This is a genomic window from Streptomyces sp. NPDC058796, assembly GCF_042745235.1.
In the GTDB taxonomy this organism is placed as follows: Bacteria; Actinomycetota; Actinomycetes; order Streptomycetales; family Streptomycetaceae; genus Streptomyces.
Map to the genome: position 1 here is coordinate 282,336 of NZ_JBHYOP010000010.1, position 57,671 is coordinate 340,006.

44 protein-coding genes (1 of these 44 only partly in view) are annotated in these 57,671 nt (G+C 71.7%); 24 read left to right on the forward strand and 20 right to left on the reverse strand.

Annotated elements, in window-relative coordinates; translation table 11 throughout:
• Both ACFW47_RS25660 and ACFW47_RS25665 read left to right on the forward strand, forming a co-directional pair.
• Positions 1-302 carry the 3' end of an NAD(P)-dependent alcohol dehydrogenase gene (locus tag ACFW47_RS25660; RefSeq protein ID WP_386307262.1) on the forward strand. 805 nt of this gene lie to the left of the window's left edge, so only the last 302 of its 1,107 coding nucleotides appear in the window; its start codon lies beyond the left edge, outside the window; its stop codon occupies positions 300-302.
• 81 nt (positions 303-383) lie between these two features.
• The gene (locus ACFW47_RS25665) at positions 384-1,289 is read left to right on the forward strand and encodes a class I SAM-dependent methyltransferase (RefSeq protein ID WP_386283914.1); all 906 of its coding nucleotides are present in this window, start codon (positions 384-386) and stop codon (positions 1,287-1,289) included.
• 26 nt (positions 1,290-1,315) lie between these two features.
• On the opposite strand, the gene ACFW47_RS25670 is transcribed toward ACFW47_RS25665, so the two are convergent.
• The 5 genes from ACFW47_RS25670 to ACFW47_RS25690 all read right to left on the reverse strand — a co-directional run bounded on the left by ACFW47_RS25670 (position 1,316) and on the right by ACFW47_RS25690 (position 7,426).
• The gene (locus ACFW47_RS25670) at positions 1,316-1,849 is read right to left on the reverse strand and encodes an EF-hand domain-containing protein (RefSeq protein WP_386307263.1); all 534 of its coding nucleotides are present in this window, start codon (positions 1,847-1,849) and stop codon (positions 1,316-1,318) included.
• Between the two features lie 313 nt (positions 1,850-2,162).
• On the reverse strand, positions 2,163-3,503 hold the full coding sequence (locus tag ACFW47_RS25675; protein WP_386307264.1) for a glycoside hydrolase family 125 protein: 1,341 nt from the start codon (positions 3,501-3,503) through the stop codon (positions 2,163-2,165).
• Between the two features lie 187 nt (positions 3,504-3,690).
• Positions 3,691-4,731 (reverse strand): LacI family DNA-binding transcriptional regulator, encoded by a 1,041-nt coding sequence (locus ACFW47_RS25680; protein WP_386283905.1) that lies wholly within the window; start codon positions 4,729-4,731, stop codon positions 3,691-3,693.
• 44 nt (positions 4,732-4,775) lie between these two features.
• Positions 4,776-5,711: an ROK family protein gene (locus ACFW47_RS25685; RefSeq protein ID WP_386307265.1), complete on the reverse strand. Its 936-nt coding sequence runs from the start codon at positions 5,709-5,711 to the stop codon at positions 4,776-4,778.
• Positions 5,708-7,426 carry a class I mannose-6-phosphate isomerase gene (locus ACFW47_RS25690; RefSeq protein WP_386283900.1) on the reverse strand — a complete coding sequence of 573 codons (1,719 nt, stop codon included), beginning with the start codon at positions 7,424-7,426 and terminating at the stop codon, positions 5,708-5,710. The genes ACFW47_RS25685 and ACFW47_RS25690 overlap by 4 nt, the downstream gene beginning before the upstream one ends.
• Positions 7,427-7,721: 295 nt before the next feature.
• On the opposite strand from ACFW47_RS25690, the gene ACFW47_RS25695 reads away from it, so the two are divergent.
• From ACFW47_RS25695 to ACFW47_RS25715, 5 genes are read left to right on the forward strand one after another with little or no spacing between them, the layout of a single operon-like run.
• On the forward strand, positions 7,722-9,035 hold the full coding sequence (locus ACFW47_RS25695; protein WP_386307266.1) for an ABC transporter substrate-binding protein: 1,314 nt from the start codon (positions 7,722-7,724) through the stop codon (positions 9,033-9,035).
• Positions 9,032-9,988, forward strand: a complete 957-nt coding sequence (locus ACFW47_RS25700) for a carbohydrate ABC transporter permease (protein ID WP_386307267.1) — start codon at positions 9,032-9,034, stop codon at positions 9,986-9,988. Before ACFW47_RS25695 ends, ACFW47_RS25700 begins: the two co-directional genes overlap by 4 nt.
• A gap of 2 nt (positions 9,989-9,990) precedes the next feature.
• Positions 9,991-10,806 (forward strand): carbohydrate ABC transporter permease, encoded by an 816-nt coding sequence (locus ACFW47_RS25705; protein WP_386283891.1) that lies wholly within the window; start codon positions 9,991-9,993, stop codon positions 10,804-10,806.
• Between the two features lie 46 nt (positions 10,807-10,852).
• Positions 10,853-12,058, forward strand: coding sequence for a glycoside hydrolase family 76 protein (locus ACFW47_RS25710; protein WP_386307268.1), 1,206 nt, complete (start codon positions 10,853-10,855; stop codon positions 12,056-12,058).
• 49 nt (positions 12,059-12,107) lie between these two features.
• Complete coding sequence (locus ACFW47_RS25715) at positions 12,108-15,296, forward strand: glycoside hydrolase family 38 C-terminal domain-containing protein (protein WP_386283887.1); 3,189 nt, start codon at positions 12,108-12,110, stop codon at positions 15,294-15,296.
• Positions 15,297-15,408: 112 nt separating this feature from the next.
• Here the strand turns inward: ACFW47_RS25715 and ACFW47_RS25720 are convergent, their stop codons facing one another.
• Positions 15,409-16,278 carry a helix-turn-helix transcriptional regulator gene (locus tag ACFW47_RS25720; RefSeq protein ID WP_386307269.1) on the reverse strand — a complete coding sequence of 290 codons (870 nt, stop codon included), beginning with the start codon at positions 16,276-16,278 and terminating at the stop codon, positions 15,409-15,411.
• Between the two features lie 148 nt (positions 16,279-16,426).
• Between ACFW47_RS25720 and ACFW47_RS25725 the strand changes: the two genes are divergently transcribed.
• Positions 16,427-17,407 (forward strand): SDR family NAD(P)-dependent oxidoreductase, encoded by a 981-nt coding sequence (locus ACFW47_RS25725; RefSeq protein WP_386283883.1) that lies wholly within the window; start codon positions 16,427-16,429, stop codon positions 17,405-17,407.
• A gap of 489 nt (positions 17,408-17,896) precedes the next feature.
• On the opposite strand, the gene ACFW47_RS25730 is transcribed toward ACFW47_RS25725, so the two are convergent.
• Together ACFW47_RS25730 and ACFW47_RS25735 are read right to left on the reverse strand one after the other, a co-directional pair.
• Positions 17,897-18,832: an acyl-ACP desaturase gene (locus ACFW47_RS25730; protein ID WP_386283880.1), complete on the reverse strand. Its 936-nt coding sequence runs from the start codon at positions 18,830-18,832 to the stop codon at positions 17,897-17,899.
• 29 nt (positions 18,833-18,861) lie between these two features.
• Entirely contained in the window at positions 18,862-20,085 is a 1,224-nt protein-coding gene (locus tag ACFW47_RS25735) for a beta-ketoacyl-[acyl-carrier-protein] synthase family protein (protein WP_386283878.1), read from the reverse strand.
• A 463-nt stretch (positions 20,086-20,548) separates the two neighbouring features.
• Between ACFW47_RS25735 and ACFW47_RS25740 the strand changes: the two genes are divergently transcribed.
• The 3 genes from ACFW47_RS25740 (at position 20,549) to ACFW47_RS25750 (ending at position 23,391) form a co-directional block, all read left to right on the forward strand.
• Positions 20,549-20,803: an acyl carrier protein gene (locus ACFW47_RS25740; protein WP_386283875.1), complete on the forward strand. Its 255-nt coding sequence runs from the start codon at positions 20,549-20,551 to the stop codon at positions 20,801-20,803.
• Between the two features lie 76 nt (positions 20,804-20,879).
• On the forward strand, positions 20,880-22,175 hold the full coding sequence (locus tag ACFW47_RS25745; protein ID WP_386283873.1) for a beta-ketoacyl-[acyl-carrier-protein] synthase family protein: 1,296 nt from the start codon (positions 20,880-20,882) through the stop codon (positions 22,173-22,175).
• Between the two features lie 79 nt (positions 22,176-22,254).
• The gene (locus ACFW47_RS25750) at positions 22,255-23,391 is read left to right on the forward strand and encodes an SDR family oxidoreductase (RefSeq protein WP_386283871.1); all 1,137 of its coding nucleotides are present in this window, start codon (positions 22,255-22,257) and stop codon (positions 23,389-23,391) included.
• Positions 23,392-23,436: 45 nt separating this feature from the next.
• Here the strand turns inward: ACFW47_RS25750 and ACFW47_RS25755 are convergent, their stop codons facing one another.
• Complete coding sequence (locus ACFW47_RS25755; protein WP_386283869.1) at positions 23,437-25,590, reverse strand: MMPL family transporter; 2,154 nt, start codon at positions 25,588-25,590, stop codon at positions 23,437-23,439.
• Positions 25,591-26,094: 504 nt separating this feature from the next.
• Between ACFW47_RS25755 and ACFW47_RS25760 the strand changes: the two genes are divergently transcribed.
• From ACFW47_RS25760 to ACFW47_RS25770, 3 genes are all read left to right on the forward strand, one after another.
• The gene (locus ACFW47_RS25760) at positions 26,095-27,138 is read left to right on the forward strand and encodes an SDR family oxidoreductase (protein WP_386307271.1); all 1,044 of its coding nucleotides are present in this window, start codon (positions 26,095-26,097) and stop codon (positions 27,136-27,138) included.
• A 63-nt stretch (positions 27,139-27,201) separates the two neighbouring features.
• Positions 27,202-34,749, forward strand: a complete 7,548-nt coding sequence (locus ACFW47_RS25765) for an SDR family NAD(P)-dependent oxidoreductase (protein ID WP_386307273.1) — start codon at positions 27,202-27,204, stop codon at positions 34,747-34,749.
• A 190-nt stretch (positions 34,750-34,939) separates the two neighbouring features.
• Positions 34,940-35,722: a thioesterase II family protein gene (locus tag ACFW47_RS25770; RefSeq protein WP_386283858.1), complete on the forward strand. Its 783-nt coding sequence runs from the start codon at positions 34,940-34,942 to the stop codon at positions 35,720-35,722.
• Positions 35,723-35,744: 22 nt separating this feature from the next.
• Here the strand turns inward: ACFW47_RS25770 and ACFW47_RS25775 are convergent, their stop codons facing one another.
• The 4 genes from ACFW47_RS25775 to ACFW47_RS25790 form a co-directional block, all read right to left on the reverse strand.
• A complete protein-coding gene (locus ACFW47_RS25775; protein ID WP_386283856.1) occupies positions 35,745-36,686 on the reverse strand; it encodes an acyl-ACP desaturase in 942 nt (313 codons plus the stop codon).
• A 133-nt stretch (positions 36,687-36,819) separates the two neighbouring features.
• Positions 36,820-37,341 (reverse strand): hypothetical protein, encoded by a 522-nt coding sequence (locus ACFW47_RS25780; RefSeq protein ID WP_386283854.1) that lies wholly within the window; start codon positions 37,339-37,341, stop codon positions 36,820-36,822.
• A gap of 272 nt (positions 37,342-37,613) precedes the next feature.
• On the reverse strand, positions 37,614-38,552 hold the full coding sequence (locus ACFW47_RS25785; protein WP_386283851.1) for a sigma-70 family RNA polymerase sigma factor: 939 nt from the start codon (positions 38,550-38,552) through the stop codon (positions 37,614-37,616).
• Between the two features lie 10 nt (positions 38,553-38,562).
• Positions 38,563-39,753, reverse strand: a complete 1,191-nt coding sequence (locus tag ACFW47_RS25790; RefSeq protein ID WP_386307274.1) for an NAD(P)/FAD-dependent oxidoreductase — start codon at positions 39,751-39,753, stop codon at positions 38,563-38,565.
• Between the two features lie 512 nt (positions 39,754-40,265).
• On the opposite strand from ACFW47_RS25790, the gene ACFW47_RS25795 reads away from it, so the two are divergent.
• The 5 genes from ACFW47_RS25795 to ACFW47_RS25815 all read left to right on the forward strand — a co-directional run bounded on the left by ACFW47_RS25795 (position 40,266) and on the right by ACFW47_RS25815 (position 44,067).
• Positions 40,266-40,469, forward strand: a complete 204-nt coding sequence (locus tag ACFW47_RS25795; protein ID WP_042169227.1) for a cold-shock protein — start codon at positions 40,266-40,268, stop codon at positions 40,467-40,469.
• A 347-nt stretch (positions 40,470-40,816) separates the two neighbouring features.
• The gene (locus ACFW47_RS25800; protein WP_386283846.1) at positions 40,817-42,310 is read left to right on the forward strand and encodes a DEAD/DEAH box helicase; all 1,494 of its coding nucleotides are present in this window, start codon (positions 40,817-40,819) and stop codon (positions 42,308-42,310) included.
• An 87-nt stretch (positions 42,311-42,397) separates the two neighbouring features.
• A complete protein-coding gene (locus ACFW47_RS25805; RefSeq protein WP_386283843.1) occupies positions 42,398-42,772 on the forward strand; it encodes a CBS domain-containing protein in 375 nt (124 codons plus the stop codon).
• A 49-nt stretch (positions 42,773-42,821) separates the two neighbouring features.
• A complete protein-coding gene (locus ACFW47_RS25810; protein ID WP_386283841.1) occupies positions 42,822-43,136 on the forward strand; it encodes an SCO5918 family protein in 315 nt (104 codons plus the stop codon).
• A gap of 727 nt (positions 43,137-43,863) precedes the next feature.
• Positions 43,864-44,067, forward strand: coding sequence for a cold-shock protein (locus tag ACFW47_RS25815; RefSeq protein ID WP_386283838.1), 204 nt, complete (start codon positions 43,864-43,866; stop codon positions 44,065-44,067).
• Positions 44,068-44,288: 221 nt separating this feature from the next.
• Here the strand turns inward: ACFW47_RS25815 and ACFW47_RS25820 are convergent, their stop codons facing one another.
• Genes ACFW47_RS25820 through ACFW47_RS25830 form a run of 3 tightly spaced genes read right to left on the reverse strand, consistent with a single transcriptional unit; the run spans position 44,289 to position 47,814 of the window.
• Entirely contained in the window at positions 44,289-45,620 is a 1,332-nt protein-coding gene (locus ACFW47_RS25820) for an MFS transporter (RefSeq protein WP_386283834.1), read from the reverse strand.
• Between the two features lie 48 nt (positions 45,621-45,668).
• Positions 45,669-46,679 carry a PDR/VanB family oxidoreductase gene (locus tag ACFW47_RS25825; RefSeq protein WP_386283831.1) on the reverse strand — a complete coding sequence of 337 codons (1,011 nt, stop codon included), beginning with the start codon at positions 46,677-46,679 and terminating at the stop codon, positions 45,669-45,671.
• Between the two features lies 1 nt (position 46,680).
• Positions 46,681-47,814, reverse strand: a complete 1,134-nt coding sequence (locus ACFW47_RS25830) for a Rieske 2Fe-2S domain-containing protein (RefSeq protein WP_386283828.1) — start codon at positions 47,812-47,814, stop codon at positions 46,681-46,683.
• Between the two features lie 111 nt (positions 47,815-47,925).
• Between ACFW47_RS25830 and ACFW47_RS25835 the strand changes: the two genes are divergently transcribed.
• Positions 47,926-48,510 (forward strand): PadR family transcriptional regulator, encoded by a 585-nt coding sequence (locus tag ACFW47_RS25835; RefSeq protein WP_386283825.1) that lies wholly within the window; start codon positions 47,926-47,928, stop codon positions 48,508-48,510.
• A gap of 76 nt (positions 48,511-48,586) precedes the next feature.
• On the opposite strand, the gene ACFW47_RS25840 is transcribed toward ACFW47_RS25835, so the two are convergent.
• The gene (locus tag ACFW47_RS25840) at positions 48,587-49,474 is read right to left on the reverse strand and encodes an alpha/beta hydrolase fold domain-containing protein (RefSeq protein WP_386307276.1); all 888 of its coding nucleotides are present in this window, start codon (positions 49,472-49,474) and stop codon (positions 48,587-48,589) included.
• Positions 49,471-50,028 (reverse strand): quercetin 2,3-dioxygenase, encoded by a 558-nt coding sequence (locus tag ACFW47_RS25845; protein WP_386283820.1) that lies wholly within the window; start codon positions 50,026-50,028, stop codon positions 49,471-49,473. The genes ACFW47_RS25840 and ACFW47_RS25845 overlap by 4 nt, the downstream gene beginning before the upstream one ends.
• A 104-nt stretch (positions 50,029-50,132) precedes the next feature.
• Between ACFW47_RS25845 and ACFW47_RS25850 the strand changes: the two genes are divergently transcribed.
• The gene (locus tag ACFW47_RS25850; RefSeq protein WP_386283818.1) at positions 50,133-50,576 is read left to right on the forward strand and encodes a MarR family winged helix-turn-helix transcriptional regulator; all 444 of its coding nucleotides are present in this window, start codon (positions 50,133-50,135) and stop codon (positions 50,574-50,576) included.
• A gap of 197 nt (positions 50,577-50,773) precedes the next feature.
• Positions 50,774-52,642 (forward strand): protein kinase, encoded by a 1,869-nt coding sequence (locus tag ACFW47_RS25855; protein WP_386307278.1) that lies wholly within the window; start codon positions 50,774-50,776, stop codon positions 52,640-52,642.
• Positions 52,643-53,100: 458 nt separating this feature from the next.
• Here ACFW47_RS25855 and ACFW47_RS25860 read toward each other — a convergent pair whose 3' ends face one another.
• The gene (locus ACFW47_RS25860; protein ID WP_386283813.1) at positions 53,101-53,403 is read right to left on the reverse strand and encodes a hypothetical protein; all 303 of its coding nucleotides are present in this window, start codon (positions 53,401-53,403) and stop codon (positions 53,101-53,103) included.
• Positions 53,404-53,733: 330 nt separating this feature from the next.
• Here ACFW47_RS25860 and ACFW47_RS25865 point away from each other — a divergent pair, with 330 nt between their 5' ends.
• A complete protein-coding gene (locus ACFW47_RS25865) occupies positions 53,734-54,084 on the forward strand; it encodes a hypothetical protein (protein WP_386284446.1) in 351 nt (116 codons plus the stop codon).
• Between the two features lie 434 nt (positions 54,085-54,518).
• Here the strand turns inward: ACFW47_RS25865 and ACFW47_RS25870 are convergent, their stop codons facing one another.
• Entirely contained in the window at positions 54,519-55,589 is a 1,071-nt protein-coding gene (locus tag ACFW47_RS25870) for a methyltransferase (protein ID WP_386283811.1), read from the reverse strand.
• Between the two features lie 311 nt (positions 55,590-55,900).
• Here ACFW47_RS25870 and ACFW47_RS25875 point away from each other — a divergent pair, with 311 nt between their 5' ends.
• Positions 55,901-57,547 (forward strand): LuxR C-terminal-related transcriptional regulator, encoded by a 1,647-nt coding sequence (locus ACFW47_RS25875; RefSeq protein ID WP_386283808.1) that lies wholly within the window; start codon positions 55,901-55,903, stop codon positions 57,545-57,547.
• Positions 57,548-57,671: the final 124 nt, after the last annotated feature.

The window sequence follows — 57,671 nt, forward strand, 5'->3', positions numbered from 1 at the left end:
ACGAGGCGCTGCGCGCACTGCGCCCCACCGGCAGTCTCGGCCTGGTGGCACGGCTCCACACTACGCTGCCGCTCGAACCGGGCACGCTCGACCGGGGCCGCGGCATCCGCCACGTCTGCGAGGGGGACGCCGTGCCCGGTCTGCTGATACCGCTGCTGACCCGGCTCTGGCAGGCCGGACGCTTCCCCTTCGACCGGCTCATCCGTACCTACCCGCTGGCCGACGTCAACGAGGCCGAGCGCGACTGCGAGGCGGGCCTCGTGGTCAAACCCGTCCTGCTCCCGCCCGCGAGGAGCCGGTGAGCGCGGCACGCGGCACCGCGGTCCTCACCGCATCCGACGAGCAGGAAGCTCGCGGCCCCCACTTCCGCCAACGGAGGAGACATGACCGGCACGGCGCCGCAGCACATGGACATGGAAGGCGTGCACGGAGGTGTGGGCCTGACGGCCTTCCTGGTCGCCGCCGCGCGGGCGATCGAGACCCACCGCGACGACAGCCTGGCCGAGGACGTCTACGCGGAACACTTCGTGCGCGCCGCCCCGGCGTGCGCGGACTGGCCGGTGCGCATCGAGCAGGTCCCCGACGGGGACGGCAACCCGCTGTGGGGACGGTTCGCCCGCTACTTCGGCCTGCGGACCAGGGTCCTCGACGACTTCCTGCTCCGGTCGGTCCGGACGGGCCCCCGGCAAGTGGTCCTGCTGGGCGCGGGGTTGGACACCCGTGCCTTCCGGCTCGACTGGCCGCCGGGGTGTGCGGTCTTCGAGATCGACCGGGCGGGCGTACTGGCCTTCAAACAGCGAGTGCTCACGGACCTGGCGGCCGCCCCGAAGGCGGAGCGCGTCCCCGTCCCGGTCGATCTGCGGGCGGACTGGGCCGGCGCGCTGACCGCGGTCGGCTTCGACCCCACCGCGCCCAGCGTCTGGCTGGCCGAGGGACTGCTCTTCTACCTGCCGGGCCCCGCCGAGACGTTCCTCGTCGACACGGTGGACAGGCTGACCACCGGCGGCAGCGCGCTGGCCTTCGAGGCCAAGCTGGAGAAGGACCTGCTGGCCTACCGCGACAGCGCGATCTACACGGCGACGCGCGAGCAGATCGGCATCGACCTCCTCCTCCTTTTCGACAAGGGGCCACGACCCGACTCCGCGGGTGACCTGACGGCCAAGGGCTGGTCCACCTCGATGCACACGCCCTTCGACTTCACCCGCCGGTACGGACGAGGCCCTCTCCCCGAACCGAACGACGCGCTGGAGGGGAACCGGTGGGTCTTCGCGCGCAGGCCCGCGCCCTGACGTTCGCAGTGCGCGGACGAGCGACGTCAGACGGCCCGGGCGCCCACCAGATGGTCGCCCGGGATCCCGGCCATGTCCGGCGCGTAATAGTCCTCGATGCCTGCGGCCCACGTGGCCACGGGGATGCGGTCCGCGGCGTCCGGACCGAAGGCGTCGAACAGCGAGTGGATGTTCGCCTCCTCGAAGCCGATCGCCTTCATCAGCGAGACGAAGAGGGGACGTTCGATCAGTCCGTCCCCGTCGGGGTCGCCGAGCGCGGAGAGTGCCCGAGCGAACTCGGCGATGGTGGGGCCGAAGCGTTCGGGATCGAGCACGAACGGACGGAACTCGTCCACCGTGATCACGCCGTCACCGTTGGCGTCGAGTTCGGTGGCCAGAGTCGTCCAGTAGCGGCGGAACGCGGCCCGGATGGCGGCCTTGGCGCTGTCGTCCGACGCGGTTGCCGCCTCCACGACACGGTCGGTCATCAGGTCGAAGTCGTCGGAGTCGATGACTCCGTTGGCGTTGGCGTCGAAGAGGGAGAAGACCAGCTCGACCCGCTTGGCGGCCTCGTCTCGCATTTCATCACCTGTCTGCTGCGGCCCGACGATCGCGGGCCTGGCCCAATGAGTGCCTCTACGTGACCGAGCGGGGCAGGACGAAAGGGTCCTGCCGCCCCGATAGGCGTAGCGGCCATGTCCCATAGAACAGCCATAAAAGTCCGTAGGACCCCGATCTCCGCTTTTGGTGGTGCAAGGGCTGCCTGATGACCGTCTGCGACAGGTCGGATGCCTGCGCTGTCACAACTGGACCGTTCGTCGCCGTCTGACCTCCGCCTCTCCAGGCCGACCCGGCCACCGCGTCCGGGCACCGAGCCGGAATCGCCGTGGGCCCCTATGAGGTCTCGTGCCGGGGAGTCCGCGAGGTGGGTGACGGAGAGGCCCACAGCGGTCGGGTGCCGAGGCCGGCGATGTCCAGGGCCAGTTCGGCGTACATCGCGTTGGCCCAGGAGAACCACGGGCGGGTGAAACGACGGGGGTCGTCCTTGTGGAACGATTCGTGCATCTGCCCCGTGCCCGCGTCGGTCGAGAGGAGCGTTTCCAGAGCCGTGATCCGCTCGGCTCCGACGTTGCTGGTCAGGCCCTGTACGGCGATGGCGATGGGCCAGATGTGCTCATCGGGTGTGTGTGGGCTGCCGATGCCTTCGGCCGCCGTCCCCCGGTGCCAGGTGGGGTTCGCCGGTGAGAGGACGAACTGCCGTGTGGCGAGGTACACCGTGTCCGTGGTGGGAACGTTCGCGACCAGGGGCAGTGAGAGCAGCCCCGGCATGTTGGCGTCGTCCATGAGCAGCGCGTTGCCGTTGCCGTCCACCTCGTAGGCGTAGATGGAGCCGAACTCGGGGTGCTGCACCGTGCCGTGCCGGACGGCGGCCGTCCGGAGTTCCGCCGCCAGCCGGACGGCATCTTCGGCGAGGTCGGCGGCGTGGGCGTGGCGGGCCAGTTCGGCCGTGCCGTCGAGGGCGGCGGCGGCACACAGGTTCGCCGGGACGTTGTACCCGTAGCGGCACGCGTCGTCGCTGGGACGGAACCCGCTCCAGGTCATGCCGGTCCGGTCGACCGGCGTTCCTCGTCCGGCGTTCGGCAGCGTGTCGCCGGGTGGACCGCCCAGGCGACGGAAACGGTAGGCGGAGAGACGTTCATGGTCCTGTTCCGTGCGCCACACCGAGATGACGGTGCGCGCCGTCCGGAGCGTCCGCGAGACGTGGTCGGTCCGTCCGGTCGCCGCCCAGAAGCGGTGGGCCAGCAGGAGGGGGAAGGCGAGGGAGTCGACCTCGTACTTCTCCTCCCACACCCAGGGGTCCGTGCACAGGTCCCCGGGATCGTGGGCCCGCCCGGAGGGCTCGGCGTTGAAGGCGTTGGCGTAGGGATTGCGGGCGATGTACGCGAACTGCCGGTGCATCACGGCGAGCAGGAGGTCCTGCAGGGCCGTGTCGTCCCGCGCGAGCGCCAGGTACGGCATCATCTGCGTGGAGGAGTCGCGCAGCCACATGGCGGGGATGTCGCCGGTCACCACGAAGGCGGTGCCGTCGGGCATCGGCCGGACGGTGCGGGCCAGGGTGTCGTCCAGGCAGCGCGTCAGGGTCTGGCCGAAACGCGGGTCGCCGAGGGCGTCGTCGAGTCGGTGGACTGCCTTTTGCAGGATCGGGTGGTCCTTGACGCTGGTGGGAAAGCCCATGAGTCGGCCTTTCGGCGGTCGGCTGGTCGTCGGTGCCCGCGTCGGCGGGCGCTCGCCGGGGTGAGCGGGGTGGCGTACGACCGTGCGGACGGCGTCTCGTCCGCACGGCAGCGTGCGGCGAGGACACGGCGCCCGACGCCGGGCGTTCAGCCGGGCGGCAGCCGTGGAGGAGGGGGCTGCCGGATCGTCAGGCGTCGGCGGCCGGGCGGCCCGGCTCGTCTTTGGTGGGCACGCCGTGGCGGACGACGCGGGTGGGAACGGTGACGCGGCGGGAGGCGGGCGGCGCCGCGTCGCGGTGTTCGAGGCGGTCGATCAGCAGACGTGCCGCCCGGCGGCCGATCTCGTCGGCGTCGTACGAGACGAGGGTCAGCGGCAGCCCGAGGACGTCGGACAGGTCGAAGTCGTCGAAACCGGCGATGGGCAGGGTGGTTCCCGCCTTGTACAGGGCCCGGATAGCGCCCTGGCTGATGCGGTTGTTGGTGCAGAACAGCGCGGTCGGGCGTTCGGCCCGCTCGAGCAGTTCGAGGGTGGCCCGCTCCGCCGTGACGGAGTCGACCAGGCCCTGGCGGATGAGCGCGTTGACCGGCTCGACGCCGACTTCTTCGTGGGCCGCCCAGAACCCGCGCAGGCGTTCGGCACCGGTGTAGAGCGCCGGCGGGTTGCCGAGGAAGGCGATGCGGGTGTGGCCGTCGGCCAGGAGGCAGGCGGTGGCCTCGCGAGCGCCGTGGAAGTCCTCGACGAGAACGCAGTCGGTGTCGAGCCCGGCGGGCGGCCGGGCGGCGAGAACGACCGGCACGTGCCGCATGGCCTCGGCCAGGTGCTGCTGACGACTGCCCGCCGGGACGACGATGAGACCCTCCACCTGATGGTCGATGAGCCCGTCGATGATGTCGGGTTCCCGGTCGGCCTGTTCGGCGGAGTTGCTGAGCAGCATGCGCAGGCCGCGTTCCGTCGCGACCTCCTGGACGCCGAGCGCGAGGCGCGAGTAGAAGGGGTTGGCGAGGTTGGTGACGACGAGACCGATCATCCCGCTGCCTCCGAGGCGGAGACTGCGGGCGGTCTGGTTGCGGCGGTAACCCAGTCGGTCGACCGCCGCGAAGACCCGCTCGCGGGTCGCTTCCGAAACGCCGGGGTCGTTCTTGAGCACGCGCGACACGGTCATGGCGCTGACCTGCGCGAGCTTGCCGACATCGTGCATGGTCGGCCCGCTGCCCCGGCGAGCGGTCATGCCCGTGCTCCTTCCTCCGTCTGCCTGCTCCGGTGCCTTGGCCTTCACGGGGCGTCCGGTACGCCCTGTGCCCAGCGGGCGGCCCCGACCAAGGGTGCCTCCTCGGGCTGCCGGGCCGGCAGGACGGGTACGTCCGGTCCGTCGGCGGCAGCCAGCCCCGTGGTGAGCGCAGGATGGACCAGGTCCCACGACTGGGCCATGGAGCCACCGACGACCACCGCGGTCGCGCCGAAGCGGTCGATCCAAGGAGCCAGGGCCCGGCCGAGTGCGTCGAAAGCGTAGCGGAAGGCCTCCGCCGCGGCGGCGTCGCCCTTCGCGGCGCGCACGGCTATCTCGTGCACGTCCGGAAGGTGCTGATCACCCGCCGCGGCGGAGAGGCGGGCGTAGCGGGCGCGGATGCCGCGGCGCGAGACCGTGTCCTCCAACGGCCGACCGTGCACCGTCAGCCGGTGCACGTGTCCGCTCGGCGGAACCAGGCCGCCGGTGTGGACAGGACGGCCGGCGGCGAGGAAAGAGGATCCCACGCCCGTCCCCAGTGTCAGGCCGACGACCCGGTCGTGACCCGTGGCGGCTCCGAAACCGTGCTCGCCGATGGCGAACGCGTCGGCGTCGTTGAGGAAGCGCAGTCGCTCGGACCGGCCGGCCAGCCGCTCGCCCAGGCGGGCCCCGACGTCGACGCCGGACAGGGATTCGAACTTCCCCACACCGGCGAAGCGGCCGATGCCGGTCGCGTAGTCGAAGGGGCCGGGTATCGCCACCCCCCAGCACGGGCCGTGCCCGGTCGGCAGCGCCTGCGCGGCCGCCCCGATGGCGTCGAGGAGGTCATCGGCCCGGGCGTGCGAGTTCAGCGGCCTGCGGATCGTGGTGGAGGGGAGAGCGCGGCCCGCCACCGGGTCCACGAGGGCGGCGGTGACGTGCGTACCGCCGATGTCGAGCACCGGTACCGGTGCCGGGCGCCGCTCCTCGGAGGTCACGGTCACGGCTCGACCACCAGCGCCTTGACGATCTGCACCTCTTCGTCGCCGAGCGCGCGGACGCGGTAGGGGCCCACGGCGGCGGGGATCGTGATGGTCTCGGCGAAGGCCAGGGAGTGGGTGCGGCCGTCGAGGGTCTCGATGAGGGCGCCTTCGCCCGCGGCCACGTTGAGGATGTGGAAGCGGCCCTCGGTGTCGTCGGGGATGCCGGCGCCGCGTTCGACGACGAGGCGGTGCACGGCGTAGAACATCTCGGGCAGTGCGCCGAGGACCTCTTCGCGCCAGCCTTCACCCGCGCGCAGGGTACGCGGCCGCTGGACGAGGTCCTTCGTGACGTCGTCGCCGCGCCGGGTCGTGTCCAGGTTGGCGAAGCCGTGCTCGTAAGGCAGGGGCCGGGACGCGCCGTTGGCGTCCTTGCGCAGCCAGTCGTAGAACCGGAGGGAGTACAGGTAGGGGGTCGCGCTCACTTCGAGCACCAGGTTTCCGGCGCCGGAGGCGTGCGGTGTGCCCGCCGGGATCATGAACAGCTGCCCCACCGTCGCCGGGTAGGTCTGGACGTGGTCCGTCACGGGCATCGGGGTGTCGTTGTCGATGGCGTCCTCCACCTGGCGGCGCATGGTGTCGGGGTCCGCCTCGTCGGTCAGGCCGAGCAGCACCTGGGCGCCGTCCTCGCTGGCCGTGACGTAGTACGTCTCGTGCTGGGTGTACGGCCAGCCGAAAACCTCGCGCATGTACCGCTCCTGCGGGTGCAGGTGCAGGGACAGGTTGCCGCCGCCCACCGTGTCGAGGTAGTCGAAGCGGATCGGGAAGGACGTGCCGAACCTGCGGTGCACGTCCGCACCGAGCATGTCCTCGGGGTGTTCGACGCACAGCAACTGGAAGGGGACCTCGACCTGCGGCCCGCCCTTCTCGCCGACCAGGACCCCAGCCTCGGGGGCGATCAGCTCGTAGCCGAGGGCGGTGTTGCCGGCCCGAGGGGTGAAGCCGAGTTCACTGGCCGCCCATTGGCCTCCCCACGGAGTGGAGTTGAAGTAGGGACGGGTGCGCACGGGGCCCCGGGCCAGGTGCGCCAGGGTGGCGCGCAGCGCGGGGGCGTCCAGTGACGCCGGGCGGGCGGCGTCCTGTACGTCGATCCAGCGGTCGACCCGTCCCGCGATGGCGTCGCGGTGGCGGTCCAGCACGGGCCAGTCGGTGTAGAACAGGCGCACCAGGTCGCCGGGCTCGTCGCGCCGGCCCAGGTTGACGCCGACGGGCAGCTCGCCCTTCGCCACCGCCGCCTCGGCGTAGCGCTTCGGCAGGTCGGCGTACCACAGCACGTCCGGACCGCACAGCGAAGCACCCGGCCCGTACACCACCGTCACTCCGTCCCGCGCCGGACGCCCGGCCCGCGGGGGGGAGTCGAACAGGTCCGCGACCTGCGCGGGGGAGAGCGGGGTGAAGAACGGGTCGCCGGGGCGGACGGGCTGGGCGGCCAGCCGCTCGCCGGCGGACGCCGCGTAGTGGTCGCGGACGTCGAGCAGGTACACCTCGCGGCCCGCGGAGCGCAGGGCTCCGGACAGGCCGTCGGTCAGCGCGGGCCAGTCGAGGGCCGCGGGGCCGTCTACCGCCAGGACCAGCGCACTGAGCGGCAGATCCGCGGCCAGGGCCGACCAGCCGGCGGCCACTTCCCCGGCGACCGGCGGGTAGCTGGGGAGGGGGTCGTACGAACGAGGCGCGGGCACATCTGCTCCTTACTCGGCTCCATGGTGACGAGAGTTAACGATAACAGTCTCTGGCTGAAGGTGTCCATGGCCGCACGGTTGGCTGCATCCAACCTCTAGGTGCCTCTGAGCTGGTCTTTTAATGCGAGACGTCTAGGGCTGCGGATTCTTTTCCCGTTGAGGTATTGCTACCGCCGGAATGGTGTCGTTAACCTCACGCCACACGCACTTGGGCAGCTCCGGGGCTACTCCGGCGTCTGCGCGCCCAGCGATCCATATCTGGCCATGCAGTGGGCCGATTCCGTGAAGGTGATCAATGTCAGCATCGGGCAGGACCAGCAGTGCGGCCCTTCCGCTCGCTCGCCGCCGGTTCCTCGCCGGGGCGGCCGCCGGCGCGGCCGTCCTGACGGCGGGGGGCTGCGCGCGGGGAGCGAGTACGTCCCCGCAGCCGGGGACCACCAGCATCTCCAACGACAACGCCACCTGGGACGACGGCTACCGCGCGGCGGGCCGCCAGCTGAGGAAGATCACCGGCTACGCGCTCAGGCCGCTGTCGAATCCGTCCGTCACCTCCTACCAGCAGGTCGTGCAGATGACCCTGCAGACCTCGAAATCCTCCGACCTCGTCAAGTGGGCGTCCGGGTACCAGCTCAAACGGCTGGCGCGCGCCGGCGGGCTCACCGACCTGACCCGCGTCTGGCAGCAGTACGCGGCGAAGGGATGGGTGCGCGGGACATCGCGGGAGGCCGTCTCCTACCGCGGCAAGGCGTACGGGATCCCGCTGTACGAGTCGTACTACGTGCTCTTCTACAGCAAGCCGGTGTTCAGGAAGCTGAGCCTGTCCGCCCCGAGCAGCTGGGACGAACTGCTGCACTGCGCCGAAGTCCTCAAGCGCAACAAGATCGCACCGTTCCTCGCCAGTCAGGTGGGCGGCTGGCCGGCGATCGAGTGGTTCCAGGAACTGGTCAGCAAGGTCGACCCCCGCTTCTACCAGCGGCTGGTGACCGGACAGGCCTCCTACACCGACGGTCCGGCCCGTCAGGCGATGGACATCTGGCACGACTTCATGCGCAAGGGCTGGATGACGTCCCCCGACTTCGACCAGGCGCGCGGCCCCGGCGCGCTGAAGGAGGGCACGGTGGGCATGTTCCTGCACGGCACCTGGCAGGCGTCCGGCATGTCGGCGGCGGGCATGGAACCGGGCACCGACTACGGCGCCTTCATCCTTCCCGCGGTGCGCCCCTCCACCCCGAAGAGCGTGATAGCGGAGTCGGGCGTCTTCGTGGTGCCCGGCCGGGCCTCGTCGCACGACGCCGCGATGGCCAACGTCGGGGCCTGGCTCGACCCGTCCGTCCAGCGGGTGTGGAGCGACTTCCTGCAGGACAGCTCCGCCAACCCGAAGGTGCGCTCCAGCAACCCGGTGGTGGCCGGGCTCCAACGGGACATCGCCCGCAACGACCGGCTGGCGCTGGTCCGCTACTGGGAGTCCGGCCCGCCCAGCCTCATCCAGGGCAACACCAACGACCTCGGCGGATTCATGGCCGGGCAGACCTCTCCGGCCACCACACTGCGCCGGATGCAGGAGCGCGCACGCGACGAATGGGCGGCCTGGAAGCGAGACGAAGCATGAGCACTTCTACGACCGACCGACGTCCACCGGCCACGACCGGCGGGCCGGCGGCACCGCCCGCGACGCGGCGTTTCCCCCGGGCGCGCACCTGGGCCACCGTGCGCGAGCGTCTGGCGGCCGGCGGCTTCATGGCCCCGGCAGTCCTCCTGGTCACGCTTTTCCTCCTGGCCCCGTTTGTGTGGACCGTCCACCGCAGCTTCTTCAGCGACACACGGACCGCGCCGTTCAGCTGGTTCGAGAACTACTCGCTGTTCGCCTCCGACCCGGCCCTCGCCCGCTCCATCCAGAACACACTGATGTGGGTGGTGGGCACGGTCGTGCTCCCGTTCGTGCTCGGGCTCGCCATCGCCTGCATGACCGACTCCAGCCGCCTGTCCCGCCTCGCACGGCTGTGCGTGGTGCTGCCCTACGCGCTGTCGGGGTCCGCGGTGGCGGTGGTGTGGAACTTCATGCTCACCACCGACGGCGCCGTCAACCAGGTGCTGACCGGCGTCGGGCTCGATTCACTGGCCCAGGGATGGCTGCTGACCTGGCCCGGCAACACACTCGTGATGATCGTCGCCAACGCCTGGCAGGCCACCGGAGTGGCCGTCATCCTCTTCCTGGTCGGACTGCGGTCCATCCCGCCCGAGACCCTGGAGGCCGGCTCCCTGGACGGAGTGAGCGGATGGCAGCAGTTCCGCCACATCGTCCTGCCCCAGCTCCGCCCGGTGTCGATCATCGTGATCGGCATGAGCCTGGTCAACGGCCTCAAGTCGTTCGACCTGATCTGGGTGCTCACCCAAGGCGGCCCCGGACGGGCCACCGAGACGCTGGCCGTCTCCATGTACAACGAGACCTTCCTGGAACTGCGGCCCGGCGCCGGAGCGGCGATCGCGGTCGTTCTCACCGTGATCGTGCTGGCCGCCTCCTGGCTGTACCTGCGCCGCCAGCTCGACGTGAAAGGCGTGTGACGATGTCCCCAGGCCGAGTCTTGCGCAACGCCACCATCGGGACACTGGCCGTGCTGTGGCTGGTCCCCACCTGGCTCCTCGTCGTCAACGCGCTGGTGCCCGAGGGGAGTTACTCAGGGAGCCCGCACTGGCTGCCCCAGGACTTCGGGCTGTTCGACAACATGTCCCAAGCCTGGGACAAGGCCCACCTCGGCCCGGCCCTCGGCAACAGCCTCCTGTACGCCGTGGTCAGCGCCGTGGCCGCCGCGGTGCTCGCCGGCTTCGCCGCCTTCGCGACGGTCGTCATGCCCGTCAAGCGGCAGGCCCTGTGGTTCTGGGTCATCTACTCCGGCACCCTGCTGCCCCTCCAGGTCTTCATCAGGCCCCTGTTCCTGTCGTACGCCCACACATCGCTGTACGACACCCAGTTCGGCCTCGTGCTGATCTACACGGCGATCGCGGTCCCGTTCGCGTTCTTCGTCATGCGCAACTACGCCCTGACACTGCCGCGGGAGGTCGTGGAGGCCGCACGTATGGACGGTGCGTCCTGGTGGCGGGTGTTCTGGCAGATCCACGTCCCGCTGACCCGGTCCGCGATGATCGCCGTGTTCGTGTTCCAGTTCGTCGCCGTCTGGAACGACCTGATGTTCGGCATCACCATGGTCACGAGCCGCAACATCCGGCCCGTCATGGCCGCCCTCGCCGACCTGCAGGGCAACTACTCCAACGTCGGACCGCCCATCGTCCTGGCCGGCGCCCTCCTCGTCTCGCTGCCCACCGTGGTGCTGTTCTTCGCCGCCCAGCGCTTCTTCGTCAGCAGCCTCAAGATCCACCGCTGAGCCCCGCACCCCTGCCTCCCTCCTCATCGCCGCGAAGGGAAACACCATGCTGCGTTCGCTGCTCACCCGCGCCACCGCCCCCCTCGTCTGCGCCGGCCTGCTCTGGACGGCCGCCCCCGCACACGCCCAGGACCCAGAACGGGCACGCCCGGTCTCCTCCCACGAATGGGCCGACCGCGCCACCACCAGCTACCGCGCGCTGCAGAAGCACCTGTACGAAGGCGCCGGCCACCACGGGCTGTACCTGGAGCACACACCCCGACAGCCCGCGGACCCGGAACACTCCTACCTGTGGCCGTTCCGCGAGGCCGCGCAGGCAGCCGTCGACATGCAGGCACTGCCGCGCACCGGGGCCGCCTACCGGCGCGACGCGGCCGAACGCTTCGACTCGGCCGAGCTCTACTACACCTCCGGCGAGCGTCCGGGCTACGAGTCATACCTCCCCGCCCCCTTGGGGACGGGCGGCGACGTGTACTACGACGACAACGCCGTGGTCGCCCTCACCCAGCTCGACCAGTACGAGGCCACCGGCGACGAACGCTTCCTGAAGCGGGCCGAACGGGTCGTGCCCGTCGTCTCCCGGGCCTGGGACGGCGACACCGGCAAGGCGTGCCCCGGCGGCATGGACTGGTACGACTCGCCGAACAACAACGTCCGGGCCACCAACGTCACCGCCCTCTCGGCCCAACTCGCCGCCCGCCTCTACGAGCACACCCGTGACCGCGCCTACCTCGACAAGGCGGAGCAGTGGTACGGCTGGGTGTACTCGTGCATGCGCAAGGCGCCCGGTCTGTACGTCAACGACCGCGGCGACGACGGCAGCACCAACGAGACGCTGTGGACGTACAACTCGGGCGCCATGATCGGTACCGCCACCGCGCTCTACCGGGGCACCGGGAACGCCGGGTACCTGGAGAAGGCGGTGGAGGACGCCCGCGGCTCCCTGGCGTACTGGAGCACGGGTGACCGCCTGCACGACCAGCCGGCCGTCTTCAACGCCTTCTACTTCAAGGACCTCCTCGACCTGGACGCGATCCGCCCCGACCCCGCCCGGCTGCAGGCGATGAGCGTCTACGCCGACGGCACGTACAGGACCAACCGGGACGCCTCCACCGGCCTCTTCCGCTTCCAGCCCTCCAACGGCGGCGACTACGACCCCGCGGCCCCGGCCGCAACCCTCAACCAGTCGGCCATGGTCCAGATCTTCGCGACCCTCGCCGACGCCACCCACCAGCGGCGCCAGCCCTCCTGACGCGGCCCACCGCGCCACCCCGCCCCCGACACGAAGGACCTCACGCACCATGCCCAAGCCACCGCTGACCCGGCCGTCCTGGTGGGACTCCGACATCGCCCGCGACATCCTGAAGGAGCGCGTGGCCACCACCGCCGGCCTCGGGGGCCTGCAGGTGCGGATGTCGGGAGAACCCCTGCTGCGCCGCGACGGAACGGGCGGACTGCTGCAGTCCGTCCGGATCCGGGCGAGCCGACCCGGCAGCCCCGGGCCGCACCCGCGCGTCACCAAAGCCCACGTCACCACCAGCGGCGGCTCCACCGTCCACTGCGAGATCGCGCCGGGCCCGGGGGGCGACACCCGCCTCCTGGTCCCGGAGGTCGACGCACCCACCCCCTTGCTGATCGAGCTCCCGGAACTCGAAGAGGGCACCCGGCTCACCTTCGAGGCGCGCCCGCAGCGTCACTGGACGCTGCACCTGGTGCAGCACTCCCACCTGGACATCGGCTACACCGACCCGCAGGGCCGGGTGATGGCCGAGAGCCGCGCCTACCTCGACTCGCTCCTCGAACTGTGCCGGGACACCGACGACTGGCCCGACCCGGCCCGGTTCCGCTGGGCCGTCGAAGGGTTCCACTCTTTCCAGGACTGGCGGGCCAGCCGCCCCCGGCGCCAGGTCGGCACGTTCCTCGACCGGGTGCGTGAGGGACGCGTCGAACTCACGGCCATGCCGTTCAACCTCCACACCGAGACCTGCTCGACCGACGAACTGCACGAACTGCTGCGCCCCGTCACCGAGCTGCGCGACCGGCACGGCATCCACATCACCACGGCCATGCAGACGGACGTGCCCGGCCAGGTGGTGGGCCTGCCCGACGTCCTCGCGGACAACGGCATCCGCTACCTGTCCGTGGCGCACAACTGGGCCGGCCGCGCCGTGCCCCACCTCGTCGGCGGGGAACACCTTCCCCGCCTGTTCCGCTGGCAGGCGCCCAGCGGCAACAGCGTCCTGGTCTGGCGGACGGACACCCCGCACGGCCTGGCCTACATGGAGGGCTCGATCCTCGGCTTCGACGAGTCCTACGACCACGTCGACGACCTGCTCCCCGCCTACCTCAGCGCCCTCGCCCGGTTCCCCTACCCCCACCGGGGACGCGGGATCCCCGGCTTCCCCGCCCTCGACCTGCCCGACACCGCCGACCCCTACCCCTGGGACGTCCTGCACCTGCGGGTGCTGGGCAAGTTCGCGGACAACGGCCCACCGCGCCGCGTCATCTCCGACACGGTGCGCCGCTGGAACGAACAGTGGGCGTACCCGCAGCTGCGCGCCTCCCGCAACCAGGACTTCTTCGAGGACGCCGAGAAGCGCGTCGGTGACCGTCTGGAGACCTACCGGGGCGACTGGAGCGACTGGTGGGTCGACGGCGTCGGCGCCGGCGCCGTCCCACTGGCCGCCACGCGGCGTGGGCAGGCCGCCCTCGCCGAGGCGCAGACCGTGGCCGGGTACGCCCACCTGATGGGCGTACCCGGCAGCACGGCCGTCACCACGAGCGCACCGGACGTCTACCGCTCCGCGTCACTGTTCAACGAACACACCTGGGGGGCCGGCGACCCCTGGACCCACGGGGACCACGGCCACGGGTCCGGCGAGAAGCAGTGGCACTGGAAGTACTCCCAGGCCATGCGCGCGCACGACGACGCCGAGACACTCCTGGACGCCGCCTCCGCCCTGCTCGGCGAAGCCCTCGCCCCCGCCGACGACGCGGCGGCGTCCTTCTACGCCGTGAACACCTGCAGCTGGCCGCGGAGCGAGACGGTTCGGCTCTTCCTTCCGGAGAGCACGGTGGCGCTCGGTGAGCCGGTCCTGGTCCGCGACGCCCGCACCGGCGCACCCCTGCCCTTCGCGGAGGAGGCCCAGACCAACGAGCGTCACCGCGCGGCCGGCCGCTTCCTGCACGTACCCGTCCCGAACGTGCCGGCGTGCGGAGCCGTGCGCCTGGACATCGCCACGGCCGACGAGCCCTCGACGCGGGGCGAGGAGACGGCGAGGCCGGCCGTCGGCGAAACCGTCCTGGAGAACGACCACCTGCGGGTGACCGTGGACCTGCGCGAGGCGTGCATCTCCTCCATCGTCGACAAGGCCACCGGTCGCGAGATGGTCCGCCAGGACGCGACCGTCGGCTTCAACGGGTACCTCTACGACGAGTACGCCACGGCCGGCGCGTTCAACCACCAGTCCAGCAAGACCGTGTCCGACGACTCGATGCACCTGCTCGCCTCTCGCAGCACCGCCCCGCCCGCGGCACTCGTCGACCGCACCACGGACGCCACCGGGCAGACCGTCGTCTACGAATGCGCCCCGGCCGGCACCCGTCGGCTCCGTGTACGCGTTCACCTTCCGCACCACGCGGCACGCGTCGACATGGAGAACCGCATCGACAAGAACGCCACCCTGACGAAGGAGAGCGCCTTTTTCGCCTTCCCCTTCGCCCTCGAGGACCCCGCCGTACACACCGAAGCCACGGGCGGCGTACTGGGCAGCGACAGGGAGACCGTACCGGGCTCGGCGGCGCACATGCGCGCCGTCCGCCGCTGGATCACTCTGAGCGACGGCACCCGCCACGTCGCGCTGGCGACGGCCGACGCCCCGCTCGTGCAGCTCGGCGGGATCGCGATTCCTTACGCCCCCTATCCGCAGTCGCTGCCGCGGGAAGAGCCGGCGACGGTCTTCTCCTGGGTGCACAACAACATCTGGGACACGAACTTCCCCGCCCAGCAGGCCTTCGACCACGTCTTCCGCTACAGCGTCGGGTTCAGCACCACCACGGACGGCGACGCGACCCACGCCGACGAGCTCGGCGTACGAACCGCCGCGATCACCGGCCACCCCCTCGTGCCGGTGCGGGCACGTGCCGCAGCCGGGACCGAAGCCCCGGCCCAGACCCAGTTCCTGGCTCTGGACGACACCCGGGTACGACTGGTAGGGGCGACCGTCCCCGAGAGCGGCACACTCATGGTGCGCCTGCAGTCGGTTGCCGACGTCCCCGTCACCTGCCGCTTGCGCACCCCCTTCGCCGTCACACGCGCCGTCCGCACCACCTACCTGGGCTCGGCCACGCACGACGTCACTCCGGAGCCGGACCGTGCCGTCCCCGTGGACGTGCCGGCCCTCGGTACGGCGGCCGTCGTCCTCCACCTGCGCTCGTCCGGCACCGGAGCACGGATGGGCGACCGGACCGAGCGGACGGCTGAGCAGTAGGCGGCGGCGTGCCGTTCACCGCAGTTCCGGGCCTGCGGGCTCGGACCGCGGTGGCCCGACGGCACCGTCGGGTTCGCCCGGTCTGCTCGCCGAGCCGTCCAGCGTCCGCCGGTCAGATGAGCGCCGTGGCGGTGCGGTGACCACCTGTGACGCGAAGAAGGTCCAGTTTCCCCGCGTCGCTGCTTCCGGTCGCCGCCGTGTAGGTGACCATGCGCAGATCGGCGCCGGGGACGACGAGGACGTCGCAGTCGAGCAGGATGTCGCCGGTCTTCGGGTGCCGGATCCTCTTGCGGTCAGTCGTGTGCGGGGCGGCGTACGTCCGCGTGGCCCAGTGACGAGCGAAGACGGGGGAGGTTTCCCGTAGTTCCCGTACGAGTCGATCGAGCTGGGCGTCGGCGGGGTAGCGGGACACGGCGTCCTTGAGGTCGGCGACGACCGACGCCGCGAAGGCGTCCGGACCGCGCTCGGACTGGACGGGAAGCATCGAGGCGTGTGCGGCGCCGTCGCCGCAGAGCGCGCGGGCCAGGTTCCGTTCGGCGGTCGGGATGACGGCGGGGTCGCCGTGCAGGGCGCTCCACATGGTGTTCCACCACACCAGGGTCCAGTCGGCGGTGAACACACCGATCGGAACGTCGCCGAGGCGCGCGGCCAGCCGTTGGATGCCCGGGGGCACATGGGTGCTGACCGTCCCGTCCCGGGGCGGCAGGAGCCCGGCGCTTCGGTACAGCTGGTCGCGCTCGGCGCGGGACAGCTGAAGGGCCCGGGCGAGGGCGCCGACGACCTGGGCCGAGGGGTTCTTCGCGCGTCCCTGTTCCAGGCGCAGGACGTAGTCGACGGAAAGCCCGGCCAACTGCGCCAGTTCCTCGCGGCGCAGCCCCGGGGCCCGACGGCCGTCCATCACTGTGAAACCGGCGTCGGCCGGGGCGAGACGGTCGCGCCAGGCGCGCAGGAGCGCGGCGAAATCGGAACGGGAGGCAGCCATGGGTTCATTCTCGTCGAGCGGCGACGCATCAGCCTGGGTACTGCCGGTCCTAGTGACGGGGACGGCACTGGCCGGCGCTGGCGCGAGCGGCGAACGTGGGGCTGTGCCCAAGCCGGGCCACATCGGCTGACCAGTGAAGGAGCCTTCCATGAAGCACACCGTCGTGATGACGGGCGCGAGCCGCGGAATCGGCCGCGTCGCCGCGGAGCACATCCTGCGCCAGTTGCCGGACGTGCACCTCGTCGTCGTCGCCCGCGGCTCCTCCGGCGCACAGCTCGCCACGGAACTCGCCACCGGCGGGAACACGGTCTCGCACATCTCGGCGGACCTCGGCTCGCTGGTCAGCGTCCGTACCGCCGCCACCGGGATCCGCGACCGGCTGGACCGCGGTGACCTGCCGCCGCTGCGCGGCTTCGTGGGCAACGCGGGCGTCCAGCACACGAACGCGCTGACCGAGGGACCCGACGGGTTCGAGTCCACCTTCACGGTCAACGTGCTCGCCAACCATCTGTTCGTCCGCGTGCTCCAGGACCGCTTCGCCGCTCCCGCCCGGATCGTGATCACCGCCAGTGACACCCACTTCGGCGACTTCAAGCACAACATGGGCATGGTGCCAGGCCCGGCCTGGAAGTCCCCGGACGTCCTCGCCCGCATACGCGCCTTCCCCAAGCCGGAGACGGCGGTCGCCGGACGCACCGCGTACTCGACGAGCAAGCTGGCCGCCATCTACCTCGTGCACGAGTACGCGCGCCGCCTGCCGGCCGGGATCGACGCCGTCGCCTACAACCCGGGCTTCGTACCCGGCACCGGCCTCGCCCGCAACGCGGACCCCGTCTCCCGGTTCGCGATGCGGCGCATCCTGCCGGCGATGGCCCACACCCCGTTCGCCACCGGCCGCGACACGGCGGGCCGCTACCTCGCCGACGTGGTCCTCGGCAGGACCCAGGCACCGACCGGCTCCTACGTCGACCGCAGCCGTGCGGACCGCTCGTCGGACGAGTCCTACGACACGCGGCGTGAAGCCGAACTCTGGGACGCCGCTGAACGGTTCACCGCACCGTGGGCGGCCAGGGCGGATGCGCTCTCGGGTGACGTGATGAGCGGTTCATCCAGCGGAATCAAGAGCTGAATCGGTGTCCTACGGCGCCACTGCGTGGACGGTCCCTCCAAACCCCTATCGTCGAAGGCGGGCCCGTCGGCCGCATCGACCGCATCCTCACTTGCTTCTCAGGGCCGAGCCACCCCAATCAAGTCCGGGTTCCGGGCAGTCGTCTTCACCGGCCTCTTCTGTGTCATCGCCCTCATGATGACCATCGGCGTGATGAGGCGGAGGGGGCGATGGGAGGAGGTCCCCGCCGTCAGCGCGGTGTTCCTGCTGGTGCTCATTCCGGCCGCCGGCGAGGTGCGGGCGATGGTGACGGCCCTGGCCCCGGCCTGCCGCAGCCGTCGTACCGTCGCCAGGCCGGCACCCTGCTGCCGCGCGCCACCGCGGCGACGCGTCCGTCGAGACCGTTGCTGTTCATGTCCGTCAGCCCGGGCCAGGCCCTCTCCCCGGGAGAGACTCAAGCCCGGGCCACGGGACGGCCCGCGGTACCGCTGGAGGGCCGTTGCCGGCCGCTCACGGCGGCGTCGGCAGCTGCTCGCGCAGTGCGGTGAACCTCGCGGCACGCCGTGCCGCCGTGTCCAGGAGCGCGGCGATGTCCTCCTGAGCCCGGGAGCCCCGGGGACCGAGTCCGGTGGCTTCCAGTGCGCCGAGTTGACGGATCAGGGGCAGCAGGACGGACTCGTGGTGCGTGACCGGACTGTAGATGCCGGACCAGGCCATGGAGGCGGCCAGCTTCTCGTAGTCGGGGGCCTGGTGGCCGGGGGCCCGGGCGGAGGCGAGCACCCGTGCGGCCGAGCTGAGAGTGTCGTCGGGGTACATGCGCATCGCCGCGGTCAGCACGGTCCGGTAGAACAGCATGTGCCGGTTCTCGTCCTGCCCGATGCGCTGGAGCAGTTTGACGCACACCGGATCGCCCGACAGGCGCTGGATGTTGGTGTAGGAGACTCGGGTGCCGAGTTCCTGGAGGGTGACGTAGACCAGGGATGACAGGACGTCCGTCTGGTCGAGTTCGTAACCGTTCTGCACGTGTGCGCAGCGGGCCCGCTCCAAGGCGGCCGGATCGGTGGCGCGGGTGACCAGGAGGTAGTCGCGGATCGCCGTGCCGTGCCGGCCCTCCTCGACGGTCCAGCGGTTCACCCAGGTGCCCCAGGCTCCGTCGAGCGTGAACATGCGGGCGATGACGCGGTGATAGCTCGGGAGGTTGTCCTCGCTCAGCAGGTTGTGGACCAGGCCGTCGCGGGCCGCCGGGTCAAGACGTGCCTGCTCGGGACGCCAGGGATCGCCGTCCAGTACCCCGTCGAAGGTGCGTCCCTCGCTCCACGGGATGTACTCGTGCGGGTGCCAGTCCGCGCAGTGGCGCAGGTGGTCGTCGAGTGCGTCGGCCGCGACCGGCTCCAGGTCGGCCAGGACCCGGGTGTCGTCCGGTGCGTCGTCTGTGTCGATGCGCATGGGGGTTGCCTTTCGAGGTGTGGTCCCGGTCATGGCGTGGTGAAGACGAGGACCGCGTTCTGCCCGCCGAAACCGAAGGAGTTGCAGACCGCGCTGTGCAGGGGCCCGGGCCGGGGGCGGCCGGTCACGATGTCCAGCCGCTGTCCCGCCTCTTGGAGGTCGTGGTTGGCGGTGGGCGGGACGAGCTGGTGTTCCAGGGTGAGGACGGTCAGCGCCGCCTCGATGGCTCCGCCGGCGCCCAGCGCGTGGCCGAGGACGCCCTTGGCGGCGGTGACCGGCGGCACGGCACCGGCGAAGACCCGCAGCAGTGCCCGGGCCTCGGCCGCGTCGCCGGCCCGGGTGCCGGTGCCGTGCGCGTTGACGTGCCGGACATCCCGCGGAGTGAGGCGGGCGGCGGCGATGGCGGTCCGCAGGACGTGTTCCGCCCCCTGGCCGTCGGGGTGCGGCGCCACGGGGTGGTGGGCGTCGCAACCGGTGGCGTGCCCGCGCAGCAGTGAACGTACCGACGCTCCCCGGCGGCGGGCGTGGTCAAGCCGTTCCAGGACGAGGACCGCCGCACCCTCGGACAGGACGAGACCGTCCCGATCCGCGTCGAAGGGCCGTGAGGCGCGCCGGGGTTCGGCGGTGCGGCGGGACAGGGCTCTGAGGCTGGCGAAGCACGTGGCGGTCATGCGGGATCGTCCGGACTCGGCGCCGCCCGCCAGCACGATGTCACAGGCTCCGGAGTCGAGCAGGGCCGCGGCGATCCCGATGGCGGTGGCCCCGGAGGCACAGGCGCTGGAGACGGTGAAGTTGGGGCCGGTGGCCTTGAGGTCGAGGGCCACCTCCGCCGCGGCCATGCTGGGCACGCTCCTGGTCAGGGCGAGCGGTGACACAAGGGCCGCGTCTCCCCGCGCGAGTCTGCCGAATTCGCGCGCGTAGGTCGCCAGGCTGTTGCTGCCGACCCCGAGGACGACGCCGACGCGCGGGGCGAGGGACCGCAGGCCGGGTTCGAGACCCGCGTCCTCGACCGCCTCGCGGGCGGCGACGAGGGCGAGGTGTGCGAACCGGTCGAGACGGCGGGCGAGCGGGCGGCCCAGTACTCGCGTGGCGTCGAAGTCGTCGACGCGGCAGGAGATGTCGATGTCCAGTCCGGCGAGTTCGGGGTCGGGTCGGGCCAGCCCCCTCCCCTCACAGACCGTGCGCCAGGTGTCGGATGCGGTGTGTCCGGCAGGGGTGATCATGCCCAGGCCCGTCACGGCGACGCCGGTCATGCTCCGGTGTCCCGTCGCTCGGGGGCCGTGCCGCGGCGACGGCGTCCGGAACCGGTGCGCGCGATGGACGTCCGAGCCCTCCGGCCAGACGGATGCCGATCGGGCTCGGCGGTCCGTGGAGGGCGGTGACGACTGGCCATCTCTGCTCCTACGGGCGTCTGGCGCGCGACACCTTCGTCTCGGCGCGAGCGGGGCCGCCCGCCGGCCACGGGGGTGCGGCCCGCCGGCTGGTGCGTGTCCGGCGTCCGGAGCCGTGGACGATCGTGTCGGCCCGGCCCCTCACGTCCCCGCCCCGCTTGCACAAACGAGGACCCGCCGCCATGGTCACGCGCCACCACCACGCGGTGCCGCCGCGCGCCCGTGACCTCGAATGCCGCCGGTCGTTCAACCGCTGACAGCGGTGACGTCGCCGCCGCGGACGAGCCCGCGTCACATCCTCCTCGGAACACACAGGAGTTGCCCCATGTACGACCGCCTGGTCACGCTGCTCACCGAAGAGTTCGGCATCGACGCCGACTGCCTACGTCCGCAAGCCACGGTCCGGGATCTCGACGTCGACTCGTTGATGCTCGCGGAGATCGCCGTGATCCTCTCCGAGGAGACCGGGGTCAGGGTCGACGACCTCGACGGCGGCCTGAGCCTGGACAGCAACCTGGAGGAACTGGCCGAGGCGTTCGCGGCGGCCATGGCGCGCGGCTCCGAGGCGGCGACCGTCTGACGTCCGTCCCGCACCGTCCGCACGCCGCACCGCGTCTGTCCCGCTCCCGTCCGACCTCCGTGCCGAAGGACCAATGATGCCTCTTGACCCGACGTCCGGCTCCGAGGCGACGGACCCCGAGCGGACGGCCGGTCACCGGCGGCGCCCCGCACCGGGCGGCGTGGCGGTCACCGGCCTGGGGCTGCTGACCCCGGCGGGCCGCGGGCCGGACGCCTGCTGGCAGGGGCTGCGGCAAGGCGTCGGACTGGCTGTCAGGGACCCGGTCCTCGCGGGGCTGCCCGTGGACCTGTTCTGCCCGGTGCGCGCCGTCGACCCGGTCGGCGTGCTGGGGCGGCGGACGGCGCGTCGGCTCGACCGGTTCGCGCACCTCGCGCTGATCGCGGCGCGCGACGCGGTCACCGACGCCGGCCTGGCCCCGGACGACTGGGATGCGCCCCGGGTCGGTGTGATCCTCGGCATCGGGGGCAACAGCCTGGACACCTACGGCCGGGAGTTCCGCCGTCTCGACGCGGACATGCCCCACCTGGTCTCGCCGACGGCCCTGACCCGGAGCGTGCCCAACATGGTCGCCGCGGAGGTGGCCATCGACCTCGGCGCACGCGGCCCTGGATTCACCGTCGCCGGAGCCTGCGCGTCCGGGGCCATGGCGCTGGGCGTCGCCGCCGGCCTCGTCGAGTCCGGGGCCTGCGACATCGTCCTGGCGGGCAGCGGCGAGTCGGCGCGAGGCCGGATGGGCGCGACGTGCTTCCACCAGATGGGAGCCCTCTCCCGCCGCACGGACCGGCCGGCCGAGGCATGCCGGCCCTTCGACGCCGAGCGTGACGGTCTGGTGCTCTCCGAGGGGGCGGCAATCCTCGTGCTGGAGGATCCGCAGCACGCCCGCAGGCGGGGCGCCCGTGCTCGCGCCGTACTGCGCGGGCACGCCTTCAGCAGCGACGCGTACCATCCCGTCCTGCCGCGTCCCGACGGCACCGGTGCGGTCCAGGCCATGCGACAGGCCATCACGGCCGCGGGCTGCACGCCGGGCGAGGTCGACCACGTCAACGCCCACGGCACCGCCACGGTCGCCGGTGACGCCGCCGAAGCGCTGGCCCTGCGGGAGGTCTTCGGCGGCGATCCGCCGCCGGTGACGGCCCCGAAGAGCGTCCTCGGCCACAGCCTCGGTGCCTCCGGCGCCATCGAGGCAGCGGTGACCGTACTGGCCCTGGAGCGCCAGGAGATCCCGCCGACCGCCAACCTCCGACAGCAGGACGCGGGGCGCGAGCTGGACGTCGTCACCGACGGGACCCGCCCGGCCCGCCTGGACGCCGCCATGACCAACTCCTTCGGTTTCGGCGGGCAGAACGCGGTTCTGCTCTTCGGCCGGGCGTGAACGCGACGACAACCCGCGGCGCGGCGAGAGCCGGTGACGCTCCTCGGCGCGATGACGACAGCGAGCGTGAGGAACACGAGTGACCACGGTGATCACCGGTACGACCGGATTCCTGGGTTCCCATCTCCTGCTGCGCCTGCTGCGCGGTGGCCACCGGGTGACGGCTCTGGTCCGACAGGACCCGCCGGCCGCGCGGAGCCGGCTCGCCCGCGCCCTCACGGCCGCGGGCGCCGGGCAGGACGACCTCGTGGCGCTGGCGGACGTACGCCTGATCCGGGGCGACGTGTCCCGGCCCTTGCTGGGGCTGGCCGACGACGCCCACCGTGCCCTCGCCGCGGAGGCCGAGGAGATCTGGCACTGCGCCGCGGGCATCGACCTTCAGGCGCCCCTCGCCGCCCTCAGCCCGGTGAACGTGGACGGCACCGGCCACGTTCTGGAACTCGCCGAGCGGAGACCGGGGACACCCGCCCGTCTGGTCCACATCAGCACCGCCTTCGTCGCCGGAGGACGGCTGTCGGGCACCGTCACCGAGGACTGCCTCGACGACTCCCACGGCTTCGCCGCGCCCTACGAGGCCACGAAACACCGGGCCGAGCAACTGGTCCGCCAGTGGGCGCGGCGGACCGGAGCCACGGTCACCGTGCTGCGGCCCAGCGTCCTGGTCAGCCACCGGCGCGTACCGCCCGGTTGCCCCCACCACCCGCTCAGTGCCGCCGGCGTGCAGCTGGCCCTGGCCGCGCGGCAGGGGCCGAGGTGGCTGGCCCGGACGTCCGGCACCGTCCTGCCGCCGGACGAGACCCTCACCGTGCGCCTGCATCTGCCGCGCGGAACCGTGATGAACTTCGTCCCCGTGGACTACGCCGCCGACGCGATGGTCCGGCTCGCCGCCGCCACCGTCCCGCGGGGTGTGCGGACCCGCCACGTCGTCCACCCCGTCGACACCCCCAACAACCTGTGGCTGCCCGCGGTCCTGTCGGCGCTGCCGTGGGTGCGTCTGGACCTCGTACCGGAGCCGGTGCCCCTCGGCCCGCTGGAGAGCCACCTCTCCCGGCTGACCCGCAGCGGAGACCAATACGGACGGCTCACCCGGCGCTACGACCGCTCGGCCCTGGACGCGGCCGATGCGTCGGACGGCGTCCCGCCGCCTCCCGCTCTCGACGCGCGCTACTTCAGCGCGGCCGTGGACCGACGCGGTGCGGGCCGGTCCAGTGGGTGACGACGGGCGTCAGGCGCCCGTAGGGGCGGCGCGGCGCCGCACGGGTCACACCCGGGGGCGGTCGGCCGTGGGCACGGCACCCGTCTGTGCGGGCAGACGCACCGCGGCGTCGCCGGCGGGCAGCAGGCGCCCCAGTCCGCCGGGCAGCCACCAGTTGGCGCGTCCCATCAGCCGCATCAGGGCGGGTGCCAGCACCATACGGACGACGGTGGCGTCCAGCACCACGGCGGTCATGACCACGAAACCGATCTGACGAAGGTCCTGGCGGTGGGCGCTGAGGAGACCGGTGAGACTCACCACGAGCACACCCGCGGCCAGACTGATGGGCAGCGCGGTGCGGCGCAGGCCGTGCAGGACGGCCGCGGCGTTGTCGCCGTGGGCCCGGTAGTGCTCGGCGATGCGGTGGACGAGGAAGACCTCGTAGTCCATGGACAGACCGAACACCAAGGTGAGCACGATCAGCGGTAGCAGCGGGTTGACAGCGGGGTAACCGAGGACGGGCGCGGTCAGGGCGAGCATCCCGAAGGCGGCGGCGACGCAGAGCAGGTTCATCGCGATCGCCTTGAACGGCACGACGACGGAACGGAAGACCAGGAAGGTCAGCAGGAAGGTGCCGCAGCAGATCACCACCAGCACCAGCCCCACCTGATCGTCGACCTCGGCCGCCAGGTCGTGGACGGTCGCGGCCGGTCCGGCGATCCCCACGGGCTGTCCGGAGGGCAGCAGGCGGGGCACCAGGTCCTCGCGCAGGTGCCGCTGCAGGGCAGCCGCGGCGGCGGTGTCCGGGGCCTGGCGTTCACCGATCAGCACCAGCGTCAGGTCGCGGCCGTTGTCGAGCGCGGTGGTGAGGAACACCCGCGGATCCTCACGCAGTTCGGCGGTCAGGCGCTGGGTCTCGACCGATCCGGCGCCCTCGGGGTGGGGCAGCGCGACCAGCGTCAGGCTCGCGACCTGGTCGTCCTCCATCCGGGCCAGCCCGTCGCCGAGCGTGGTGCCGGACAGGACCGCCCGGTCGAAGTGCAGCGCCGTGCGCAGCCCGAGCACCGGGGCCGCGGCCAGCAGCAGGAGCAGCACCGCCGCCGTGGCGTAGCGTCCCGGATACCGCAGCAGGTGGCCCGTCCAGCGCTCCCAGACGGTGGGGCCGGCCTTCGGACGGCGGCGTCCCGCCCGCGCCCAGGGCATCGCTCCCCACTCCAGGACCCGGTCGCAGGAGGCGAGGAGCGCGGGCATCAGGGTGAGCGCCGCGAGGGTGGCGGTCGAGGCGGCCAGCACTGCGGCGAGCGCCAGCGCCCGCATGTAGGCGATGTCCGTCAGGAACAGGCCGACGGCGGTCGTGACGACGGCCGTGCCCGCCAGCGCGACCGTGGCCCCGGCGGTGACGGTGGCTTGTTCGGCGGCCCGCTCCGGGGGCAGGCCCGCGGCCCGGCGCCGGCGGTGCCGCAGCGTCATCAGCAGGGCGTAGTCCAGACCCACGCCGAGGCCGACGGTGGCGACCACGGTCACCGCGGTGGCGTCCACGCCGTGGGAGAGCCCGGTCAGCGTCAGGACGCCGAGGCTCAGCACGATCGCGGTGCCGGCGAGCAGCAGGACCAGCGCTGCGGCGCCCACGGATCCGAGCCCCACCGCCAGCAGCAGGGCCGCCGCGGGCACGGCGTACGTCTCGGCGGAACGCAGGTCCTCGGTGGTGGCACGGGCCAGTTCGGACAGGACCGGGTCCAGGCCCACCAGGGCGACGGACACCGCGCCGTCCGAACGCGCGCGGGCGACCTCCTTCGCGCGGGTGTCCAGTTCCGGCAGCACCCGGCGGGCGGTGTCCGTCGCACCGGTCACGCCGAGCATCACGTAGGCGTGCCGGGGGTGCTGGCCCTCGGCGCGGGGGACCGGCAGCGCGGCCCCCACCCTCGCGTGCTCCGACATCGCGGAGCTGACGGCACGGGTGGTGCGCCGGTACGCCGGATCGTCGGCGGGCAGTGTGCGGGACGTGAAGGCCAGCATCACCTGCCGGCCGCCGACGTCCGGGAACCGCTCGGCGATCAGCTCGGACGCGGCGGCCGAGGCGGACCGGTCGACCGTGATGTCCGGTGGCTGCAGCATCCGGGACAGGGAGGGGAGCGCGGCGAGACTCGCGGCGACCAGCACCAGCCACCCGGCCATCACGGCGTACCGGTACCGCACCACGAATGCTCCGATTCGGCGCACCCGCGCCTCCCTTCCGCGTCGCTGTCGAGGGCCATTGGCTACCACAGGCGAACCGGGACGTCCGGTGCGTCCGGACCCTCCGGCCGGTGGCGGGGGTGGCGAGGAGCCGGGCGGCACAGGCCCGCCGGGACCACCGGAGCCCTCCACGGTGACGACTCGAAGGGGTGATGCGGGACAGCGCGCGCGTTGACGACGGACCGGGCGCGCGGGCCTCGGTGCGGGATACGGGCGGCCGGCCGCGGGCGCCCGTGGCAGCCCGGCCTCCGAATGGCCGCCCGCCGATGCGCCGTTGACGGCGGCGGTTGCCGGCGGACCGGCGGCCGGTGATCACCCCGGAGGGTGAACACTCAGGACCGGCGTCACGGTGTGCACTCGCTCGGCTACTGTCCGACGCGTGAGTCATGCGATGTCCTCAGCGGCCCCCTGTTCGCGTCCGGCCCGGAGCCCGGCGGACGGGGCGGTCCCCGCCACCGGCCGGTCGGGCGCGGGAACGCGGGAGCGTGCGTGCTGACCGCGATCACCGGCGCCACCGGGCTCCTCGGCCTGCACCTGGTGCGTGAAGCGCTGGCGCGCGGAAGGCGGCTGCTGCTGCTCGCGCGCCGGCATCCGCTGCCGGCCACCGTGCGCGTGGAACGGTTCCTGCGGACCTGCGGCGCGGGCACGGAGGAACTGCGGATGGCGCGTACCCGCGTGGAGACGCTGGAGATCGTGCTGGAGGACGGTTTCCTGGGGCTGGGACGCGAGGACTTCTTGCGGCTCGCGGACCGGATCGACGTCCTGTGGCACTGCGCCGGCGACATCTCCTTCGCAGCGGACCTGGAACGAGCGCGGCGCACGAACCTCGACGGGACACGGCACGTACTGCGTCTGCTGACGGCCGGCGAGCGGGCGCCACTGCTGTGCCACGTCAGCACGGTCGCCGTGGCCGGAGGCCGACCCGACGGGATCGTCGAGGAGAGGGAGCTCGACGCCTCCTTCGGCTTCAACACCCCGTACGAGCAGTCGAAGTTCGAGAGCGAGAGGCTCGTGCACCGCTGGGTGTCCGAGCACGGCGGCCGGGCCGTCGTCTTCCGCCCGAGCTGCCTGGCCACCCTGCGCCCCGCGCACCCCGACCGTCCCCGCCATCCGCTTCAGGTGCTGGCGGAGCGGGTGGGTGCCGTACTCCGCCGGCATCCCGGGCCGGTGACGCTGCCGGTGCCCGAGGGCGCCAGGACCAACGTCGTGCCGGTCGAGCACGCCGCGTACGTGATGACGGAGGCCGCCGGACGGCGGTGCGGGGACCGGCCCCGCGTCTGCCACGTCGTCAACCCGCGCGACCTGCCCGTGACCGAGGTGGTCACGGCCCTCGGTGACCACTTCGGCGTCCCCGTGGACACCACCTGGCGTTCCGCGCCGGGATCGATCGACGTGCGGCTCGCGCTGCCCGCGTACGCGTGCTGGCTGTCGTTCTCCCGCACCTACGAAGACCGCGCTCTGGCCCGGATGGGCCTCGCCTGTGCCGACCGGCCCGTCATCGACCGGCACTACGTCGCGGCGGCCCTGCGCTGACCGCCGTCCGCCACCGGAAACGGCCGGCCCCCGCTCTCGTCCCATGACCTCAAGGAGACCGCTTTGCCCACGTCCCCCGTCCCCGTCCCCGGGCACGACACACCGATCGCCCTCGTCGGAGCCGCCTGCCGCCTTCCCGGGGGCATCACCTCCCTGGACGGCCTGTGGACGGCCCTGAGCGAGGGCCGGGACCTGGTCACCGAGGTCCCCGCGGACCGCTTCGACACCTCCCGGTTCCTCGACCGGGACCCCCGCCGCCCCGGCAAGACGTACACCGTCGCGGGCGGGTTCCTCCAGGACTACGACCGGTTCGACGCCTCCTACTTCGGGATCTCTCCGCGCGAGGCGGCCCACATGGACCCGCAGCAGCGGCTGCTGCTGGAGATGGCGGTCGAGGCGCTGGACGACGCCGGGCTCGACGCCGACCGGATCGCGGGCACGGACACCGCCGTGTTCGTCGGCTGCGCGGGGTCGTCCGCCCTGGCCCTGATGGGAACCGTCCCGGACGAGACCGGCCCCTACACCATGACCGGCGGAGCCAACTCCATCGTCTCCAACCGGCTGTCGCACGTCTTCGACCTGCGAGGCCCGAGCATGACCGTCGACACCGCGTGTTCGTCGGCCCTGACGGCGGTGCACCAGGCCTGCGAGGCGCTGCGCACCGGCCGCAGCCGCACCGCCTTCGCGGGCGGCATCGGTCTGCTGCTCGATCCCCACCCCTACGTCGGGTTCGCCAAGGCGTCGATGCTGTCCCCGACCGGCCGGTGCCGGGCCTTCTCCGCCGACGCCGACGGATTCGTACGGGCGGAGGGCGGGGCACTGGTCCTCCTCAAGCCGCTCGCCGACGCGCTCGCCGACGGCGACCGGGTGCACGCGGTGATCCGGTCCTCCGGTGTCAACAGCGACGGGCACACGCAGGGGATGGCCCTGCCCAGCAGCGAGGCGCAGGAGGAACTGCTGCGCACGCTCTACCGGGACGCCGGCGTGTCCCCGGACGAACTGGTGTACTTCGAGGCGCACGGCACCGGGACGCGGGCGGGGGACCGTGCCGAGTGCCGGGCGGTCGGACGGGCCCTCGCAGCGGCCCGCAGCCGGGGGCCGCTGCCCATCGGCTCGGTCAAGAGCAACCTGGGGCACCTGGAGGCGGCGTCGGGCATGCCGGGGCTGCTCAAGGCGTGCCTGGTGCTGCGCCACGGACACATCCCCGCCAGCCTCCACGCCGAACCGCTGTCCGCCGACATCGACTTCGCCGGGCTCGGACTGGAACCGGCCGTCACCGCCAGGCCGGTGCCGCCCTGTGAGGGCCGAGGGGCGGTCGGGGTCAGCTCCGCCGGGTTCGGCGGCGCGAACGCGCACGTCCTGCTCGGAGCGGCGCCCGCTCCGGCCCCCGCGCCGGCGGAGGCCGCCCGGCCGCGGGGCGGCGCGCTGCCCGTGCTGGTCTCGGCCCGTACCGAGGAAGCCCTGACGTCCGCCCTGCACCGGACGGCCGACCATCTTGAGACCGTCGGACCCGACGCGTTCTACGACACCGCCTGGACCGCCTGCCGCCGACGGCACGCGCACCCGCACCGCGCGGTGGTACTGGCCCGCACACCGGAAGAGGCCACCGACCGGCTGCGGGACCGGGCCGCCTCCCCGGCCGTACCGCCGCCGCCCGTCACCGGGCGACCCGGTAGCGCAAGGGTGGTGTTCGCGTTCTCAGGGAACGGGTCGCAGTGGCACGGGATGGGCGCCGACCTGATGGCCGCGGTGCCCGCCTTCCGCGCCGCCGTCGCGGAGGCGGACGCCGCGCTGACCCCGCTGCTCGGCTGGTCGGTGGCCCGCGAACTGGCCGCGCCGGGCGGGAACTCGCGCATGGAGCGCACGGAGGTCGCCCAGCCGGCGCTGTTCGCCCTGCAATGGGGGCTGGTGGCCGCGCTGGCAGAACAGGGCGTGCGCCCCGACGTGGTGCTCGGGCACAGCGTCGGCGAGATCGCCGCCGCCTGCGCCGCGGGGGCGCTGGACCTGCCCGCCGCCGCGCGGGTGGTGGCCGAGCGCAGCCGGCTGCAGGCCACCACCGTCGGCAGCGGCCGCATGGCGGCGGTGGGATTGCCCGAGGGTGAGGCCCGCGCACTGCTGCTGCCGTACCGCGGGAAGCTGGAGATCGCCGCCGTCAACAGCGTCCGCGACGTGACCGTCAGCGGTGACGAGACGGCCCTGAAGGAGCTGGGGCAGCACCTCGCGGAGCGGGACGTGTTCTTCCGGCCGCTGGACCTCGACTACGCCTTCCACAGCCGGCACATGGACCCGCTCGCCGAGCCCATGAAGGCGGCACTGGCCGATCTGCGCCCCGGAGCGCTGCGGCTGCCGTTCGCCTCCACCGTCACCGGACGGCTCCGGCACGCCGAGCAGGGCACCGGTCTGGACGCCGGGTACTGGTGGCGCAATCTGCGGCGGCCCGTGCTGTTCGCCGAAGCGGTCGCCGCCGTGCTGCAGGAGGGCTGCGGGGCGCTCGTCGAGGTCGGACCGCACCCGGTGCTGACGGCGTACCTGCGCCGCGCCGCCGAGTCGGCGGGCGTCCCGGCAGCGGTCCTGCCCACCCTGCGCCGCCACGGCCGGGGTGCGGACGCTCTGGAGGACACGGTCGGAGGTGTCCTGGCCGCCGGAGCCGGGGACTGGTCGGCGTTCTTCCCCGTACCCGGAAACGTCACCGATCTGCCGCCGTACGCCTGGCAGCGTGAGACGCACCCATTGCCACCCGCCACGTCGTGGACCCGCACCTGCGGGAGCGGCGTCCTGGACCACCCGCTGCTCGGCGAACGGGCAGCGGCCCTGGAGCCGGGCTGGCACCAGCGTCTCGACCCGGTCCGGCTGCCGTGGCTCGCCGACCACAAGGTGTCCGGCGCGGTGCTGATGCCGGCGGCCGGGTACGTGGAGGCCGTCCTCGCGGCCGGGAGCCGGATCCTCGACGGCCCCCTGGAAGTCACGGCGCTGACCTTCCAGCCGCTCACCCTGCCCTGGGACGACCCGGACCTGGACGTCTGGCTGCACACCTCCGTTTCCGACGAGGACGGCGTGGTGCGCGTGGCGAGCCGGTCCGGTGGGCCCGGGCAGCCGTGGCGGGCACACGCCCGCGGCCGGGTCCGGCGCCTGCTCGGCCGCGCCCCCGGCGGACTCGACGACGGGCGGCACGGCGACCTGCCCCGGGGCGCCGCGGCGGACGAGGTCTACCACCGGGCCCGTCGCGGGGGACTGGACTACGGTCCCTCCTTCCGCGTCCTCGAGCACGTTCGCACCGACGGCCTCGAGTCGTCGGCCCGCTACCGGGCCGACCACCTCGACACCACCGGCTACCTCGCGCACCCGGCGATCCTCGACGGCGCCCTGCAGGCCGGCGCCGTGCTGCTGGACGGTGCCGACGAGACGGCCTTCCTGCCCGCTGCCGTCGACACCGTCCGCCTCTGGCGGCCGCCGGCCGCCACCGGTCGAGTCCGGGTGCGCGCGCGGTCCGCCACCGCCGCCGAGGCCGTCTGGGACGTCACCGTCGTCGACGAGGACGGCGCGGTCTGCGTGGAACTGCTCGGCTGCCGGCTGCGCCGCTTCGACACCGGGGTCCGGCCGGCGGTCAGCGAGTGCGTCACCGAACTGCGCTCCGCTCCGCGTCCTGAGCACGGCACGGCCTCCGTCCCGCTCCCCGGCCCACGAGCCGGGGGGACCGTGACCGCCGCCCCGGTCGACGTGGTCCTGTCCGAGTCCGAGAAGCGCCGGGCGCTGGAACTCACGGAGGCGCTCAAGCGCGTGACGGCGCACTTCGCGGTCCGCGCCGTCGAGGAGATCCTGCCGGGCGAGGACTGCCCCAGCTGGGCCGGGCTGAGCGGCGCCGGCGTGCTGCCCGAGTACGAGCCCCTGCTCGGCGTCCTGCTGGAGGTGGCCGAGGAGTACGGTCTCGTGGCGGGCGCGGACGCCTTCCGCACCGGAGGCGCCTGCCGGGTCCTGTCTCCCGGCCGCCCCGAGGAGACGGTACGCGCGCTGGCGGCCGGCCCGCTGCGGCGCGGCCCGGAGCTGACCGCGTACGGCATGTGCGGCCGGCTGCTGCCGGAGGTCCTGACGGGGCGCTGTGACCCGCTGGAGCTGCTGTTCTCCGAGTCCGGCCGGTACCTGACCGAGGAGCTGTACACGTCCTCGCTCCAGTCGCAGGCCGCGCACCGCGCCCTGCGGTCCGCGGTGCGCGCCCTGGCCGGGACCTGGCCCGCCCACCGCCCGCTGCGTGTACTGGAGGTGGGTGCCGGCACCGGTGCCACCACCCGGGTGGTGGCACCCGACCTGCCGCGCGAGCGTACCCAGTACGTCTTCACGGACGTCTCCGAGTCCTTCTTCCCCCGCGCACGGGGACGGCTCGCCGCCCACGACTTCATTGAGTACCGCACGCTGGACCTCAACCGCGACCCGCGGGAACAGGGCTGGGCCGAGGGGTCCTTCGACGTCGTCATCGCCTCCAACGTCCTGCACGCCACCGAGGACGTGCGCGGCGCCCTGGGCAGGCTGTCGTTCCTCCTCACGGACGACGGCCACCTGCTGGTGCAGGAGATGCACGACACGGCTGCCTGCGCCCTGGTCTTCGGGCTCCTGAAGAGCTTCTGGGGCCGCACCGACCTCGCCGAACGACCCCGCACCCCGTTGCTGCCGCGGGAACGCTGGCGCGAACTGCTCAAGGAGACAGGCTTCGGCGACGCCGCGCACACCGACGTGGGCGGCGGGCTGGAGCGGGTCGCCTCCGTACTCAGCGCCCGGCGCGCGCCCCGCCCCCGCGCCGCCGCGGTGCCGCCGCTGCCCCGGGCGGGTGAGGGATCCGCCTGGATCGTCGTCGGGGAACCGGGCTGCGCCCTCTCGGCCGGGCTGGCCGCGTCCTTGGAGGCGGCCGGCGGCACGGTGATCCGGACCGGGCCGGACACCGGCCCGGGAGCCTGGACCGGCCTGTTGGCGGGCGGCGGCCCGGACGCGTCCACGGTCGCCGTCGTCCTGGTCACCGACCCGGACGTGGCGTGTCCGGGTGTAACGGCGCCCACCGCCCGCGAGATCACCGACCGCTGCGTGCGGTACACGGCGACGCTGCGCGACGCGTCGGCCCTGCTGTCGCGCCTGCCCTCGGACGTCTCCCGCGCGCTGTGGCTGGTGGCTCCGACGGCCGGTGCCACGCCCGTGCCGGAGCCCGCCTCCGCCCCCGCCGCCGCGGCCTGGGGCGCGGCACGCTCCCTCGCCAACGAGCACGCCCGGATCACCGTGCGGCGGCTGGCAGCGGACTACGAGGGCGGCGCGGAGGCCGTGCGGCGGATCGCGGCCGAACTGCTGGACGCCGGGGAGGAGGACGAGATCGTCACCACGGGACACGGCCGGTTCGTGACGCGGGTGACCGACCGTCCGGGCGGGCCCGCCTCGTGCACCACGCAGAAGCCGGGTGGTTACGCCCTGCACGTGCGACGGCCGGGGCCGGCCTACGACCTGGTGTGGCGCCCTGCCCCGGCGCCCGCGCCGCCCGGCCCCGGCGAGGTGTCCCTCGAGGTCCGTGCGGCCGGTCTCAACTACCGTGACGTCCTCCAGGCGCAGTCCGTGCTCCCACCGCAGCCCGCCGTCGGCGACGAGCACCCCGTCGGCTACGAGTGCGCCGGGATCGTCACCGCCGTCGGCGACGGAGTGTCCTCGCTCGCCCCCGGCGACCGCGTCTGCGCCCTGTTCCGGGGCGCCCTGCGCTCGCACCTGACCGTCGACGCGCGCGCCGTGTGCCGGGTTCCCGACGCGATGGACCTCACCGCGGCGGCCACACTCCCGCTGGCCTTCCTCACCGCCCAGTACGGCCTCGGTCACGCCGCCCGGCTGAGCCGGGGGCAGACCGTCCTCGTCCACGCGGCCGCCGGTGGCGTGGGCCTGGCCGCCGTCCAGTACGCGCAGCGGGTCGGCGCCCGCGTCTTCGCGACCGCGGGCACGGAGCACAAGAGGAACCTGCTGCGCCTGCTGGGCGCCGACCTCGTCGCCGACTCGCGCACCCTCGACTTCGCCGAGCAGGTACTCGACGCCACCGGCGGACGCGGCGTGGACGTGGTCCTGAACTCGCTCAGCGGGGAGGCCGTCACCCGCAGCCTGGAACTGCTGAAGCCCGGCGGCCACTTCGTGGAACTCGGCAAGCGGGACCTCGTCGCCAACGAGCGCCTGTTGCTGGGCCCGTTCCAGCGCGCCCTGTCCTACTGCGCCGTCGATCTCAACGAGATGGTGCTGGAGGACCAGGACCGGGCGGAACAGCACGTCGGCCCGCTCGCCGAGGGCATCGCCGACGGCACGTTCCAACCTGTGCCGCACTGGGTGCGGCCCGCCGCCGAGGCCGCGGAGGCCTTCCGGCTGCTCCAGCACTCGCACCACGTGGGCAAGCTCGTCATCGCCTTCGACGAGGCGCCGCCCCTCGCCCCGTACCCGGCAAGGCATTCGCCCGACCCGGAGGGCACCTACCTGGTGACCGGCGGACTGGGCGGCTTCGGCGCGTCCACCGCGCGCTGGCTCGCCGAGCGCGGCGCACGCCACCTCGCCCTGGTCGGACGCCGGGGCGAACGGACGCCCGGCGCCCCGGAGCTGCTGCGGGAACTGCGCGACCGAGGGGTACGGGTCACGGCGCACGCCGCCGACGCGACCGACATCGAGGCGATGCGCGACGTCTTCGACGACGCCGACCGTGGCGGGCATCCGGTGCGCGGTGTCGTGCACGCCGCGATGCACCTGGACGACGCCCCGCTGACCGACCTGGACGACGCGCGCCTCGCGGCGGTGCTCGCCCCTAAGGTGGGCGGGGCGTTCGTCCTCGACGAGCTGACCCGTGGCAGGCGGCTCGACCTGTTCGTCCTGTACTCCTCGGCCGCCGCGCTCATCGGCAACCCCCATCAGGCCCCGTACGCCGGTGCCAACACCGTCCTGGAGTCCCTCGCCCGCGCCCGTCGCCGACGGGGGGAGCCCGCGCTGGCCGTGCAGTGGGGCGGCATCGACGAGGCGGGTTACGTGGCCCGGCTGGAACTGACCGGGATGCTGGAGAGCAAGGGCATGGGCCTGCTGACGCCGCGTGAGGCGCACGGGCGTCTGGGCCGGCTCCTCACGGAGCCGGCCGAGGTCGTCGCCGTGGGCCGGATGACGTGGGAGGCGCTGCGCTCGTTCTGCCCGGCCGCGGACTCTCCCAGGCTGAGCCTGGTCCTGGCGCCGGCGCAGGACGTGGCCGGGCACAGCGGCGGCGACCTGCGCCGGCAGCTGGCCGTCCTCGACCCCGGTCAGGCCCGGGAACTGGCGTTGAGGGCACTGGCCGAGCTGGCCGCCACCGTCCTGCAGACAGTTCCGGAGCGGGTGCCGATGGAGCGGCCGCTGGGCGACCTGGGGATGGACTCCCTGATGGCGGCCGAGCTGGCCGTCCTGGTGCAGCGCCATTTCGACTGCGAGATCCCCGCCATCGAGGCGATCGCCAACCCCACCCTGACGGCTTTGGCCGACCTGGTCCTCAGGCAGCAGGCCGCCCGGAGCACCGCCGGGTCACTGCCGGCCCAGCAGACGGGTCCTGGGCAGACAGGCCCCCGAGCGGTGGTGGCCCCGATGACACGACCTTGACCGAGGACCCGGTGCCCGCACCGCCGCAGTCGGCGGCCGCGGGCACCGCGCCGCCCCCCCCCACGCGGACCCCGCCCGCCCGCGGGTCTCTCCGCTTCATACCGCCCGTCGACCGTCGACGGGCCTGCACCCGTCGGACCGGCCTTCCCGCCGGGGACCGGTCCCTCCCACCGAACGCGAGGACTGCCCGGTGACCCCACACGACGGCTTCCGCCCCACCTCGCCCCCCTCTCCCTGGACCGCCGCCGGCGTACCCCGTCCAGGTGCCGAGGTACGGCTGTACTGCCTGCCCTTCCTGGGCGGGCCCGCCTCCTTCTTCCTGCCGCTGGTGCCCGAGCTGCCCGGCTGGGTGGAGCCCTACCCGGTCGAGCTGCCCGGATACGGGCGGCGCCTGCGAGAACCCTCGGTGCGCGACGTGCCGGAGCTGGCCCGCAGGCTCGCGGAGGAGGTCGACCGGGACGCGGCCGGCCGCCCCTTCGCGTTCTTCGGCCACTGCGGCGGAGGACTGCTCGCCTTCGAGGCGACCCGTCACCTCAGACGCCGGGCCCTGGCCCAGCCGACGCTGCTCTCGGTCTCCGCCACCCCGCCACCGCACGGGTGGCACCTGCTGGTCGCCGAACTGCGGACACGTCCGCTCCACCGCCTGCTGCCCTTGTTCCGGGAACTGGCCGCGCAGCGGGCCTTGCACGCGTCCAGCGCCAACGCGGTGCTCAAGCGCGAAGTGAGCGTCTACCTGCGTTACCGGTACCGGGAGGAGGCACCGCTGGACTGTCCGATCAGCGTGTTCGGCGGACGCGAGGACTCCGTCGTCCCGCAGGACGCCGCCCGTACCTGGTCCGAGCTGAGCCGTGGCCGCGTCCGTCACCGTGTCTACCCCGGGCGGCACTTCTACATCGACGACCGGTGGCCCGAGGTCGCCCAGAGCCTCGCCCGGGATCTGCGCGGCGCGCTCGACCCGGTCGGCTCTGTCTGAGAGGGCCGTGCGGGGGTGGCGGTCAGGCGCCGCCGACGACGTCCGGGCTCATCCGAGCGAAGACCGAGCGGAACCGGGCGGCGTTCCGCTGTACCTGCTCCAGGTGCAGCCCGATGCGCTCGCGTGCCTGGTCGCCGACGGCCGTGAGGTCGGTGCGCCCCCACACTCCGAGGGTGCGAAGCAAGGGCAGGAGGACGTGCTCACGGTGGATGTCGAGGTTGTAGATGCCGGCGGCGGCGATCCGCAGGGACCGTTCCTGGAAGCCGGGCAGGTTGGCTCCCGGCATCCGGAAGTCGCAGATGACGCCGGCCAGCGCGGTGACCGCGGCGTCCGGATCGAGGTCGATCGCCGCCCGGAACAGGTCGCGGTAGAACAGCATGTGCAGGTTCTCGTCGGCCGCGATCCGGGCCGTCAGCTGCTCGCCGAGAGGGTCTCCGCAGGCCTTGCCGGTGTTGCGGTGGGCCTCGCGGGTCGCCATCTCCTGCACGGTGACGTAGGCCAGGCTGTGCAGCACACCGGGCCGGCCGCTGTCGAAGCCGCGCGACAGGTGCGCCATGCGCTGCTCCTCCAGATGTACGGGATCGAGGGCGCGACGGGCGTGCAGGTAGCTGCGCAGGGCGTAGGCGTGCCGGTCCTCCTCCGCGGTCCACCGGTGCACCCACGTGCCCCAGGCGCCGTCCCGGCCGAAGACGGTGGCGATCTCGTGGTGGTAGCTGGGGAGGTTGTCCTCCGTCAGCAGACTGACGGTGAAGGAGTCCTGGACGGCCGCCGACATCAGGGACTGGCCGCGCCGCCAAGGCTCGCCGTCCAGCGGACCGTCGTAGTCGGTCGCTTCGCTCCACGGTACGTAGGCGTGCGGGAACCAGGATCTGGCGGCGGCGAGGTGGCGGTCGAGCAGACGGGCCACGACCGGTTCCAGGGCCTCGAGGACACCGACCGTCGCGGGAGTGTGATCGTCGGACACAGGGACCTCACAGTGCGGTTTCCGCCGAGCGGCGGGCCGCAGCCGGACCGGCGGAGGCGGTGGGTGCCAGAGCCGGCCCGGCCACGGGTGCGTGACGGAGGAGCGGCACGCGTGCCACCCCGGGGACGGTGTGCTACCAGCCGGCCTTCACGCTGCCGTACGACTGCCGGCAGGTGGCGTTGGTCGCTTCGACGGAGAGTGTCTGCATGGCGTTGCCCCAGACCTTCTTGGCCACGGTCTCAAGGCCCCGGGTCTCCGCGGGGATGGTCGGTGCGTACTTCTTGAGCGCTCCGATGGCCGCGGTGGTGAACTTGGTGCACGCCAGCCCGTCGGTGTTCTGGTAGCGGGTGTCCAGGTTCCGGGCCACGGCCGCCCCGTTCGCGGTGGCCCACTTGTTCCACGCCGCGCACGCGGTCTCGGTGAGCGCCTTCTGGTCTGTCTCGTCGAGCGCGGCAAGCTCGTCGAGGATGGCGGTCTTGACCTTGTCGGGGACCGTGAACTGCTGGACGGGGAACTTGTCCTGGGCTTCCGTGAGGGCTGCCTGGCACGCGGGCGGCAGTTCCACCGCCTGGGCGGGGGTGTGGCCGACCAGCAGTGCGGCGGGGATCACGCTTGCGGCGACGACAGCGCGCCGGAACGCACGACGAACGGTCATGACAGGAGCTGCTCCTTGCGTGTGTGGGGGTACGGACCGGGCTCAGACAGCAGCCCACACAGGTAAACGGCCGATACCCTCGCAGGTCACGGCGGGTCACTCGCAACCGGCGTGTCGCTCGGGCGCATCAGGCGAGGTGGCGCGGTCCGGAGCCGCATGGTGGACCGGCGCGCTGCAGTGACTTCGGCCCGCACGCGGCCTGCCCTTCGACGCCGGCGTCGAAGGCGAATCGTCCTCGCCCTGACCAGCTCACTGAATTCCGGTCGCTCTGGTCACCATGCGTTGATGACCGGCGCACCGGGTTCGTGCTGCCGCCACGCCTGATTGAGGCGCGCGAGCCGGTTCGCGGCGGCGATGCCGCGCAGGGAGGCGATCCTGCCGCCAGCGACCTCGAACGCCACGGCGCCCACGACCCGGCCGTCGACCACGGCGAGGATGGCGGGGGAGCCGTTGACCAGCGCGAAGTGCATCGCGGGCGAGCCGCCGGCCAACCGCCGCTTCGCCGGTGTGGGCTTGAAGCCGGCCCGTACGTACGAGGCGATACGCTCGCGCGTCTTGTACCGCAGCAGTCGCCTGGCCAGTCCGGCACCGTCCGAGACCGCGGTCGCGTCGGCGGTGAGCATCGCCACCAGCCGTTCGGTGCGTCCGGACGTGGCCGCGGCGAGGAACTCCTCCACGATCCGGCGCGCGGACGCGGGGTCCACCTCGTCGCCGCCGCGACGCTCGGCGGCGACCCGCCGTCGTGCCCGGTGGACATGCTGCTGGCTCGCGGACTCGGTGATGTCGAGGATCGCGGCGATCTCGGCGTGGGGGTACGAGAAGGCCTCGCGCAGGACGTAGGCGGCCCGCTCGACCGGCGAAAGGCGCTCCATGAGGGTCAGTACGGCCAAGGACACCGATTCGCGCTGCTCGAATGTGTCGGCAGGGTCGAGCATCGGGTCGCCCTCGAGAAGCGGCTCGGGCAGCCAGTCTCCGGCGGCGCGCTCGTGGCGCGCCTGCGCCGAGCGGAGCCGGTCGAGACAGAGGTTGGTGACGACCTTGGTCAGCCACGCCTCCGGTACCTCGATACGTTCACGGTCCGCGGCCTGCCATCGCAGGAACGCGTCCTGCACGGCGTCCTCGGCGTCGGAGGCCGAGCCGAGGAGACGGTACGCCAGGGAGGCCAGCCGGCCCCGGCTGGCCTCGAACCGATCGACGGCTGCGCTGTCCATGCGGAGGAGCCTATGCGGCGACCCTCGCACCGGCCCGGTCAGGTGCGGGGGACAGGCGGCGCTTGCGCTTCGGCATGCCGAAGGTCGGGTGGGCGACACCCCACCCGGCCCCCTTGAGCACGCCCGACTTGAGCCAAGCGGCGGTCCGGCCGCCCAGGTACCAGGACCTCGACCGGACGTCCCCGTCCACCGTCTGGAAGATCGCGTCCCGTCGCCCGAGACTGATGTGGTTGCCGTAATACTTCAGCCCAGTGGTCGGGACCGCGCTGCCCGTCAGGCGCGCGATGATCGCTGCGGTCGCCTGCATGTTGGTACAGCCGGCGGAGGCGCAGGACATCGGGAGCGGCCGGCCGTTCTCGCCGATCGCGTAGGCGCAGTCACCGGCGGCGTAGACGTCCGGGTGCGAGACCGATCGCGTGGTGCGGTCGACGACGATCTGGCCGGTCTCCGCGACCTTCAAGCCGCTGGCGGCCGCGATGGGGTGTACGGCGAACCCCGCCGACCACACGGTCACGTCGGCCGGGACGGACGTACCGTCGGCGGCGATCGCCCGGGTCGGCTCGACGGCTGCGACGCCGGTGTGCTCATGGACGGTGATGCCGAGCCGGTCGAAGGCGTGGCGCAGATGACGGCGGGCCTTCGGGGAGAGCCAGGCACCCAGCTCGCCGCGGGCGGCGAGCGCGACCGAGAGGTCCGGCCGGGACTCGGCGAACTCGGTGGCGGTCTCGATGCCGGTCAGGCCCTCACCGACGACCAGTACGGTGCCGCCCTCGCCCAGGCCGGCCAGGCGCTCACGCAGACGCAGCGCCGAGGACACGCCGGTCACATCGAACGCGTACTCGGCCACGCCGGGGACGTCATGACGGGCTACTGAGCTGCCGAGCGCGTAGAGAAGCGTGTCGTACGCGAGTTCGTCGTCGCCGTCCTCGTCGGTCACGGCGACGGTCCTGCGCTCGGGGTCGACACCGGTGACGCGGGCCAGGCGGAGCCGGATCCCGGTGCCCGCGAATACGTCGGTGAGCTTGCGTGACGCGAGGTCCTGGCCGATGGCGAGCTGGTGGAGCCGCATCCGCTCGACGAAGTCGGGCACGGCGTTGACGACGGTGATCTCTGTGTCGGCGGGGGACAGCCGGCGGGCCAGGTTTCCGGCGGCGAAGGCTCCGGCGTATCCGGCGCCCAGTACGACGATGCGGTGCTTCATGGTGACGCTCCTGTCTCGTTCGCGTGCCCCTTGAACGAGATGGCACGTCGGTTGCTGACAGGAGCCGGATGTGATGTGGGTCACTAAGCGGAGGGGGTGGTTGGGGCTGCCTCCTCGGTGGCGGAAAGCCCCTCCTTTGCCGATCGCTTCACCATGCCGCCTCGCGGAGGCGCCGAGGATGCTGGCGCGGCGGCGGATCGGGAAGGCGCGGTCCTGTTTGCCCTCGAGGGAATATCTGTACTCGCGGGAAGAGCTTTTTGCGAAACGTGCGGGCAGCTTCCTTGCGGTAAAAAACAGAGGAGAATTGCGTAACGCGTCAGGGCTGCCACGGTGTGCTACTGTCGTTCTCAGTTGCAGTTGTGGTTCCCGAACTTCAAGTGCTCTCCGTCTGCCGCTGTGCAGAGGGAAGTGCTTTTGTATCTCCGGTCTTTTTCCGGACGGGGTGATCATCGCGGCGACATGAGGTTCGCAAGGTGCGGACCTCGTATGCACTGCCCCGAAGGAGAAAAGACATGGCTACTGGTACCGTGAAGTGGTTCAACGCGGAAAAGGGTTTCGGCTTCATCGAGCAGGACGGCGGCGGCGCTGACGTGTTCGCCCACTACTCGAACATCGCCGCTCAGGGCTTCCGCGAGCTGCTCGAGGGCCAGAAGGTGAACTTCGACATCGCGCAGGGCCAGAAGGGCCCGACGGCCGAGAACATCGTTCCCGCCTGACGCTGATTGTCACACACTTGTAGCTGGGGCCCGCATCCTTCGGGGTGCGGGCCCCAGCTACATGCGTTTCCCGCAGGGATTTCGCCTGTGGACGCCGCCCCGGACATCGTTGGCTCACCGCCACGGATCGTTCTCCGGGACGCGGCCGCAGCCTTCATCGCTGCAGCGCGGTGGACGCTCAGAATATCGAGCCCACACCGCGCCATCCATGCCAGCACCCTGCGCCTGTGCGAAGGTTCTCCGTTGGCCAGATTCGCCATTAAGGCCCACCGGCCCATTCTTGCAATTCTCCTGGCGTTCACTGCGCGGGAATTCCTTGATATGTGCCGCGTCGAGGAAGGTTCCGCATGAACCGCACACACACGAACGACCGTATGGCCCGCGCCCGCAGCGGCAGTGCCGACTCCGGAAGGGGCGGCAGCCGTTTCGGTTCGCCGGCCGCACGCCGATCGGCCGGCCCGAGCCGCTCCGGCGGACACGGTCGCCGGCCCGCCGCTGTTCGGGGAGAGTTCGCGCTGCCCAGGACGATCACTCCCGCGCTTCCCGCAGTGGCGAGCTTCGCCGACCTCGACATGCCCGGGGAACTGCTGACCGCGCTCGGCTCGGCCGGCGTGACCGTTCCGTTCCCGATCCAGGGCGCGACCCTGCCGAACTCCCTCGCCGGTCGCGACGTTCTGGGCCGGGGCCGTACCGGTTCCGGCAAGACCCTGGCCTTCGGGCTGGCCCTGCTGGCCCGCACGGCCGGACAGCGAGCCGAGGCCAGGCAGCCGCTGGGTCTGGTCCTCGTACCGACGCGTGAGCTGGCGCAGCAGGTCACCGACGCGCTCACGCCGTACGCCCGGTCGGTGAGGCTGCGCCTGGCCACGGTCGTGGGCGGGATGCCGATCGGCAGGCAGGCGAGCACGCTTCGCGGTGGCGCCGAGGTCGTCGTCGCCACCCCAGGACGTCTCCAGGACCTCATCGAGCGCGGCGACTGCCGGCTGGACCAGGTGCGGGTCACCGTCCTCGACGAGGCCGACCAGATGGCCGACATGGGCTTCATGCCGCAGGTCACCGCCCTGCTCGACCAAGTGCGTCCCGGAGGCCAGCGCATGCTGTTCTCGGCCACCCTGGACCGCAACGTCGACCTGCTGGTACGCCGCTACCTGAGCGACCCCGTCGTGCACTCCGTCGACCCGTCCGCAGGCGCGGTCACGACGATGGAGCACCATGTGCTGCACGTCCACAGTGCCGACAAGCACGCGGCCACCACCGAGATCGCCGCCCGCGACGGCCGGGTGCTCATGTTCCTGGACACCAAGCACGCCGTCGACCGCCTCACCGAGCACCTGCTCAGCAGCGGAGTACGCGCCGCCGCCCTGCACGGCGGCAAGTCTCAGCCGCAGCGCACCCGCACGCTGACGCAGTTCAAGAACGGGCACGTCACCGTGCTGGTGGCGACCAACGTCGCGGCGCGCGGCATTCACGTCGACAGCCTCGACCTCGTCGTCAACGTCGACCCCCCGACCGACCACAAGGACTACCTCCACCGCGGCGGCCGCACGGCCCGCGCCGGCGAGTCCGGCAGCGTCGTCACCCTGGTCACCCCGAATCAGCGCCGTGCCATGACCCGCCTCATGGCGACGGCCGGCATCGTCCCGCAGACCACTCAGGTCCGCGCCGGCGCGGAAGCCCTGCACCGCATCACCGGCGCCCAGGCCCCCTCGGGCGTCCCCGTCGTCATCACCGCCCCGGTCGTCGAGCGCCCCAAGAGGCGCGCCGCCTCACGGGGACGGCGCCGCCCGGTTCCGGCGGCCCGGTACGCGCCCGGCGGGCGGTCCGCCACCGACTCGGCAGCCTAGAACCATCCTGTTCAGAAGGACGAGCCATCAGTTGACCCAACTCCGCGGAGGCACTTCTTGACGCTGGTCCACGCGCAACCCCGCCCGATGAACACCGACGTCGCGCTCAGGACGGTCGCCGACGCGATGGACGCGGCCGGACCCCAGGTCTGGGACGACATGACCGTCGAGGTGGCGCTGTCCGTCATGGCCGCCGCCCGCACGGGACACCTCGTGGTCTGCGACCAGGACGGCCAGTACACCGATCTGGTCACCTGGGACCGGCTCACCGCCGTACGGGACGGATCCGGGTACTCGGACCGGGTCCGTCTGCGCGACATCGCCGGAAGCGACGGGCCCGTGGCCTCCCCGCTGTCCTCGGTGGCCGAGGCCGAGCAGGCGATGCGTCACTGGCGGCTCGGGTCCCTGCCCGTGGTCGACGAGCACGGCAATCCCCTGGGCATCGTCGCCCTGTCCCGCTGAACCGCCTCACCACGGTCAGCCCCCGTCCCTCTTCTCTCTGTGAGGCATCATGCGCTGTGTCATCGCCCGCTTCCCGTTCGAGCTCACCAAGGGTGGCGTGCTCGAAGCGATGAAGGACGTCAAGCCCGAGCCGGTCACCGGGGACTCGGTCATCATCGGACGCCGCCACTACCCCGCCAAGCAGGTCGGCCAAGTCATCACCCGTCAAGACCGGCGTGACTTCAGCAGCGGCGAAGTGTTCCGGGCCATGGCACGGCTCGGCTTCACCTGCCGCACTGCTCCGGAGGCCGCCACCGTGAGCACGCGGATCGTCGACCCGGTCGAGCGGGCGTCCGTGATGCTCGGCGCTCCCGCGGTCGCCTGACCCGACGGAACAGGCGCGAACCATCAGAGGACAGGGCGCCCACCAGCTTCGAAGGCGGGCCCCTTGGCCCGCGAACAGAACAGGTCCGACGGACGTGGAGGACCGCCGCCAGGTCCCCGCCGGATTCGGCCGCCCGGCGCCCTGCCCTGGGAGTACGACGCCGAGCGCACCGACCCACCCGCCACCTCGCCCGCGCGTGCCCAGGGTGAGGGCAGGCTCGAAGCTCTGTGCCGTTCGGCCCAGGGGACCCGTGCTCTCCATCGGACTGCGCAGCTCGGCGTCCTTGACCCGCTTGGCCGTCTCCGACCTTCGTCCGCAGCGGGCAGCGACTTTGTGAAGTCTCTCGTTCCCCGTGACCTCCTCGGGGCCGCTGCATACGTCAGCTCACCGGCTCCGGCGGTCTGGGTGTTCTGCCTGCATGTTTTGACACGGAATGCCGACCGTTCCACCGTGGGAGGAGAGCTGCATCCTGACGCAACAACGGCGACAAGGGGGTGGGCCCCGTTCCCTGTGCGGTCTTCACCACACACGTCGCACGGTGGCCGGCTGCCTGCGTCGTCACGGGCGTGACGGCTCGGCCGGTGGCCGGGCTCCTGCATCCGGGGCGGTACGGCGCGGTGACCCGCCTTTCGCCCCCCCCAGCACCTGGACCGACGGCGAAGATCGATCACGTGGCGGGTTGGCAAAGGGCTGCCCCGCTCCCGTTCCCCAGTGAAGGAGACAGGCCATGGCCACTGGCACAGTGAAGTGGTTCAGCGCGGAGAAGGGCTTTGGTTTCATCGAGCAGGACGGCGGCGGACCGGACGTCTTCGTCCACTACTCGGCCATCACCGGCGGTGGTTATCGGGAGCTCAACGAGGGCCAGAAGGTCAGCTTCGACGTCGCCCAGGGTGACAGGGGCCCGCAGGCAGAAAACGTCAGTCCAGCCTGATCAGGAGACCGGACCGCACGGCCCGACGATGCCCCGGCGCACTGCTGGCCGACCGCGGCTACGACCACGACGAGCACCGCCGCCTGCTCTGACAGCGAGGTGTCCGCCCCGTGATCGCGAAGAGAGCCCGAGTCACCGCCCAGGCCAACCCCACCGGAGGCCTCACCGTCACGAACCTCCCTGACTGACCGCGCCTACGGCGGGGCGCGGGCAGAGCAGGGTCAGACGGCGAGTGCCTCCTTCGCCGCGGGACTGGACTCGGGGTCGTACCGGCGCAGGCCCACCAGGACGAGTGCGCAGAGGGCGACCACCATGGCGGCACCGACGTAGAGCTGCGTCGCGGAGGCACCCGAGTCCTTGAGCAGGCCGGCGACGGTCGGGGACAGGATGGCGCCGATACGTCCCATCCCGAGTGCCCAGCCCATGCCTACACTGCGGACGTTGGTCGGGTAAAGCGGCGGACCGACGGTGTACGCACCCGCGATGCAGCCGTTGATCAGAGCACCGACGACGACGCCGATGCCGAATCCGAGCCACAGGGCCGAGGTGCTCACGATGAAGACGATCATCATTGCGGCCGAGAGCAGGGAGAATCCGATCAGTACCGTGCGCGGTGTACGCACCCGGGCGGCGACGCCGTAAAGGACCGAGCCGACCGTGCCCCCGATCGAGATCGCCATGCCGGCGGTGACCGCCGCGCTCTCGGAGAGGCCCTCTTCGACCAGGAGCGTGGGGGTCCAGCTGTTGACGAAGTAGAAGCCGAACATGATCGTGACGAAGATGAGCCAGAGCAGGATCGTCGGGGTCAGCAGCTGCTTGAGCCATCCGGAGCCGGCCCGTTCGGTGTCCAGCCGGGTGGCGGCCGCCCGGTCGAGGTCGGCGTCCGTGACGGACTCCATCCGCATCCGGGCCAGTGTCCGGTTGATCCGCTCCAGCGCGCGGTTCGGACGGCGCTGCTCGAGGAAGGCGACCGACTCGGGCAGGATGAGGGCGATGACGATCAGGGCGAGCAGGGTCCCGACACCGCCGGCGTAGAAGACGATCCGCCAGTCGCCGCCCACGGTGGCCTTGGCGACCAGGCTCGCGGCGGTGGCCCCCACGCCGTATCCGGCGGTGTAGATGCCGATGGCCAGACCGCGGTTCCTGGCGTTTGAGAACTCACTGGCGATCACGTTGGTGCTGGCCAGGATGGCTCCGACACCGATGCCGGTGAGGAGGCGGAAGGCGCCCATCACGGTCGCCGACGGTGCCGCCGCCGCGCCGAACATCCCGATTGTGCCGAGGGCGAGGCTGATCAGGACCAGCGGGCGCCGGCCGATGACGTCGGCGAAGGGGGTGAGCAGCATCGAGCCGATCGCCATCCCGATCAGGCCGACCGAGACCAGCAGGCCGAACTCTGAGCCGCTGAGCGCGAACTCCTCGGTGACCGACGGCCCGGTGAAGGCGACCGCCATGACGTCGAAGCCGTCCAGGCAGTTCATGAACGTGCACAGGGCGACGATCAGCCATTGGTAGCCGCTCATCGGTGCCTGCGAGATGCGTGCGGTGATCATGGGTGTCCAGGTGGTGAGGGGTCCGTGCGGACCCGGTGGTGCACCGGCTCAGGTGAGGCGGAGGGAGAGGACAGCGGGATCGTCCGGGCCGCTGCCGGATGCCACGGCCCGCGAGACGCACAGGCACAGCCTGTTGGAGCGTTCCTTCTGGGGCTCGCTCAGGAAGACGTCGCGGTGGTCGATGGGGCCGGTGGAGTCGATCACCTTCGCCAGACACAGACCGCACTCGCCCTTGCGGCAGTCCGAGAGCGTGTCGACCCCGGCTGCCCCCAGGGCGTCGAGGATCGAGGTGTCGGGTGCGACGGTGATCTCCCGGTCGAGGTCGGGGAGGCGTACCAGGAACTCCTCGGCCGGGTAGCGGCCGCTGGAACCGAACGTCTCGAAGCGCAGATTGGTCGCCGGCAGGCCGTGCTCGGCCCAGCTGCCCGAGATGGCGTTCATGAGCCCGATCGGGCCGCACATGTAGAGTTCGGTGCCCGCGGCGGCGGGCGTCCGGGCGATACCGGCGACGAGGTCGTCGACCGCCAGCGAGGTGCCCTCGTCGTCGACGTGGACGCGGACGCGGTCGCCGTGCTCGGTGACCAGTTCGTCGACGTACGCCATCGAGGCGCGGCTGCGGCCGACCAGTACCAACTGGTAGTCGGCGCGGCGCCGGCGCAGCGCGGAGGCCATGGCCACCAGCGCGGTGACGCCGATGCCGCCGGCGACGAGTACGTAGCGGGCGGCGCCGACGGCGAGGGGGAAGTTCTGCAGCGGCCCGGTGACGGTCAGCTCGTCCCCGGCCCTCAGCCGGTGCATCGCCGCCGAGCCACCCGACGAGGTGGGGGAGAGCCGGACACTGAGCGTGATGCGGCGGCCGCCGTCCTCGGAGCGCACCACGGAGTAGGAACGCACCCGGCGGGCGCCGTCCCCGGTCTCGATGTCCACGTCGATGTGTGTTCCGGGCGCGGCGTGCTCGGGCCGCTCGGGGGCCAGGACGATGCGGCGGATCCCGTCGGCGACGTCGGAGACCTCGACCACCCGGGCCCGCTGCCGGCGAGTCTGTGTCTGCACCGCCATCTCAGGCCCCCTGACCGGCGGCCGGCGCGGAGGAGGGGCGCCCTTCGGCCGCGAGCATGCGCTCGAGGATCTGGCGTACCCACATTCCGCCGGCGTCGATGTTGAGGCTGTAGAACTCGTGCTCGGGGTTCGTGTCGATGGCGCGCTGCTGGGCGCGCAGCATCTCCTCGTCCTCGCCGAAGACCCCGTGCACCGCTTGGCGCAGCTGGGTGGTGATGGTCTGGCTGTCCAGGCGGTAGTTGCGCATGAACGCCCAGAAGTAGTGGGAGCTGCGGTCGGTCTCGGGGGTGATCGTGTTCATCACGTACCCGTTGACGCCCTGGCTGCGGTCCCCCTCGGGCGCACCGGTGCCCGCCTTCGCCACACCGACGTCGATGCGGATCGTGCCCGGCGCCTCGAAGGTGATGATCTGCCAGCGGTCGACCCTGCCGGAGAAGCCCGGGAACTTGTCCCGCATGTTCTTCAGCCAGAAAGGCGGGGCGTCGATGTCGCGCATCCACCTGGTGACGGTCACCGTGTTGCCCTCATGGGTCACGTCGAACTCGGCCTCGGACAACTCTTCCTGGCCGATGCTGGAGGAGTGCACGAACTCCTCGTGGGTGAGGTCCATGAGGTTGTCGAGGATGAGCTGGTAGTTGCAGTCGGCGTGGATCGTCTCGCCGTCGCCGGCCCAGGCCGGGTCGTCCATCTGGTGCATGTCGGGCACGGTGGCCGGATCGGCGAGGTCCGGATCGCCGACCCAGACCCAGACGTACCGGTGACGCTCGACGACGGGGTAGGAGGGGACCACCGCGCTGGGGTTGATGGTCTCCTGCGCGGGCATTCCGGTGCAGCGACCGGTCGCGTTGTAGCGCAGGCCGTGGTACGGGCACTGCAGCTCGTCGCCCAGGATCCTGCCCTTCGACAGCGGGGCGAGCCGGTGCCAGCAGGCGTCCGCGAGAGCTGCCGCGCGGCCCTCGGTGTTGCGCCACAAGGCCAGTGGCACGCCGGCGACCGTACGGGCCAGCGGCTGCTTGCCGGTGACCTCGTGGTCCCAGGCGGCGACGTACCAGGCGTTGCGGGGGTGGTTGAAGATCTTCGCGGCAGCGGTGGCCGGTGGCGCGGTGCCCGTTGGGAGGGAGGTGGTGCGGGACATGAGAACTCCCTATGGAGAGAGGTATGTGTTGCGCGGGCCACAAACTAACTATGGATATAGTTAGATGGCAATAGCCGGTAGCCTGGGAAATTCCGGAGGGGGGCAAGTGCCTTGTCGCTGCGTTACGCGCTGATCGCGCTGCTCACCGGTCGTCCGATGACCGGCTACGACATCTCGAAGAGCTTCAGTCGCTCGGTGGCCCATGTCTGGCACGCCCCGGACTCGCAGATCTATCCCGAGCTCAACCGGATGGAGCGCGACGGGCTGCTCACCTCGGTCGAGGTGCCCTGGGGCAAGAAGGGGACGAAGAAGGAGTACCACGTCACCGACGCCGGCCTCGCCGACTTCCGGGAGTGGATGGGGTCTTCGCTGACTCCCCAGCGACAGCGCGACCCGGCGTATCTGAAGGCGGCCTACTTCGACTTCGCCGAGCCCGCGTCGGTGCGTGAGCAGCTCCGGCAGCAGCAGGCGTACTGGGAGGAGCAGTTGAGCTTGCTCGAAGGCACCCGGGCCGCGCTCGTGGACCGCACCCACCCCACCCTGGCGGCCCGCCTGTCCAAACTGACCGGGCGCGAGGCCGAGCTCGCGGTGCGCTACAAGGTGTACGCCTACGACGGCCTCATCGCCCGCGCCCGCACCGAGCTGGCCTGGATCGCGGACGGTTTCGCGCTCGTCGACGAGCTGTACGGCTCCTGAGTCCACTGCCGAGTTGTCGTATCGGTCCTGCCCAGTGCTCCGGCCGCAGGGGTTCGCCGGACCCTTGGTCCCTCTGTCAGGCCACGAGACGATGGGCGAACGCCAGGGAGTGGGCGAAGATCCGCTCCACCTGGTCGTCGGGCAGCCCGTACCAGCCGTGGTCGGCGCGTTGTACCGTCCACAGTTCGACTGGAGACCCGGCGCTTTCCAGTGCCGAGGCGAGGGATTGGCTGTGTGAGCAGTCCACCATGGTGTCCTCGTCTCCGTGGACGAGAAGGAACGGGGGTGCCTCGGAGTCGACCTGGGCGAGCGGGCTGGCCGCACGGGCACGCTCCGGGGCGTCAGCCGGGGCCGTGCCGAGCATGAGTGCCTCGGGGGTGGCGGCGTCCCCGGGAGTGAAGGGGCCCCGTACGGTGGTGAGGTCGCTCGGTCCGTACCAGATCACGGCACCGGCCAGCGGCGGGTCGGCGTGGGTCAGGGCGAGGAGTGAGGCGAGATGTCCGCCGGCGGATTCGCCCCACACGACCGTTCTGCTGGTGTCGACGCCGAGTTCGGCGGAGCGCAGGGTGAGCCAGCGCAGGGCGGCGCGCAGATCGGCGAGTGGGGCCGGGAAGGTGGCCTCGCCGCTGAGCCGGTAGTCGGCGCATGCGACGGCGAAGCCCGCTGCCGCGATGCGGGCGAAGGGCCGGGGAGACCAATGGCGTGTGCGCATTCCCATGTCGTCGCGCCGGCCTCGTCGCCAGGCGCCGCCGTGTACGAACAGCACCAGCGGAAGAGGGTCTGTCCGGCGTGCTCCGGGCAGCCAGAGGTCGAGTTCCAGGGGACGGCTGCCCTCGACTTCGGCGTACGGCACGCCACGCAGTTCGATCACGCCGGGCTCGCTCGGCGCGGCGGGCGGCAGCGGAGCGTGGTCGGGGTGAGGTGCGGCGATCAGTTCCCGCAGCGAGGGCCCGGTTGCCGTCACCGGGTCCGCCACTGGTGGTCCGGCAGGAAGCGCACGTCGTACTGCTCGGGGACGCTGGCGAACTTCTGGGGGGCCGGTATGACGGGCTGGCGGGGCAGGCCGAGTTCGTCCGCGGGCGCGCCCAGGTTCTCGAAGAACCGCTCGAAGGTGCCTCCCGGTCCGGCGGCGACGCCGACGACCTGGCTGTGATGGCGCTCCATGCGGTAGGCGTGCCGGCAGTTCTTGGGTACGAAGCCGAAGTCGCCGGGGGTGAGCAACTTCTCCTGCTGAATGCCTTCGGTGTCCTCGACGAACAGGCGAACGGCGCCCTGGGTGATGTAGAAGACCTCGTGCGTGTCGGTGTGCAGGTGGGCGGGGATGATGTCGCCCTTCGGGCCTTCGACGGTGAAGAAGTTGAAGGTGTTCTCAGTCTGCTCACCGCCCGCGTAGATGGTGATCAGGTCACCGAACAGGTGGGCGCGGTCTCCCTCGCCCTTTTCGATGAAGTACGGCTTGCCGGGCTCCGCGGGAATGCGCGACGCCTGCCGGTAGCGGGTGGCGTATTCGATGGTCATGCCGTCTCCTGGGGTCGACCACTGGACGTATGTCAGGCACCCTGACATGAGAAGCTGTCGAGATCAAGCGCTGGGCACGAGCCCGGCCCCGTCGTGAGGAACAGATGCAAGCCACCCGCCGCAACCTTCCCCAGCTTCTCGGCGAGGCCCGGCGCTGGTTCGAGGAAGGGCTGTCGGCTGCCATGGAAGCAGCCGGAGCCACGCCGGTGTCTGCGACGCAGGCCCAGCTCTTCGCCGTGCTGGACGACCAGGGCACCACGGTGTCCGAGCTGGCCCGGCGCATGAGTGTCACCCGGCAGACCGTGCACCAGGCCGTGCACGGCCTGGTCGCCGCCGGACTGCTCGAGCAGGTCCCGCACCCCGCGTCAGCCCGGCAGCGGTTGATTCGACGTACCCAGGAAGGAGAAAACGCGCACCGGCAGGCCGGCGTCGTCCTCGAACGTCTGGAGGAGCAGCTCGCCGAGCGCATCGGCCGTGAGGCGGTCGACTTCCTGCGGGCGGCGTTGGAGGCGCCGTGGGGGCAGCCGGCATCACCGGGTCCACGATGAGACCGCCGCCGCGGTGCCCATAAGAGCCACATCAGGACACGGTGACGGGCGGCCCGAGACCCCTCGCTCTCTCCGCTCGGTTGATCAGAGGCTCGGCAAGCGCTGGGCGTCTCGGTGGCAGATCTTGGCGCGGTCGTGATCACGATGTTGTCGCGGACGTGGTCTGAGGGGCATGGCTTGTCCAGGTGGATGCCGCGTTGGCTGAGGAAGCCCCATCGCCGCGGCAGCAGTTCCGGCGGGAGGCGACTCAGCCACACCGCATCACGCAGGGGCATCACCGGAATCGCCCTGGGAGTCGGCATGTACATTGTCTCGTCGTGATCGAAAGAGTGGGCGGGCGAATCGTCGCCGACAGGTATGTGCTCGCCGACCGGTTGGGCAGCGGGGGCATGGGCACGGTGTGGCGTGCCTGGGACCATCTGTTGCAGCGGACGGTGGCCGTCAAGGAGCTCCATGCCGTTGGCGGGGGGTACGAGCAGCAGGCGTCGATGCGGCGTGTGCTGACGGAGGCACGGGCGATCGCCCGGGTGACGCACGCGCACGTCATCGACATCTACGACCTGGTGGAGTTCGACGGTGGCTTCTGGATCGTCATGGAACTGGTGCCGGGTGGCTCGCTGAGCGAACGGGTGCGATCGAGCGGGCCACTGTCGGCGGTGGAGACAGCCCGTGTTGGTCTGGAGGTCCTGTCCGCGTTGGAGGCGGTCCACGCGGCCGGAGCGCTGCACCGTGACGTGAAACCGGCCAACGTGCTTCTGCGCGCGGACGGCAGCATCGTGCTCACCGACTTCGGAATCGCCGCCCTGTCCGGTCACACAGGCCTCACGGGCACGGGGGGCGTGGTCGGCTCCGCCGAGTACATGGCCCCGGAACGCCTGCGCGATCAGCCCGCCGGACCGGCCAGCGACTTGTTCTCCCTCGGTGTCACCATGTGTTTCCTCGCGACAGGTCAGAGTCCCTTCGCCCGCGGGGACCTCACGGCCACGTCGTTCGCCGTCGCCTTCGAACCGCCCTCCGTGCACGTTCGGGGCCCACTGGGCGACATCGTCGAGCAGTTGCTGGACAAAGACCCCGCCAAGCGTCCGTCCAGCGCACAACTCGCTGAGGCGCTGCGGTCGGTGGCCGACGGCGTTCCCCGAACGGTGCAGGCCACGCTGCGGCAGCCGGTGCGGCCCCCGCGCGCGAACCGGCGGCGCACGGCGGCCGCGGGGGCGAACCGGCGGCGCAAGGCGATCACAGGGGCGATCGCCGTGGCGGTGCTCCTCGTCGGAGCGGGTGTGACGGCATCCGTCGTCGGAGACGACTCCGGCCCTGGTTCGCCCGAGCAGACCGGGCGGACGTCGACCGGCACCCATGCGGTCTCGCGGGTGGACGCGGTGATGCCGGTTCCGGGTGTGCAGGGCAGGTTCTGGGTGTTCGCCGGCAGCGAGTACATGGTGGTCGAGGTGGGTGCGTCCCCGGCGTCGGCGCGGCGGGTGAGCGGGCCTTCCCCGATCGCGCAGTGGCGCAAGACGTTCGGTGGTCTGGAGCGCTTCACGGGCAAGATCGACGCGGTCCTGCCGGTTCCCGGTGACGCTCATCGCTTCTGGGTCTTCTCCGGCGATCAGTACCTGCTCGTCCACGTCGCGGGCGACCGCTCCGGCAAGGGCCGCCTCCAGGAACCACGCCCGCTCACCGACTGGAGCAACAGCATCGGCGCGGCTGTGGGCTTCCCGCATGGTGTGGACGCGGTGATGCCGGTTCCGGGTGTGCAGGGCAGGTTCTGGGTGTTCGCCGGCAGCGAGTACATGGTGGTCGAGGTGGGTGCGTCCCCGGCGTCGGCGCGGCGGGTGAGCGGGCCTTCCCCGATCGCGCAGTGGCGCAAGACGTTCGGTGGTCTGGAGCGCTTCACGGGCAAGATCGACGCGGTCCTGCCGGTTCCCGGTGACGCTCATCGCTTCTGGGTCTTCTCCGGCGATCAGTACCTGCTCGTCCACGTCGCGGGCGACCGCTCCGGCAAGGGCCGCCTCCAAGAACCACACCCCCTCACCGACTGGCCGTCCTTGAGGCCGTTCCGCACGGACTGAACCAGCCCTGCTGGTCGCTTGCCCGGAACGCGTCGGTCACAACGGGGCCGACTCTTCTGTGCCGAGGGGGCACGCGTCGTCGCCGCCGTCCGGGTGCCGCGCGCGTCCGCAGCTGTCCGGGAAGACCGAGAGCCTGGCCGCAGGGGACCGGCCTGCCGCGAGTTCCTGCCCGGACGGCGACGGTGACGGCGTCGCCGACGAGGAGAACCTTCGAGTTCCTTCATCGTCCGTTCGGGATCGGCGCGCACGCCCGCGATGGGGGAAAAGGCCACCCTCGCCGCCGACAAGCTGCTTGTTTCCGCGCCGGCATGGTGGACCGCGGCCCGACATCTCGTGACGACGCGAGGCGGCCGATAGGCGCCGGCTCCGGGAATGCCGGCGTGCGCGGCTCGGGTCGGGGGTGTGATCGGTGCCTTCGTGGAGTCCTCTCTGTTCGAGACCGGCTGCGCCCAAGAGCCTCAAGCGGACCCGCCGGCGAGACCACCGGCATGGTCGATACCGTGACCGCGGAGGTCGGCACCCACAACCTCGCCACCGGCGTCGACCACCCGCCGGTGCACCGCGTCCGCGTCGTCGCTCACCACGTGGACCGCGCTGCTTCCCGCCCGCATCCGCCCGTGCACGCTGTCGGTGTGCCGGGTCGAACCGAACACCAGCGCACCGCCGCCAGGCCACCGCAGCACGGCGTGCTCGATCTCGCCGTGCTCACCCGGCACGGCGACCGCCTGCTCGAAGCCCAGCACGCCGAGCAGGAAGCGCAACGCCGCTCAGGGCCCACCTGGCCCGACAACGCTGGATCCGGACAGCCGGCCCGGGCCTCTCTTCGCTGTGCCGGTGCCTGTCACACCGGCCCCTCTCGCCAGCCCGTGGCGGAGATCTGCAGCTTGGCGGGCCGCAGGGGCAGCATCCGGGCGGCCCTTCGTCCGGTGGGGCAGCGCACGTGGGCATCGTCTTGTGGTTGACCGGTATTGATCTCGGCGGACGTTACCTGTCCGTCGGAGGATTCGGGTGCAACCACGCACTCTTGAAACGCCTATGAAGCGAAGGGACTCATCGTGAAGGCAGTAGGACGTGCTCTCGGAAGCGTGGCGATGACGGTGGCGATGGTCGGCGGTGTGTCTGTCGCTGCCCAGGCGACGGCGGTGGCCTCAACCGAGCGCGCAACCACGAAGGCGGCCGCGGACACCTGCGCCTACCCGTATGTGTGCTTCTTCAAGAACGGCGTGAAGATCGGTCAGTTCCAGGATGTCACCAGCACCTGGCAGAACCTGCCGTCCCGTCCGTCTGGGCCGGGACTGGTGGTTCAGAACACCCGCAATGACGATGTCGCCCACATTCGCTGGTCGTACGGCGCCACGACGTGCATACCCCCGAAGTCGAGCTTCACCGTGACCGGTGGAACGCTGACAGGAGTACGGATCTCCAGCGCTGCCACCTGCTGACAGGCGCATGCGGGTCCGGCCCGTCCGCACGGGCCGGGCAGAGCCGCCGAGCCCGCTCGCTTCTTTCACCGGCGTGGTGGCCGGGATCGATTGCTACGTGCAAAGCGGAGCGGGTGAATTTCTGTCATTACGTCCCGACTCTGACGTACGGCGGCACCGACCGACAGGACGGGTCGATCACGCTGGGCGGCTACTCCCGCGAGCACGTTGCGCGCGACGCCTTCGCCCATCCGCTCGCCGCCCCTCACGACATCTCCGCATACCCGAAGCCGGTGGCCATGGACGGCACCCTCGGCCTCCTCGGGTGGCGCCAGCCGAGATGCTTCGAATCCGCGCCGACAACAGCGTCACCGACGACGTCGAAGAGAATCATCGCGACCGTTGCCTGCAGCTCACGCGCACAGGCTCGTGCGCGCCCCTGGATCCGCGGACGCCTACGGCTTGGCGGCGTACAGAACGTTGAACGGGTCCTCCGCCGTGGACCGGGCCACGCTGCTGAAACCCGCCTCGGCGCACAGCCCGCGTACGACCGCCTCGGGCATGCCGCACGTTCCGAGGCCGGCTCCGCCGTTCGAGAGAGACGTGGTCATGCAGTAGAAGACGCTGAGTCCGTAGAGCATCGATGCAACAGGACCCACATTGTCCTGGGGGCGGTCGTGGCAGTTGATCTCGAGCATCAGGTAGTCACCGTCATCCCTGACCGCGTCCCTGACAGCGGCAAGGAGTCGCTTCGGTTCCGCCGAGTCGTGAATGACGTCGAAGGTGGTGACGAGGTCGTAGCGCTCGGGTAGCCCCTGGGTGGCATCGACCGTCTCGAAGGTCACGCGGTCGGCGACCCCGGCCTCGGCCGCGTTCGTCCGGGCACGTTCCACCTGGGCCGGGAAGAGGTCGAACCCCGTGAAACGCGAACGCGGAAACGCCTTGGCGAGCACGATCAGGGCACGGCCCGCACCGCACCCCACGTCCGCTACGTCGATTCCCCGTTCCAGCCTCTCGATGATGTGCGGAAAGGTGCTGAGCCAGTCGTCGACCATCACGCTTTCGAACCAGCTGCCCGTGAAACGGCTCATGCCGTCCCACAGGATGTCCGGATATTCGCTCTGCCGTACGCCTCCTCCATTCCGGAACGCCTCGGTCAGTCGTTCGTACGGTGCCAGGGCGGCGGGCATCATCTGGTAGACGCCGCCGAGGAACATGGGCCCTGACTCGTCGGCCAGGGCGGGGGCGTGCTCGGCGGGAAGGGTGAAGCGCCCGGACTCCGGTTCCTCCAGATACCCTGCGGCGGTGAGGCCTCGCAGCCACTCGCGTACGTAACGCTCATTCAGGTCGAGACGGTCCGCGAGCTCCTGGCTGCCTGCGGGGCCGTTTGCTGCCAGATCCTTGAACAGGCCCAGCCGGTCGCCCAGATGGCACAAACCGGTGGTCAAGGCCCCGCTGAGGTCTCCGAGCGCCTTTTCCATGAAGGCTTCGGCCTTCGCGTCGTTCCATTCGCTCTGTGCCGCCACGATGCCCCTTCTGCATGACCGCGACCGCGGAGTGCGACCGGCCGGAAAAGCAAAGCACTGGACCTCCCCCTTGCGATGCCGCCACAACGGGAGGAGACATTCGGGCCGGATCACCTCACCCGAACCGAGCAAGGACGTGCAGGAACCCAAGGCTCGTCCGTGCCCAGCGACCCGGAGCGGCATCCTGAGATCGCCAAGAGGTACTCAGTCCGCCGGAAGGCCCTGGCCAGGTGGCTCGGCGCAGGGCTCCGGCGCGACCTGCGCTCAGCGCGTACGCTGCCCACAGGGACTCGTTGCTCGCAGGAGTACTCATGACCGCCGTTGATCCACGTGTGCAGGGGAGAGAGGCGTACGAGCGGCTGGCATGGCGGGACGCGTATGAGCAGCTGTCGGCCGCCGAGCAGCAGGTCCCGCTGGCGGCCGATGATCTGGTCCGGATGGCGCGGGCGGCATACCTGATCGGATCCGTCGACGTTGCGACCGAGACTTGGGAGCGTGCCCACCACGCATTCCTGGCACAGGGGGACGCGGCATCGGCCGTACGGTGTGCCTTCTGGATCGGGCTCACGCTCGTCCTCCACGGCGAGCGCACACGCGGCGGTGGATGGCTGGCACGGGCGCGGCACATGCTCGAGGACGCGGCGCTGGACTGCGTGGAGCAGGGGTATCTGCGCATCCCCGCGGCCCTTCGGGTGCTGGATGGTGGCGAGCCCGAGGCCGCGCGCCGCTTGTTCGCGGAGATCACCGAGATCGCCGACCGGTTCGACGACGCCGATCTCCGGGCGTTCGGAGGGTTGGGGCAGGGCCAGGCGCTGGTCGCGCAGGGCCGGGCGGCGCAGGGCGTGACGATGCTGGACGAGACGATGGTGGCGGTGACAACCGGGGAGGTGTCGCCGGTCGCCGCCGGAATCGTCTACTGTGCCGTGATCCTCGCCTGCCGCGGGATCTTCGACCTCCGCCGCATGCAGGAGTGGACGTCCGCGCTGAGCCGTTGGTGCGCCACGCAGCAGGACCTCAAGCCGTATCGTGGCCAGTGCCTGGTGCACCGTTCGGAGATCATGCAGTTGCGCGGCGAATGGGCCGACGCGATGGACGAGGCCCGGCAGGCGTGTGAACACCTGTCCAGCCTGCCCGGAGACCCGGTGATGGGCATGGCGCTCTACCAGCGTGCCGAGCTGTTCCGGTTGCGCGGTGACTTCTCCCGGGCCGAAAGCTGCTACCGAGAGGCCATCGACCGGGGACACTCGGCGCAGCCGGGTCTGGCGCTGCTCCGGCTGGCGCAGGGCCGCCTCGCGGACGCCGCCGCCGCGATCCGCCGGGCGGTCGGGGAGGCCGAGGGGGCGGAGGAGCGACCCAGGTTGCTGGCCGGCTGTGTGGAGATCGAGCTCGCTGCCGGAGCCGTCGCGGACGCCGAGGCCGCGGTGGTCGAGCTCGAAAGGATTTCCGCCGGGTTCGACTCGCCGTATCTTCGGGCGGTGGTCGCCTACGCGCGCGGGTCCGTCCTCCTTGCCGCCGGTGAACCGGAGGCCGCGTGCGTCGCCCTGCGCCGTGCGCGGGCCGACTTGCATGAAGTCGGCGCCTCGTACGAAACGGCACGGGTGCGGGTGCGGATGGCGCGCGCGTGCCGCCAGATCGGCGACCACGACACGGCCGAGATGGAGCTGGAAGCCGCCCGCCGGGTCTTCGAGCGGCTGGGCGCGCTACCGGAGCTGGAACAGGTGAGGCAGCTCATGGCTCGGGCGGCCCGAGCCACCTGTCCGGGTCCTGGAGGTCTGACCCCTCGCGAGGTCGAGGTACTGCGCCTGGTCGCGACCGGTGCGTCGAACCATGAGATCGCGGACAGGCTGGTCATCAGCGACAAGACGGTCGCCCGGCACGTGAGCAACATGTTCGCCAAGCTGGGCGTCTCTTCGCGGGCGGCCGCCACGGCGTACGCCTACGAGCACGACCTCGTGTAGGCCCTGGCCGCCTGCACAGAAATACCCACACGGAGAGTGCCGGCCGAGTTGGTTGACGAGACCGATGCGGACGCCCTCGCCGGGAGCGGACTCTTACCCCATGGGCTTGGCAGGTCATGCGGAA

Bases quoted from the DNA above. Each gene is read 5' to 3' on its own strand.
- ACFW47_RS25680 (WP_386283905.1), bottom strand. From the start codon at position 4,731: ATGACCGCTCGCCGGGGCAGCGGGCCGACCATGCACGATGTCGGCAAG.
- ACFW47_RS25705 (WP_386283891.1), top strand. From the start codon at position 9,991: ATGTCCCCAGGCCGAGTCTTGCGCAACGCCACCATCGGGACACTGGCC.
- ACFW47_RS25665 (WP_386283914.1), top strand. From the start codon at position 384: ATGACCGGCACGGCGCCGCAGCACATGGACATGGAAGGCGTGCACGGA.
- ACFW47_RS25725 (WP_386283883.1), top strand. From the start codon at position 16,427: ATGAAGCACACCGTCGTGATGACGGGCGCGAGCCGCGGAATCGGCCGC.
- ACFW47_RS25780 (WP_386283854.1), bottom strand. From the start codon at position 37,341: ATGACCGTTCGTCGTGCGTTCCGGCGCGCTGTCGTCGCCGCAAGCGTG.
- ACFW47_RS25805 (WP_386283843.1), top strand. From the start codon at position 42,398: ATGAACACCGACGTCGCGCTCAGGACGGTCGCCGACGCGATGGACGCG.
- ACFW47_RS25735 (WP_386283878.1), bottom strand. From the start codon at position 20,085: ATGACCGGCGTCGCCGTGACGGGCCTGGGCATGATCACCCCTGCCGGA.
- ACFW47_RS25810 (WP_386283841.1), top strand. From the start codon at position 42,822: ATGCGCTGTGTCATCGCCCGCTTCCCGTTCGAGCTCACCAAGGGTGGC.
- ACFW47_RS25715 (WP_386283887.1), top strand. From the start codon at position 12,108: ATGCCCAAGCCACCGCTGACCCGGCCGTCCTGGTGGGACTCCGACATC.
- ACFW47_RS25670 (WP_386307263.1), bottom strand. From the start codon at position 1,849: ATGCGAGACGAGGCCGCCAAGCGGGTCGAGCTGGTCTTCTCCCTCTTC.
- ACFW47_RS25745 (WP_386283873.1), top strand. From the start codon at position 20,880: ATGCCTCTTGACCCGACGTCCGGCTCCGAGGCGACGGACCCCGAGCGG.
- ACFW47_RS25825 (WP_386283831.1), bottom strand. From the start codon at position 46,679: ATGGCGGTGCAGACACAGACTCGCCGGCAGCGGGCCCGGGTGGTCGAG.
- ACFW47_RS25730 (WP_386283880.1), bottom strand. From the start codon at position 18,832: ATGCGCATCGACACAGACGACGCACCGGACGACACCCGGGTCCTGGCC.
- ACFW47_RS25675 (WP_386307264.1), bottom strand. From the start codon at position 3,503: ATGGGCTTTCCCACCAGCGTCAAGGACCACCCGATCCTGCAAAAGGCA.
- ACFW47_RS25800 (WP_386283846.1), top strand. From the start codon at position 40,817: ATGAACCGCACACACACGAACGACCGTATGGCCCGCGCCCGCAGCGGC.
- ACFW47_RS25845 (WP_386283820.1), bottom strand. From the start codon at position 50,028: ATGACCATCGAATACGCCACCCGCTACCGGCAGGCGTCGCGCATTCCC.
- ACFW47_RS25875 (WP_386283808.1), top strand. From the start codon at position 55,901: ATGACCGCCGTTGATCCACGTGTGCAGGGGAGAGAGGCGTACGAGCGG.
- ACFW47_RS25785 (WP_386283851.1), bottom strand. From the start codon at position 38,552: ATGGACAGCGCAGCCGTCGATCGGTTCGAGGCCAGCCGGGGCCGGCTG.
- ACFW47_RS25865 (WP_386284446.1), top strand. From the start codon at position 53,734: ATGACGGTGGCGATGGTCGGCGGTGTGTCTGTCGCTGCCCAGGCGACG.
- ACFW47_RS25700 (WP_386307267.1), top strand. From the start codon at position 9,032: ATGAGCACTTCTACGACCGACCGACGTCCACCGGCCACGACCGGCGGG.
- ACFW47_RS25830 (WP_386283828.1), bottom strand. From the start codon at position 47,814: ATGTCCCGCACCACCTCCCTCCCAACGGGCACCGCGCCACCGGCCACC.
- ACFW47_RS25790 (WP_386307274.1), bottom strand. From the start codon at position 39,753: ATGAAGCACCGCATCGTCGTACTGGGCGCCGGATACGCCGGAGCCTTC.
- ACFW47_RS25710 (WP_386307268.1), top strand. From the start codon at position 10,853: ATGCTGCGTTCGCTGCTCACCCGCGCCACCGCCCCCCTCGTCTGCGCC.
- ACFW47_RS25795 (WP_042169227.1), top strand. From the start codon at position 40,266: ATGGCTACTGGTACCGTGAAGTGGTTCAACGCGGAAAAGGGTTTCGGC.
- ACFW47_RS25820 (WP_386283834.1), bottom strand. From the start codon at position 45,620: ATGATCACCGCACGCATCTCGCAGGCACCGATGAGCGGCTACCAATGG.
- ACFW47_RS25695 (WP_386307266.1), top strand. From the start codon at position 7,722: ATGTCAGCATCGGGCAGGACCAGCAGTGCGGCCCTTCCGCTCGCTCGC.
- ACFW47_RS25720 (WP_386307269.1), bottom strand. From the start codon at position 16,278: ATGGCTGCCTCCCGTTCCGATTTCGCCGCGCTCCTGCGCGCCTGGCGC.
- ACFW47_RS25740 (WP_386283875.1), top strand. From the start codon at position 20,549: ATGTACGACCGCCTGGTCACGCTGCTCACCGAAGAGTTCGGCATCGAC.
- ACFW47_RS25815 (WP_386283838.1), top strand. From the start codon at position 43,864: ATGGCCACTGGCACAGTGAAGTGGTTCAGCGCGGAGAAGGGCTTTGGT.
- ACFW47_RS25850 (WP_386283818.1), top strand. From the start codon at position 50,133: ATGCAAGCCACCCGCCGCAACCTTCCCCAGCTTCTCGGCGAGGCCCGG.